Source organism: Isoptericola sp. NPDC056618 (assembly GCF_042792715.1).
Classification (GTDB): domain Bacteria; phylum Actinomycetota; class Actinomycetes; order Actinomycetales; family Cellulomonadaceae; genus Isoptericola; species Isoptericola nanjingensis.
Map to the genome: position 1 here is coordinate 84,953 of NZ_JBHTVZ010000011.1, position 55,592 is coordinate 140,544.

52 protein-coding genes, 2 tRNA genes and 1 pseudogene (1 of these 55 cut by a window edge) are annotated in these 55,592 nt (G+C 74.9%); 29 read left to right on the top strand and 26 right to left on the bottom strand.

The window, feature by feature from the left end:
* The 3 genes from ACFQ8T_RS14115 to ACFQ8T_RS14125 form a co-directional block, all read left to right on the top strand.
* Nucleotides 1-45, top strand: partial view of an HhH-GPD-type base excision DNA repair protein gene (locus tag ACFQ8T_RS14115; protein WP_430547148.1) — the end only. Its footprint begins 552 nt before the window's first position; the window shows 45 of its 597 coding nt (coding positions 553-597); its start codon lies beyond the left edge, outside the window; its stop codon occupies nt 43-45.
* Between the two features lie 49 nt (nt 46-94).
* The gene (locus tag ACFQ8T_RS14120; protein WP_430547149.1) at nt 95-529 is read left to right on the top strand and encodes a hypothetical protein; all 435 of its coding nucleotides are present in this window, start codon (nt 95-97) and stop codon (nt 527-529) included.
* Between the two features lie 85 nt (nt 530-614).
* Nucleotides 615-1,313 (top strand): DUF6766 family protein, encoded by a 699-nt coding sequence (locus tag ACFQ8T_RS14125; RefSeq protein ID WP_430547150.1) that lies wholly within the window; start codon nt 615-617, stop codon nt 1,311-1,313.
* Nucleotides 1,314-1,348: 35 nt separating this feature from the next.
* On the opposite strand, the gene ACFQ8T_RS14130 is transcribed toward ACFQ8T_RS14125, so the two are convergent.
* From ACFQ8T_RS14130 to ACFQ8T_RS14140, 3 genes are all read right to left on the bottom strand, one after another.
* Nucleotides 1,349-2,365, bottom strand: a complete 1,017-nt coding sequence (locus ACFQ8T_RS14130; protein ID WP_430547151.1) for a hypothetical protein — start codon at nt 2,363-2,365, stop codon at nt 1,349-1,351.
* Nucleotides 2,366-2,460: 95 nt separating this feature from the next.
* The gene (locus tag ACFQ8T_RS14135) at nt 2,461-3,594 is read right to left on the bottom strand and encodes a P1 family peptidase (protein ID WP_430547152.1); all 1,134 of its coding nucleotides are present in this window, start codon (nt 3,592-3,594) and stop codon (nt 2,461-2,463) included.
* Nucleotides 3,591-4,067, bottom strand: a complete 477-nt coding sequence (locus tag ACFQ8T_RS14140) for a MerR family transcriptional regulator (RefSeq protein ID WP_430547153.1) — start codon at nt 4,065-4,067, stop codon at nt 3,591-3,593. Before ACFQ8T_RS14140 ends, ACFQ8T_RS14135 begins: the two co-directional genes overlap by 4 nt.
* A 56-nt stretch (nt 4,068-4,123) precedes the next feature.
* On the opposite strand from ACFQ8T_RS14140, the gene ACFQ8T_RS14145 reads away from it, so the two are divergent.
* The 4 genes from ACFQ8T_RS14145 (at nt 4,124) to ACFQ8T_RS14160 (ending at nt 7,797) form a co-directional block, all read left to right on the top strand.
* Nucleotides 4,124-5,077, top strand: a complete 954-nt coding sequence (locus ACFQ8T_RS14145) for an FAD-dependent oxidoreductase (protein WP_430547154.1) — start codon at nt 4,124-4,126, stop codon at nt 5,075-5,077.
* Nucleotides 5,078-5,163: 86 nt separating this feature from the next.
* Nucleotides 5,164-6,465 carry a glycosyltransferase gene (locus ACFQ8T_RS14150; protein ID WP_430547155.1) on the top strand — a complete coding sequence of 434 codons (1,302 nt, stop codon included), beginning with the start codon at nt 5,164-5,166 and terminating at the stop codon, nt 6,463-6,465.
* Complete coding sequence (locus ACFQ8T_RS14155; RefSeq protein WP_430547156.1) at nt 6,462-7,310, top strand: hypothetical protein; 849 nt, start codon at nt 6,462-6,464, stop codon at nt 7,308-7,310. The genes ACFQ8T_RS14150 and ACFQ8T_RS14155 overlap by 4 nt, the downstream gene beginning before the upstream one ends.
* Nucleotides 7,311-7,401: 91 nt before the next feature.
* On the top strand, nt 7,402-7,797 hold the full coding sequence (locus ACFQ8T_RS14160; protein ID WP_430547157.1) for an MmcQ/YjbR family DNA-binding protein: 396 nt from the start codon (nt 7,402-7,404) through the stop codon (nt 7,795-7,797).
* Nucleotides 7,798-7,803: 6 nt separating this feature from the next.
* Here ACFQ8T_RS14160 and ACFQ8T_RS14165 read toward each other — a convergent pair whose 3' ends face one another.
* Nucleotides 7,804-10,122 (bottom strand): M28 family peptidase, encoded by a 2,319-nt coding sequence (locus tag ACFQ8T_RS14165; protein WP_430547158.1) that lies wholly within the window; start codon nt 10,120-10,122, stop codon nt 7,804-7,806.
* A 117-nt stretch (nt 10,123-10,239) separates the two neighbouring features.
* On the opposite strand from ACFQ8T_RS14165, the gene ACFQ8T_RS14170 reads away from it, so the two are divergent.
* The 4 genes and pseudogenes from ACFQ8T_RS14170 to ACFQ8T_RS14185 all read left to right on the top strand — a co-directional run bounded on the left by ACFQ8T_RS14170 (nt 10,240) and on the right by ACFQ8T_RS14185 (nt 14,559).
* Nucleotides 10,240-11,283, top strand: coding sequence for an alcohol dehydrogenase catalytic domain-containing protein (locus tag ACFQ8T_RS14170; RefSeq protein WP_430547159.1), 1,044 nt, complete (start codon nt 10,240-10,242; stop codon nt 11,281-11,283).
* Nucleotides 11,284-11,635: 352 nt separating this feature from the next.
* On the top strand, nt 11,636-12,823 hold the full coding sequence (corA, locus tag ACFQ8T_RS14175) for a magnesium/cobalt transporter CorA (protein ID WP_430547160.1): 1,188 nt from the start codon (nt 11,636-11,638) through the stop codon (nt 12,821-12,823).
* A gap of 158 nt (nt 12,824-12,981) precedes the next feature.
* Nucleotides 12,982-13,887: pseudogene (locus ACFQ8T_RS14180) on the top strand (AI-2E family transporter); the annotation flags it as partial.
* A 204-nt stretch (nt 13,888-14,091) separates the two neighbouring features.
* Nucleotides 14,092-14,559, top strand: a complete 468-nt coding sequence (locus tag ACFQ8T_RS14185) for a YbaK/EbsC family protein (protein WP_430547198.1) — start codon at nt 14,092-14,094, stop codon at nt 14,557-14,559.
* Here the strand turns inward: ACFQ8T_RS14185 and ACFQ8T_RS14190 are convergent.
* On the bottom strand, nt 14,553-15,437 hold the full coding sequence (locus tag ACFQ8T_RS14190) for an SGNH/GDSL hydrolase family protein (RefSeq protein ID WP_430547161.1): 885 nt from the start codon (nt 15,435-15,437) through the stop codon (nt 14,553-14,555). The genes ACFQ8T_RS14185 and ACFQ8T_RS14190 overlap by 7 nt on opposite strands.
* A gap of 178 nt (nt 15,438-15,615) precedes the next feature.
* Between ACFQ8T_RS14190 and ACFQ8T_RS14195 the strand changes: the two genes are divergently transcribed.
* On the top strand, nt 15,616-15,981 hold the full coding sequence (locus ACFQ8T_RS14195; protein ID WP_430547162.1) for a VOC family protein: 366 nt from the start codon (nt 15,616-15,618) through the stop codon (nt 15,979-15,981).
* Nucleotides 15,982-16,010: 29 nt separating this feature from the next.
* Here ACFQ8T_RS14195 and ACFQ8T_RS14200 read toward each other — a convergent pair whose 3' ends face one another.
* The 4 genes from ACFQ8T_RS14200 to ACFQ8T_RS14215 form a co-directional block, all read right to left on the bottom strand.
* Nucleotides 16,011-16,415, bottom strand: a complete 405-nt coding sequence (locus ACFQ8T_RS14200) for a hypothetical protein (protein ID WP_430547163.1) — start codon at nt 16,413-16,415, stop codon at nt 16,011-16,013.
* 108 nt (nt 16,416-16,523) lie between these two features.
* On the bottom strand, nt 16,524-17,339 hold the full coding sequence (cofE, locus tag ACFQ8T_RS14205) for a coenzyme F420-0:L-glutamate ligase (protein ID WP_430547164.1): 816 nt from the start codon (nt 17,337-17,339) through the stop codon (nt 16,524-16,526).
* Nucleotides 17,336-18,346 (bottom strand): TIGR03557 family F420-dependent LLM class oxidoreductase, encoded by a 1,011-nt coding sequence (locus tag ACFQ8T_RS14210; RefSeq protein ID WP_430547165.1) that lies wholly within the window; start codon nt 18,344-18,346, stop codon nt 17,336-17,338. The genes cofE and ACFQ8T_RS14210 overlap by 4 nt, the downstream gene beginning before the upstream one ends.
* 68 nt (nt 18,347-18,414) lie before the next feature.
* Nucleotides 18,415-19,377 (bottom strand): GNAT family N-acetyltransferase, encoded by a 963-nt coding sequence (locus tag ACFQ8T_RS14215; protein ID WP_430547166.1) that lies wholly within the window; start codon nt 19,375-19,377, stop codon nt 18,415-18,417.
* A 103-nt stretch (nt 19,378-19,480) separates the two neighbouring features.
* On the opposite strand from ACFQ8T_RS14215, the gene valS reads away from it, so the two are divergent.
* Nucleotides 19,481-22,267, top strand: a complete 2,787-nt coding sequence (gene valS / locus ACFQ8T_RS14220) for a valine--tRNA ligase (protein ID WP_430547167.1) — start codon at nt 19,481-19,483, stop codon at nt 22,265-22,267.
* 31 nt (nt 22,268-22,298) lie between these two features.
* Here the strand turns inward: valS and ACFQ8T_RS14225 are convergent, their stop codons facing one another.
* Nucleotides 22,299-23,549, bottom strand: coding sequence for a hypothetical protein (locus ACFQ8T_RS14225; protein ID WP_430547168.1), 1,251 nt, complete (start codon nt 23,547-23,549; stop codon nt 22,299-22,301).
* 132 nt (nt 23,550-23,681) lie between these two features.
* Nucleotides 23,682-24,071: a chorismate mutase gene (locus ACFQ8T_RS14230; RefSeq protein ID WP_430547169.1), complete on the bottom strand. Its 390-nt coding sequence runs from the start codon at nt 24,069-24,071 to the stop codon at nt 23,682-23,684.
* A gap of 156 nt (nt 24,072-24,227) precedes the next feature.
* On the opposite strand from ACFQ8T_RS14230, the gene ACFQ8T_RS14235 reads away from it, so the two are divergent.
* A complete protein-coding gene (locus tag ACFQ8T_RS14235; protein WP_430547170.1) occupies nt 24,228-26,021 on the top strand; it encodes an AMP-dependent synthetase/ligase in 1,794 nt (597 codons plus the stop codon).
* A gap of 31 nt (nt 26,022-26,052) precedes the next feature.
* Here ACFQ8T_RS14235 and clpX read toward each other — a convergent pair whose 3' ends face one another.
* The 4 genes from clpX to ACFQ8T_RS14255 all read right to left on the bottom strand — a co-directional run bounded on the left by clpX (nt 26,053) and on the right by ACFQ8T_RS14255 (nt 29,612).
* The gene (gene clpX / locus ACFQ8T_RS14240; protein WP_429728324.1) at nt 26,053-27,327 is read right to left on the bottom strand and encodes an ATP-dependent Clp protease ATP-binding subunit ClpX; all 1,275 of its coding nucleotides are present in this window, start codon (nt 27,325-27,327) and stop codon (nt 26,053-26,055) included.
* Between the two features lie 156 nt (nt 27,328-27,483).
* On the bottom strand, nt 27,484-28,182 hold the full coding sequence (locus ACFQ8T_RS14245; RefSeq protein WP_430547199.1) for an ATP-dependent Clp protease proteolytic subunit: 699 nt from the start codon (nt 28,180-28,182) through the stop codon (nt 27,484-27,486).
* A gap of 82 nt (nt 28,183-28,264) precedes the next feature.
* Entirely contained in the window at nt 28,265-28,885 is a 621-nt protein-coding gene (locus ACFQ8T_RS14250) for an ATP-dependent Clp protease proteolytic subunit (protein ID WP_430547200.1), read from the bottom strand.
* Between the two features lie 136 nt (nt 28,886-29,021).
* Entirely contained in the window at nt 29,022-29,612 is a 591-nt protein-coding gene (locus tag ACFQ8T_RS14255) for a TetR/AcrR family transcriptional regulator (protein ID WP_430547171.1), read from the bottom strand.
* A gap of 34 nt (nt 29,613-29,646) precedes the next feature.
* Here ACFQ8T_RS14255 and ACFQ8T_RS14260 point away from each other — a divergent pair, with 34 nt between their 5' ends.
* Nucleotides 29,647-30,627 (top strand): DMT family transporter, encoded by a 981-nt coding sequence (locus ACFQ8T_RS14260; protein ID WP_430547172.1) that lies wholly within the window; start codon nt 29,647-29,649, stop codon nt 30,625-30,627.
* Between the two features lie 50 nt (nt 30,628-30,677).
* On the opposite strand, the gene tig is transcribed toward ACFQ8T_RS14260, so the two are convergent.
* The 3 genes from tig to ACFQ8T_RS14275 all read right to left on the bottom strand — a co-directional run bounded on the left by tig (nt 30,678) and on the right by ACFQ8T_RS14275 (nt 32,983).
* Nucleotides 30,678-32,045, bottom strand: a complete 1,368-nt coding sequence (tig, locus tag ACFQ8T_RS14265; RefSeq protein WP_430547173.1) for a trigger factor — start codon at nt 32,043-32,045, stop codon at nt 30,678-30,680.
* Nucleotides 32,046-32,265: 220 nt separating this feature from the next.
* Nucleotides 32,266-32,781 carry a DUF4190 domain-containing protein gene (locus tag ACFQ8T_RS14270; RefSeq protein WP_430547174.1) on the bottom strand — a complete coding sequence of 172 codons (516 nt, stop codon included), beginning with the start codon at nt 32,779-32,781 and terminating at the stop codon, nt 32,266-32,268.
* 128 nt (nt 32,782-32,909) lie between these two features.
* Nucleotides 32,910-32,983, bottom strand: a tRNA-Pro gene (locus ACFQ8T_RS14275).
* A gap of 160 nt (nt 32,984-33,143) precedes the next feature.
* Between ACFQ8T_RS14275 and ACFQ8T_RS14280 the strand changes: the two genes are divergently transcribed.
* From ACFQ8T_RS14280 to ACFQ8T_RS14300, 5 genes are all read left to right on the top strand, one after another.
* Nucleotides 33,144-33,214, top strand: a tRNA-Gly gene (locus ACFQ8T_RS14280).
* A gap of 508 nt (nt 33,215-33,722) precedes the next feature.
* Nucleotides 33,723-34,658 carry a cysteine synthase A gene (cysK, locus tag ACFQ8T_RS14285; protein ID WP_430547175.1) on the top strand — a complete coding sequence of 312 codons (936 nt, stop codon included), beginning with the start codon at nt 33,723-33,725 and terminating at the stop codon, nt 34,656-34,658.
* A 79-nt stretch (nt 34,659-34,737) separates the two neighbouring features.
* Nucleotides 34,738-35,349 carry a serine O-acetyltransferase EpsC gene (gene epsC, locus ACFQ8T_RS14290; protein WP_430547201.1) on the top strand — a complete coding sequence of 204 codons (612 nt, stop codon included), beginning with the start codon at nt 34,738-34,740 and terminating at the stop codon, nt 35,347-35,349.
* A 118-nt stretch (nt 35,350-35,467) separates the two neighbouring features.
* The gene (locus tag ACFQ8T_RS14295) at nt 35,468-35,818 is read left to right on the top strand and encodes a GntR family transcriptional regulator (RefSeq protein WP_430547202.1); all 351 of its coding nucleotides are present in this window, start codon (nt 35,468-35,470) and stop codon (nt 35,816-35,818) included.
* Nucleotides 35,815-36,834, top strand: coding sequence for a DUF1648 domain-containing protein (locus ACFQ8T_RS14300; protein WP_430547176.1), 1,020 nt, complete (start codon nt 35,815-35,817; stop codon nt 36,832-36,834). Before ACFQ8T_RS14295 ends, ACFQ8T_RS14300 begins: the two co-directional genes overlap by 4 nt.
* Before the next feature lie 12 nt (nt 36,835-36,846).
* Here the strand turns inward: ACFQ8T_RS14300 and ACFQ8T_RS14305 are convergent, their stop codons facing one another.
* Complete coding sequence (locus ACFQ8T_RS14305; RefSeq protein WP_430547177.1) at nt 36,847-37,236, bottom strand: MmcQ/YjbR family DNA-binding protein; 390 nt, start codon at nt 37,234-37,236, stop codon at nt 36,847-36,849.
* 137 nt (nt 37,237-37,373) lie between these two features.
* Here ACFQ8T_RS14305 and ACFQ8T_RS14310 point away from each other — a divergent pair, with 137 nt between their 5' ends.
* On the top strand, nt 37,374-38,510 hold the full coding sequence (locus ACFQ8T_RS14310; RefSeq protein WP_430547203.1) for an LLM class F420-dependent oxidoreductase: 1,137 nt from the start codon (nt 37,374-37,376) through the stop codon (nt 38,508-38,510).
* Nucleotides 38,511-38,530: 20 nt separating this feature from the next.
* Here the strand turns inward: ACFQ8T_RS14310 and ACFQ8T_RS14315 are convergent, their stop codons facing one another.
* Nucleotides 38,531-38,944, bottom strand: a complete 414-nt coding sequence (locus ACFQ8T_RS14315) for an MGMT family protein (RefSeq protein ID WP_430547178.1) — start codon at nt 38,942-38,944, stop codon at nt 38,531-38,533.
* 135 nt (nt 38,945-39,079) lie between these two features.
* On the opposite strand from ACFQ8T_RS14315, the gene eis reads away from it, so the two are divergent.
* Nucleotides 39,080-40,381 carry an enhanced intracellular survival protein Eis gene (eis, locus tag ACFQ8T_RS14320; RefSeq protein WP_430547179.1) on the top strand — a complete coding sequence of 434 codons (1,302 nt, stop codon included), beginning with the start codon at nt 39,080-39,082 and terminating at the stop codon, nt 40,379-40,381.
* Nucleotides 40,382-40,383: 2 nt separating this feature from the next.
* Nucleotides 40,384-41,403 (top strand): phosphotransferase, encoded by a 1,020-nt coding sequence (locus ACFQ8T_RS14325; RefSeq protein ID WP_430547180.1) that lies wholly within the window; start codon nt 40,384-40,386, stop codon nt 41,401-41,403.
* Here the strand turns inward: ACFQ8T_RS14325 and ACFQ8T_RS14330 are convergent.
* A complete protein-coding gene (locus ACFQ8T_RS14330; RefSeq protein ID WP_430547181.1) occupies nt 41,394-42,410 on the bottom strand; it encodes an Fpg/Nei family DNA glycosylase in 1,017 nt (338 codons plus the stop codon). The genes ACFQ8T_RS14325 and ACFQ8T_RS14330 overlap by 10 nt on opposite strands.
* A gap of 14 nt (nt 42,411-42,424) precedes the next feature.
* A complete protein-coding gene (locus tag ACFQ8T_RS14335) occupies nt 42,425-42,892 on the bottom strand; it encodes a ribose-5-phosphate isomerase (protein WP_430547182.1) in 468 nt (155 codons plus the stop codon).
* A 75-nt stretch (nt 42,893-42,967) separates the two neighbouring features.
* Between ACFQ8T_RS14335 and ACFQ8T_RS14340 the strand changes: the two genes are divergently transcribed.
* Entirely contained in the window at nt 42,968-44,980 is a 2,013-nt protein-coding gene (locus ACFQ8T_RS14340) for a M13 family metallopeptidase (protein WP_430547183.1), read from the top strand.
* Between the two features lie 97 nt (nt 44,981-45,077).
* On the opposite strand, the gene ACFQ8T_RS14345 is transcribed toward ACFQ8T_RS14340, so the two are convergent.
* Nucleotides 45,078-46,049 (bottom strand): hypothetical protein, encoded by a 972-nt coding sequence (locus tag ACFQ8T_RS14345; RefSeq protein ID WP_430547184.1) that lies wholly within the window; start codon nt 46,047-46,049, stop codon nt 45,078-45,080.
* Nucleotides 46,050-46,398: 349 nt separating this feature from the next.
* Between ACFQ8T_RS14345 and pepN the strand changes: the two genes are divergently transcribed.
* Nucleotides 46,399-48,963 (top strand): aminopeptidase N, encoded by a 2,565-nt coding sequence (gene pepN / locus ACFQ8T_RS14350; protein WP_430547185.1) that lies wholly within the window; start codon nt 46,399-46,401, stop codon nt 48,961-48,963.
* 92 nt (nt 48,964-49,055) lie between these two features.
* Here the strand turns inward: pepN and malQ are convergent, their stop codons facing one another.
* A complete protein-coding gene (gene malQ / locus ACFQ8T_RS14355; protein ID WP_430547204.1) occupies nt 49,056-51,176 on the bottom strand; it encodes a 4-alpha-glucanotransferase in 2,121 nt (706 codons plus the stop codon).
* A gap of 224 nt (nt 51,177-51,400) precedes the next feature.
* Between malQ and ACFQ8T_RS14360 the strand changes: the two genes are divergently transcribed.
* Nucleotides 51,401-52,462, top strand: a complete 1,062-nt coding sequence (locus ACFQ8T_RS14360) for a mechanosensitive ion channel family protein (RefSeq protein WP_430547186.1) — start codon at nt 51,401-51,403, stop codon at nt 52,460-52,462.
* A 1-nt stretch (nt 52,463) separates the two neighbouring features.
* Here ACFQ8T_RS14360 and ACFQ8T_RS14365 read toward each other — a convergent pair whose 3' ends face one another.
* Entirely contained in the window at nt 52,464-52,712 is a 249-nt protein-coding gene (locus ACFQ8T_RS14365) for a glucose PTS transporter subunit EIIB (RefSeq protein WP_430547187.1), read from the bottom strand.
* Nucleotides 52,713-52,816: 104 nt separating this feature from the next.
* Between ACFQ8T_RS14365 and ACFQ8T_RS14370 the strand changes: the two genes are divergently transcribed.
* From ACFQ8T_RS14370 to ACFQ8T_RS14380, 3 genes are all read left to right on the top strand, one after another.
* Nucleotides 52,817-53,212 (top strand): globin, encoded by a 396-nt coding sequence (locus tag ACFQ8T_RS14370; protein WP_430547188.1) that lies wholly within the window; start codon nt 52,817-52,819, stop codon nt 53,210-53,212.
* Nucleotides 53,213-53,273: 61 nt separating this feature from the next.
* Complete coding sequence (locus tag ACFQ8T_RS14375; protein WP_430547189.1) at nt 53,274-54,197, top strand: acyl-CoA thioesterase; 924 nt, start codon at nt 53,274-53,276, stop codon at nt 54,195-54,197.
* Nucleotides 54,198-54,256: 59 nt separating this feature from the next.
* Nucleotides 54,257-55,234, top strand: a complete 978-nt coding sequence (locus ACFQ8T_RS14380; protein ID WP_430547190.1) for a DNA topoisomerase IB — start codon at nt 54,257-54,259, stop codon at nt 55,232-55,234.
* 65 nt (nt 55,235-55,299) lie between these two features.
* On the opposite strand, the gene ACFQ8T_RS14385 is transcribed toward ACFQ8T_RS14380, so the two are convergent.
* The coding region (locus ACFQ8T_RS14385) for a cellulose binding domain-containing protein (protein WP_430547191.1) at nt 55,300-55,592 on the bottom strand (293 nt) is incomplete at its 5' end.

A 55,592-nucleotide genomic window follows, 5' to 3' on the forward strand; every position in this document is an offset into this window, starting at 1 on the left:
AAGAAGGCGCAGAAGGCGGCGGCGAAGGCGGCCAAGCAGTCCTGACACCCGCGTCGGGGTTGCGAGCCGCGCCGCCCCGGGCAGCATCGCCTGCATGAACACCCGACGACGGCGGAGGCTGCGTGCCCCGGCCGTCGCCGCGCTCGTCGCGGCGGCCGCCGCCGGGTGCGCAGGGCCGGGCGCGGGTGACGCCCAGGACGTCGTCACCCGCTTCTACGCCGCGGTGGCCGAGGGCGACGGCGACGCCGCGTGCTCCCTGCTGCTGGCCGGCGCGGCGGCGGACCTGGTCGAGGAGGAGCAGGAGCCGTGCCCGGAGGCCCTGCTCGACCCGGCGGGTCCGGGCGGCGTGCTCGGCGAGCGCGCCGCCGCCGCGACCGTCGAGGCGGTGCACCGCGCGGGCAGCCAGGCGCAGGTGCTCACGGCGTCCGACACCGTGTTCCTGGCGCGCTCGGGCGACACGTGGGTGGTGACCGCCGTCGGGTGCGACCCGCGCGGCGAGCGCCCGTACGACTGCGAGGTGGAGTCGTGAACGCGCCCAAGGTCGTCTTCGCCCTGACCGTCGCGCTCATCGTGCTCGGCCTGGTCGCGGCGTTCGTGCTCGCCGGGGCGCACCGGTGAGCCGGGACGCGGGCGGCCCGGTCGCGCGGGTGCTGCGGGAGAACTCGCTCAGCCTCGCGTTCGGCCTGATGTTCCTGCTCGTCCTGGTCGGGCAGGCGTTCGTCGGGGCCGCGCAGCGCGACGCCGACCAGGTCGCCGCGGGGCTCGAGCCGCTCGGCGTCGCCGGGTACGTCTCGTCGTCCGTCTTCTGGGTGGACGTCACGGAGAACTGGCAGTCGGAGTTCCTGCAGTTCCTGCTGTTCATCGGCTTGACCGTGTGGTTCGTCCAGCGCGGCTCCCCCGAGTCCAAGAACGTCGGCGAGGCGGGCCGGGAGACGGACGAGGAGCAGCTCGTCGGGAGGCACGCCCGGCCCGACTCGCCGACCTGGGCGCGCGCGAGCGGCTGGCGTCTGCGTGTGTACTCGCACTCGCTGACCCTGGTCATGGGGGCGATCTTCCTGGGCTCGTGGCTCGCCCAGTCCGCGGCGGGCGTCGTCGCCTACAACGAGGAGCAGCTGCGCGACCGCCACGACCCGGTCACCTGGACCGCCTATCTGGGCCTGCCGGACTTCTGGGACCGCACGCTGCAGAACTGGCAGTCCGAGCTCCTCGCCGTGCTCTGCATGGTGGTCTTCGCGATCTACCTCCGCGAGCGCGGCTCCCCGGAGTCGAAGCCCGTCGGCACCCCGCACGAGGCGACCGCCGTCGAGGGCTGATCCGTCCCCGACGGCGGTCGCGCCGCAGTGCGCTGTCAGCGGCCGTGGTGCCCGTGCGAGAGCGGCACCGTCCACACCTCCCCGTCGAGGGTGACGACGTAGGCCGTCCGCCCCACGATCTCGAACGACGTCGGCCGGTCGAGGCCGGTCGCCACCGCTCGCAGGACGCCGTGCCGCCCGGCCTTCATCACCTGGCCGGTGTCCGGGTCGGCGGGCGACCCCTCGGGGTTGCCCGGGGTGAAGTGGCCCTGCGCGAGCGCGTACAGCCCACCCCGGCCCCTCTCGACGTCGACGAGCAGCCGCCCGCCGGAGGCGACCTCACGAGTTCCCGGTCGCCACGGGGTGAAGGCCACGACCTTGCCGTCCCTCGGCAGGTGCGGCACCGGCCCCGCCTGGGCGACGAGGACGGTCCGGCCGACGGTCTCCAGACCGGTCGGCACGACGTTGCCGAACGCGCGGACCTGCGTGATCGAGCCGTCCGGTGTCACGTACAGCACGCGGTTGTGGTGGCCGTCGGTGACGAGGAAGCCCCTGCGGTACGGCTCCATGGCGTACTGCAGGCCGGACGGCACGAAGTAGTCGGTCTTCGGCGGGTGGGCGATCGACCAGGCGCCGAGGTCCGCGACGGGGCGCGGGACGCCGTCCCGGCCGACCCGGTACAGCCCCGAGACCTGCGGGTCCGCGAGCGACACGAGGACGTAGGCGGTGCGGCCGCGGAACGCGACGTCGAGGGCGCCGCCGGGCGTCCCCGGCTGCTGCACGGGCAGCCCCGAGACGAAGGTCGAGGTGACGCCGGTGCGGCGGTCGACCCGGGATACCTCGCCGGAGACCGGCTCGGTGACGTAGAGGGCCCCGTCGGGGCCGATCGTCGAGCCTGCGCCGCCGGACAGCCCGGCGGTGAGGAGCGACGGGTCGGCGTGGTGAGGGGCGTGGTGGTGGGCGTGGTGGTGCGCGTGAGGGTCGTGGTGCGACGGGGTCGCGGTGGCGGTCGCGACCGTGGTCGCGGCGAGCATGGTGGACAGCAGGACGGCGATGATGCGTGGGGTGCGCATGGGGACCCCTCCCGAGGTGTGCGTCGTTGCACGGACGGTCGGGCTCGGCGCGGCGGCCGGGTCGGGACGTGGCGCTCCCCTCGCCGTCCTCGACGCTACGCCCGATGCCCCGCCCCGTCACGGGCCGTTCGCCCCGGCGACCACCCGGCGGCGCGCAGCCGTTCGAGCGCGCGGTCGTGCGGCAGCGCGTGCCGGGTCCCGCGGTGGCCGACGACGGTCGTCGCCGTGAAGACCGACGCGAGCAGCGCCTCCTCGACGGCGTCCGTGGTGGCGGCGAACAGCGGGTCGAGAGCGTCGTCGGGCACGAGCGGGTCGGCGGGGTCCGCCGTCGTGAGCGCGAGGCCGTAGTCGCCGCTGCCGTGCGCGAAGTCGGAGCCCACGCGGCCCATGGCGAACACCGCGCGGCGCGCCACCCGCTCCAGCCGCCGGGCGTCCAGGGGGGCGTCCGTCGTCACGACGATCATGCAGGAGTTGCCCTCCGCGAGGCCGGATCCCTTCGGCACGACGTCGATCCCTTCGGCAGGGGGAGCAGCCGAAGAGATCGGCTCCGTGCCGAGAAGATCCACCGCAGGCAGCGGCACCCCCCGGACGGTGAGCGTGCCGGAGAAGTTCGACTGCACCAGCACGCCCACGGTGCGCACGGTCCCCGCGACGTCGACCCGGCGTGACGACGTCCCGACGCCGCCCTTGTAGCCGAGCGCGGCGGTCCCCGCCCCGGCGCCGACGCAGCCCTGCTCCACCGGGCCCGACGTCGCGCCGTCGAGCGCGGCGAGCACGTGCGCCTCCGTGATCGGCCGCGCGCGGATGTCGGACAGGTAGCCGTCGTTCGTCTCCCCGACGACGGGGTTGAGGGTGCGCACGTCCTCGTAGCCAGGCCACGCCAGCACATGGGTGACGAGCGCGTCGGCGGCGCGGAACGCCGAGAGCGTCGCGGTGAGCAGGATCGGTGTCTCGAGAGCGCCGAGCTGCTCGAGCTGCGTCGCGCCCACGAGCTTGCCGTACCCGTTGCCGACGAACAGCCCGCACGGGAGCGCGCGCCGCTGCCCCGGCCCGGCGCCCAGCGCGTCGGGGACGACGGCGGTCACGCCCGTGTGCAGGCGCTCGCCGTCGTGCAGCGTCGTGTGCCCGACCCGCACGCCCACGACGTCGGTGATCGCGTTCGCCGGCCCGGTCGGCAGGTCGCCGACGACGACGCCGAGCTCGCGGGGGCCCGGCCGCGCGCCGCTCATGCCCGGCCCGCCGGGACGAGGCGCGCCGGGTGGACGTCGCGCCAGGTGCGGGAGCCGTCGACGAGGTCCTGCACGTGCTCGCGGAACCGCGGGCACGTGGCGATGTCGTGCGCCTGGCACGACAGGGCGTGCTCCGTCATGTGCCGGGAGCGGTCGATCTCCTCCTGGCGCCGGTCGAGCTCGGCCAGGTGCGCGGTGAGCACCTCGTGCCGGTCGCGCGCGCCCCGCCCGGTGGACCCGGCGTCGAGCAGCACCTGGATCTGCTCGAGGCTCATGCCCGCGACCTTGGAGCTGAGGATCGTCGCCACCCGCACCACGTCGTCGGACCCGTAGCGGCGCCGCCCCGCGCCGTCGCGGGCCGGGGCGAGCAGGCCGACGTCCTCCCAGTACCGCAGCACGTGCGTCTCCAGGCCGAACCGCTCCGCCAGCTCGCCCACGCTCCAGGTCCGTTCCGTCGTCGCGCTTGACTTCATGTTGACATGAAGTCACAGCCTGGGGTCAGCACGCAACCCGACCCGAAGGAGACGCCATGAGCGACACCACCCGCCACGACCTGCACGACGCCGTGATCGTCGGCGCCGGGCCCGCCGGCCTCGCGGCCGCACTGATGCTCGGCCGCACCCACCGCGACGTCGTCGTGCTCGACTCCGGCACCTACCGCAACGACCCCACCGACGCGATGCACAACGTGCTCGGGTTCGACGGCGCCGCCCCCGCCGAGTTCCGCGCCACCGCACACCGCACGCTGGCCGCGTACGACACGGTCGAGCTGCGCCGTGCCGCCGCGCACGACGTCGCTCCGCTCGACCCCGCGTCACCGACCGACGGGTTCGTCGTGCGGACCGACGCCGGCGACGTCGCGGGCCGCCGGCTGCTGCTGGCGACCGGCGTGCGCGACGAGCTGCCCGCGACACCCGGGCTGCAGCAGCTGTTCGGCACGGTCGCGGCGCACTGCCCGTACTGCCACGGCCACGAGTTCTCCGGCACCCCCGTGGCGATCCTGGGCGCCGGCCCGCACGCGCCGCGGGTCGCGGGGCTGCTGGGGCGGATCGCGAGCCGCGTCGTCGTGCTCGCCGACGGCGCGGACGTCGACCCGCAGGTCCGCGCGGCGCTCGACGCCCGTGGCGTCGCCGTCCGGCCCGAGAAGGTGCTCCGCCTGGAGCCGCTGACCCTCCCCGGCGGGCACCCGGGCGCGCGGGCCGTGCTGGACGGCGATGCCGAGGACCTCGGCGGGATCATGGTCGCCCCGGCGCTGCACCAGGCCGCGCCGTTCGCCGCCCGGCTCGGCCTCGAGCTGCGCGAGTCCGGCTGCGTGGCCGTCGACGCGATGGCCCGCACGAGCCTCCCGGGGGTCCTCGCCGCCGGCGACCTGGCCCACACCGCCGACTTCCCCATGCCCGTGAGCTCCGTGACCGCGGCGATGGCGGCCGGCCAGCTCGCCGCGGCGTCCATCGACGCCGACCTGCTGGCCGCCCCGCGCTGAGGCGCACGGCGACGCGCGGGTAGCGCGGACGGATGAAGTTGCGGCGGCACCGCCCGGGCCGCGCGGCACGGACGGACACTGGAGCCGTGGCCTCGATCATGCTGACGGCGATGCCGTACGCCGGGCACACGCTGCCGCTGCGCACGGTCGCGGCGGAGCTCGTGCGCCGCGGCCACGACGTCCGCGCGTACACGGGGCGCCGGCACACGGCGTCGTTCGCCGAGGTGGGCGCCCGGCCGGTCGCGTGGCAGCGGGTGCCGGACTTCGACGAGAGGCACCCCGCCACGACCTTCCCGCGCATGCGGGGCGCGAAGGGGTTCCGGCAGATGCTGGTCAACGTCGAGGACCTCTTCCTCGGCACCGCCGCCGCGCAGACCGCCGACCTCGTGGCCCTGTACGAGGACGAGCCGTGGGACCTGATCGCCGGCGACCCCATGGCGCTGGGCACCCGGTTCGCCGCGGAGCGGCTCGGCTCCAGGTGGGCCACCGTCTCCCCGCTCGCGTACTGGCCGCCCGGCGCGCAGGTCCCGCCCGCGGGCCTCGGCCTCACCCCGCCGCGCGGGCCCGTCGGGCGGGCGCGCGACGTCGTCCTGCGGCGCGCCGTGCGGACGGGCGCGGCCGTCCTGACCCGGCGGTACCGGCGCGCACGGTCGGGCGCGGGGCTCCCGCCCGACCGCACGACGATCGAGGCCGCCTGGCACTCTCCGCACCTCGTCGTGACGGCCGGCTCGCCGGGACTGGACTACCCGCGCGACGACATCCCCGCGGCCGTCCGGTTCGTCGGCGACCTCACCGACGACGGCCGCCCAGGACGGCCGGGGCACCTCCCGGACTGGTGGGACGACGTCCTCCGGTCGGACCTCCCGGTGGTGCACGTGACGCAGGGCACGGAGAACGTGGACCCCGCCGACCTCGTCCTGCCCGCCCTCGAGGCGCTGGCCGACGAGGACGTCCTGGTCGTCGTCGGGCTCGGGCACCGCACGGCGCCGCTCCCCGGCCCCCTGCCCGCGAACGCCAGGGTCGCGCCGATGGTCCCCTACCCCGCGCTCCTGCCGCTCACGTCCGTGATGATCACCAACGGCGGCTACGGCGGGGTCCTCCAGGCCCTGCGGCACGACGTCCCGCTCGTCGTCGCTGGGGGCGACCTCGACAAGCCGGAGATCGCCGCACGGATCGGCTGGCACGGCGCCGGCGTCAACCTCCGTACGGGCACGCCCCGGCCGGCCGCGGTCGCGTCCGCGTACCGCGACGTCACGACCGACCCCCGCTACCGCGCGACCGCCGCCCGCCTGGGCGCGGAGCTGCGCGGGCTCGGCGGGACGCGAGCCGCGGCGGACCTGCTCGAGGAGCACCTGACGTCACGGCCTCCGACTACGCTCGCCGCATGACCTCAGCGCACCCCCTGCCGCTCGGCCCTGCCCCGCGACCCGCCACCGGCGAGGACCTCACCGACCGGCTCCGCGCCCTCGCGACCAGCGCCGCCGGGGCGGGCGTGACCGGCCTGGACCGGGCGCGCCTCACCGCGACGCTGGACGGCGCGGACGTCGCGTCGCTCGACGCGGACCTCTCCGGCGTGGCGTTCGGCGCGCAGCAGAAGGCGCCGGGCGCCGTGTGGCAGCCCGGCACGATCACCGCGCGCGAGGACGGCACCGTGCGCCGGCTGCGCGTCGACGCCCACCCGCTCACCGCCGTCGACCTGCCCGTGGACGTCACCGCAGAGGCCCAGGGGCTGCGGTTCACGTGGGTCGAGGGCGCCGACGGCCAGGTCGGGTTCGAGTCGGTCGAGCCCGACGACGCGCACCCGGTGACCGGGCACGCCCGCGTCGCCGTCTCCCGCGCCGGCCTGGTCGCGACCGTGCACGGCCTGCTCGCCGTCTCGCTGCAGTCCCAGGGCATCACGCTGAGCGACCTGGACGTGCACCTCGACTCCCACGGCCCCCGTGCGGCGGGCGTCCGGATCGAGGCGAAGATCCGCAAGGGGTTCCTGTCCGCCGGCGTCTCCGCCACGGCGTCGGCGTCGGTCGACGCGGCGATGGTGCTGACCGTCGGCGACGTGCGCATCTCCAGCGGCAACCCGCTCGTCGCCGCGATGCTCGGCGCCGTCCGCGGCCGTGTCGAGGCGGCCGCGAACCGCCGCGTCGACCTCGCCGCCGCGCTGCCGCCCGGGGTCCGCCTCGCGGACGTGCGCCTCGACGTCGGCGAGGAGCTCGTGCTCAGCGCCCGGCTGGGCTGAACCCCGGCGCTCTCCCTCCCGTCGGACGTCGGCCTCCGGTCCTCGCACGGCTCGACCCGGCGCTGTCGGTGGGCCGTGCGAGATTCGAGGCATGCCCGACCGCCCCGACGTCCCGCTCGCGCTCGTCGCACGGCTGCGCGGGCTGCTCGAGTTCCCGGAGTGCGCCGAGGAGGACGCCTGGACCGGCGTCCGGTGGCGGGTGCGCAAGGCCACCGTGGCGCACGTCTTCGGCGGCGAGGACCAGCTCTTCCGCGTGACGTTCCGGGCGGAGCCGCAGGAGGTCCGGGCGTTCGAGCACCTCGGCCACCCGTACTTCCGCGCCGGCTGGGGCGCCAACGTCGTCGGCGTCGTCCTGGACGACGCCACCGACTGGGGCGAGATGGCCGAGCTGCTCACCGACTCCTACTGCCTCCAGGCGCCGCGACAGCTGGCTGACACCGTCGACCGGCCGGAGCCGCCCGGCGACGGCACGGCGGCCGCCGGCTGACGGCGGTCAGAGCGAGACCGACGTCCCGACCAGCACCAGCTCGGAGGTGTGCGACCCGGCCACGCCGACGTCGGCGGGCCGCTCGACGAACCCGGGCAGGCCCTCCAGCCCGCCGCCGGCGGCCACGACCCGCAGGTCCAGCGGCTGCCCCGCCGGCACGGTGAGCGTCACCTCGAAGCCGTCGTCGCCCGGGGCGTAGAAGCGGGTGTCGAGGGCGCCGCCGTCGACCGGGACCTCGCGGCCCGCCACCGTGGCGCTCTCCACGCCGGCGGCGTTGAGCTGCACGTAGCGCAGGGCGCCGGCGGTGCCGATCGGCGCCCCCTCGCCCGGGGTCACGCGCAGCGTGAGGACGCGCGCGTCCCCCGCGGGTTCGGCGTCCTCGACGTCCACGACGGGGGCGGGCAGGTCGGCCGCCTCGGCGTCGCCGGCGTGCACCTCGCCGTCGAACATCGGGAACAGCTCGGACAGGTCGGTCTCGGTGCCCACGAACTGCGCGGTCCAGTCGCTCGGGGTGCCCTCGTCGGAGACCCAGTGCGCCGAGCCCGTGTCGGCGTCCAGCGCGTACGCGAGCCGGGTGGGCTCGGGGTGCTCGGCGTCGAACGGGTCGACGACGAAGCCGACGACGAGCGCGACGACACCCACCGCCGCGCACCCGCCCACCAGCCCGAGCGCGCGGCGCCGGCCGCGGGGCCACAGCACCGCGAGGACGGGGGTGAGCGCCAGCGCGAGCAGCGCGGCGACGACCGCGGGCGCGGCGCCCGTCGCGAGGCCCAGCGCCGGGAAGAACAGCAGGACGATCGGCACCAGCAGCACGACGCCCACGGCCGCACCCAGGGTCACGACCACCCGGCGGCCCACGACGCCGCGCGCCACCCGCAGCGTGAGCAGCCAGGCCACGGCGCCCGCGAGCGCCGGCAGCGCCGCGAGGTAGGAGCCGCCGGGCGTGACGGCGGCGAGCACGACGCCGAGGACGGCGAGCCAGCCGAGCGCCCCGACGGCGAGCGCCGCCCCGCCGAGCGACCGGCGCAGCCCGAGGAACCAGGCGGTCCACACCGTCGCGACGATGCCGAGCAGGGCGACGCGGAAGCCCCACGGCCGCCACGGGTCGAGCATCTCGGCGTACCCGGGCCGCACCAGGCCCATGACCCACCACAGGGCGATCGACCCGACGACGGCGCCCGCGAGCGGGAGCAGCGCGGACGCGAAGCCCAGGGCCAGGGTGCCGGGGGTGGTCCGCTCGCCCCGCACCTCTCGCCGGCGGGCGAGGACCACGGCGAGCGCGCCGACCGCGAGCACGGCCGCGACGGCGAGCGGCCACACCAGCCGGCCCGGGTAGCGCGCGAGGACCCCGCCCGGCAGCGGGAAGTAGGTGGCGTCGTCGGCCGACGGCGTGGCGAGCGTCGCCGCGTCGGCGTTCCCGAGCTCGCGCGCCAGCGCCAGCATGTTGGCGCCGTGGTGCTGCAGGCTCGCCGTCGACATCCGCTCGGGCGTGTCCTGCGGCGCGTGGTAGGTGGCGGAGCCGTCGATGTACGCCGAGTTGAGCCCGGTGAAGCGCCCCTCCGGGTCGTCGAGGAACGGCGAGAAGTCGGTGTCGTTCGGCAGGATCCGGTAGACCTCGACCGCCATCGAGCTGCCCACGGGGTACGGCACGTGGGAGTACGCGTCGACGAGGGCCGCGTTGCCGTCCGAGGTCTCGAACATGATCGCCGGCCCCGACGAGCCGCGGGCCTCGACATTGACCACGACTCCCCCGTCCGCGGCGCGCGGGTCCGCGTGCGCGAACGCCTCCGCGCCGCACAGGCACGCCTCCTCCGCGTCGGTGAACACGAGGACGAGGTCGTTGCGCAGCGGCTCGCCCTCCCCGAGCGCGCGGGCCGTCTCCAGGAGCGTCGCGACGCCGGCGCCGTCGTCGTTGGCGCCGTGCGACACCTCGGCGGAGTCGTAGTGCGCGACGAGGAAGACCGGTCCCGTCGAGTCGGTCCCCGGGATCGTGGCGACGACGTTCTTCGTGGCCGCGACGCGGCTCTGGTCGCCCAGGCGCCCGGACATGCCGACGCCGTCGGTCACCTCCGGGTCCAGCCCGAGCTCCTCGAGGTCCGCCACGATCGTGTCCCGGACGGCGGCCGCGGCGGCCGTGCCGTGCGGGTGCACCTTCCCGCCGACCGCCTCGACGGTCGCGAACGCGCGCCCGGCGCTGAACTCGTCAGCGGCGGCGGCCGCCGACCGCGGGGACGGCGGCAGCACCGACCAGACGGCGAGCGCAGCCAGGACGAGCAGGAACAGGGAGCACGCGAGCGACGTCGCCCGCGACCGGGTCTGGGTCACCCGGGCACGCTAGCGGCGCCCGCGCGCCGTGTCCCAATCGTGATACGCGCCGTCTCAGGTGGACCGCCGCCTGGACGGCGGTCCGACCGCCTGGTGGATCGGTGGTTGGATCGCCCCGTGCGCGCGATGACGTTCGACCGGTTCGGCGGCCCCGTCACGGTCCGCGAGGTGCCCGACCCCGCGGCGCCGCCCGGCGGCGTCGTGGTGCGCGTCCACGCGAGCGGCCTGTGCCTGAGCGACTGGCACGCGTGGGCAGGCCACGACACCGACATCACCTCCCTCCCCCACGTGCCGGGCCACGAGCTCGCCGGGGTCGTCGCGGCGGTGGGAGCCGGCGTCACGCGCTGGAGCGTGGGCGACCGCGTGACGTCGCCGTTCGTGTGCGGCTGCGGGCGCTGCGGCTGGTGCCGCTCCGGGCAGGCGCAGGTCTGCCCCGACCAGACCCAGCCGGGGTTCACGCACGCCGGGTCGTTCGCGGAGCTCGTCGTGCTGCACGCCGCCGACACCAACCTCGTCGCCCTGCCGGACGACGTGGACGACGCCACCGCCGCGAGCCTCGGGTGCCGGTTCGCCACCGCGTACCGCGCCGTCGCGGGCCGGGCCCGCGTGCGCCCGGACGAGCGGGTGGTCGTGGTCGGGGCGGGCGGCGTGGGCCTCAGCGCCGTCATGGTCGCCGCCGCGCTCGGTGCGCAGGTGGTGGCCGTCGACCGGCACGACGGCGCGCTCGAGGCCGCCCGCCGGGCCGGGGCCGCGCACACGGTCCGCGCCGACGAGGACGTCGACGTCGCCGCCGTGGTGCAGGACCTCACCGGCGGCTGCCACGTGAGCGTCGACGCCGTCGGCAGCGAGCGCACCTGCGCCGCCGCGATCGGCAGCCTGCGCCGTCGCGGGCGGCACGTGCAGGTCGGCCTGCTGCCGCCCGTCGACGGCCACCCCCGCGTGCCGATGTCCCGCGTGATCGGCTGGGAGCTGGACGTGCTCGGCAGCCACGGGATGGCCGCCGCCGACTACCCGGAGATGCTGGCGCGGGTCGCCGACGGCACGTTGCGCCCCGCCGACCTCGTCGACCGCGTCGTCGGCCTGGACGAGGGCGCGCGGCTCCTCCCCGGCCTCGCGGACACCCCGCGCGACGGGATGGTCGTCGTCGACCCGCGGCGCTGACCGGACGCCGGACGGCCACGCCCCGCACGTCGCGGAGATCACCCCGCCGGGCGCCTCCCAGTCGTGGCCCGGCCGCCCGGCCGGGGCTATGCTGGCCGACGGCCTGAGCAGCAGCGGCGACCGCCGCAGGACGACGAGGGAGGTGCGCGCCACATGACCCGTAGCGAGCCTCCCAGTAGTCCGAGCCGCGACTGACGGCTCCCCGCCCGGCCGTGCCGGGCGGCCGCGGCGCACGCGCTCCCGACACTGCGCCGCCGATCCTCCGAGTGCCCCGACGTCCGGGGCGCCCCCAGCCGCAGTCGCGGGACCGACGTCCTCGTCCCTGCACGCCTCTGCACGCTCGGAGTCCGCCATGTCCGTCACCTCTGCCCGCGCGTCCGCCGCCCGCACGGCCCGCACCCGTCCCCTGCTCGGCGCGCTGCGCCCGCGCCGCGCCACCCCGGCCTCCGGCGCCGGCGGCCACCTCGGCAGCGCCCGCCCCGACGCGGCCACGGCGCGCCGCGACGTGCCCGGCCGCTCGTCGATCGTCGAGTCCGCCCTGTACGACGCCGACGGCCGCCGGGTCGCGAGCTTCACGCGGCTCGCCGACACGTTCCGCGAGCTGCGCGCCCACCCCGGCGGCATGGCGTGGATCGGTCTCGAGCGGCCGGACGAGAACGAGCTCGCCCAGCTGGCGCGCGAGTTCGACCTGCACCCGCTGGCCGTCGAGGACGCGATCGTCGCGCACCAGCGGCCCAAGATCGAGCGCTACGGCGACACGCTGTTCGTCGTCCTGCACGCCGCGCGGTACCTCGACCACGCGGAGGAGGTGGAGTTCTCCGAGCTGCACGTCTTCGTGGGCCCCGACTTCGTCGTCACGGTGCGGCACGGCGCGTGCCCCGACCTGTCGGGCGTGCGCACCCACCTCGAGGCGCACCCGGCCATGCTGGCCCGCGGGCCGGAGTCGGTGCTGTACGCGATCGTGGACCGCGTCGTCGACGACTACGCGCCGGTCGTGTCCGGCCTCGACGGTGACATCGACGAGATCGAGTCCGAGGTGTTCGGAGGCGACGCGGCCGTGTCCCGGCGCATCTACGAGCTCTCGCGCGAGGTGGTCGAGTTCCAGCGCGCGGTGCGCCCCCTGCAGCGCGTGTGCGGCTCGCTCGCCAAGGGCGCGGAGAAGTACGGCGTCACCGAGGAGATGCAGGCGTACCTGCGCGACGTCGCCGACCACCTCACCGAGGTCGCGGACCGCGTCGAGTCGTTCCGCGCCGCCCTGCGCGACATCCTCACCGTCAACGCCACCCTCGTGGCCCAGCGGCAGAACGAGGAGATGACGCACCTCACCGAGGTGAGCATCCGCCAGGGCGAGGAGGTCAAGAAGATCTCCGGCTGGGCGGCCATCCTCTTCGCCCCGACCCTGGTCGGGACCGTCTACGGGATGAACTTCGACGACATGCCCGAGCTGCACTGGGCCTGGGGGTACCCGGCCGCGCTGGTGGCCATGCTCAGCGTGAGCGTCGCGCTCTTCGCCGTCTTCCGGTGGAAGCGCTGGATCTGAACGGGACCGGCGACGGCTGGGTCGCGCGCGCCGTCGCCGGTCGCGGTCGCTAGGGTCGCGGGGTGACCTCGACCGCGACCACTGCGCCCGGCAGCCCGACCACCGGCCCCGGCGGACTCAACCCCGCGACCCGCACCCTGCTGGCCCTCGGCGGTGCCGTGCTGGTCCTCGCGGGCATGTACTGGGCGCGGGACGTCCTGTCGCCCGTGTTCCTCGCCGCGGTGATCGTCATCATCTGCCACCCGGTGCGCCGCCCGTTGGAGGCCCGGGGCTGGCCGCGCTGGGCGGCGACCACGGCCGTGATCGTCGTCGCGTACCTCATCCTCGCGGCCCTGCTCGCGATGCTCGTCTTCGCCGGCTTCCAGTTCGCCGACCTGGTGACCGAGTACTTCCGCGACCTCGAGCAGTCGGTGAGCCAGATCGCCGCGCAGCTGGCCGAGCTCGGCCTCGACACGCAGGTCACGGACGCGGCGACGTCGTTCCTGGAGCCCTCTCGCCTGCTGTCCCTCGCGGGCAGCGTGAGCGGCATGGTCCTGTCGATCGCGACGGCGTTCTTCTTCGTGCTCGCGTACTCCATCTTCATGGCCGCCGACGCCGCCCGGTACTCGACCGCGTCCCGCGTCTTCGGCGCCACGCACGCGGAGCAGATCGGCCGCGCGACGCGGTTCAGCACCGGGGTGCGCCGTTACTTCGTCGTCAACGCGACGTTCGGCGCCATCGTCGCGATCGTCGACGGCTTCGCGCTCGCGCTGCTCGGCGTCCCCGCCCCCGTGGTGTGGGCGATCCTCGCGTTCGTCACCAACTTCATCCCGAACATCGGGTTCGTGCTGGGCCTGGTCCCGCCGCTCGTCATGGCGTTCGTGGTCGGCGGCTGGCCCCTGGCCCTGGCGGTGGCGGCGGTCTACTGCGTCGTCAACGTGGTGCTGCAGGTGCTGGTGCAGCCGAAGTTCGTCTCGGACGCCGTGAGCCTCAGCCTCACGCTGAGCTTCATGTCCGTCGTCTTCTGGACGTTCGTCATCGGCCCGCTCGGCGCGATCCTCGCCATCCCGCTCACCCTGCTGGTGCGCGCGCTCGTCCTCGAGGGCGACTCGCGCACCGTGTGGCTCCGCTGGCTCTCCGGGGACGACGTCACGCCCGACGACGAGCGCCCCGACGCGGCCGGCCCGGCCGTGCCGGCCGGGACGACCACGACGACCACGGTCACCGCCGTCGCGGCGGGTCCGGACGCCGCGCCGTCCCACCCCGCCGTCGACCGCGTCCGCGCCTCGCTGGACGCGGCCGGGGCCCGCGGCGAGATCCGCTGGCTCGACGACCACGCCACCACGGCGACGCTCGCCGCCGAGGCGCTCGGCGTCCCGGTCGGCGCGATCGCGAACTCGCTGCTCTTCACGCTCGACGACGAGCCCGTGCTCGTCATGACCAGCGGTGCGCACCGCGTCGACACCGCGTTCCTCGGTGCCCGGCTCGGCGGCCGCCTGGCGCGCGCGAGCAAGGAGACGGTGCGCGACGCCACCGGGCAGGTGATCGGCGGCGTCGCGCCCGTGGGCCATCCTGCGCCGGTGCGCACGCTGGTCGACGTCGACCTGCGCGTCCACGACGTCGTGTGGGCCGCGGCGGGGCACGCGAAGACCGTGTTCCCCACGTCCTACGACGAGCTGGTGCGGATCACGGGCGGCACGCCGACACCGGTCGTGCCGCCTGCGGAGGGGTCCCCGGCCGCCCCGGACGGTCAGTAGCCCAGGGCGTCCAGGGCCGCGTCCGCCATCGCGCTCTCGCCGCGCGCGTTCGGGTGCACCGGCACCACGTTCGTGCCGAACAGCAGCGGCTCCACCCAGCGCTCCCCCGCCGGGGCGCAGGCGTCGCGGCCCTCGCTGCGCTCCGCGAGGTCGACGAACGTCGCCCCCGTCTCGTCGGCGGCCCGCTCGATGACGCCGTTGAGCGTGGCCTGCAGGTCGCGCAGGTAGGGCACGTCGCCGGCCGCGACGGGAAGCTTCGCGAAGCACCCCTTCTCCTCGGGCACGATCCACGGGTAGCCGAGGATCGCGACCTCGGCGTGCGGGGCCCGGGCCATGATGTCCTCGAGCGCCTTCCGGACGGCCGGGTACGTGGACTCCTCGACCTGGCTCGTGAACCGGTCGCCGTAGGTGCGCTCGCACGGGTTGCCGCGCCCGCCCGTGACGGCGCCGGCGGAGCCGCAGGCCAGCAGCGCGCCGATGAACGTGCTGTTGTCGTTGCCGCCGATGGTGAGCGTGACCAGGTCGGCGTCCTCGGTGACGGCGTCGAGCTGCGGCGCGACGCGGGGGTACTGGCGCTCGGTGAGGTCCGCTGTCCGCGCGGCGCCGCAGGTGACGTCGACGAGGTCCGCGCCCAGCCGGTCCGCGACGAAGTGCGGGTAGTTCAGGGTCGTGCGCAGGCAGGCGAGCGGGGCGTCGGGATCAGGCGGCAGGATGCCCGACCCGGCGGAGTACGAGTCGCCGAGGGCGACGTACCGTAGCGGGTCCTGCGCCGCCCCGGCGGGCGCGGCGGTGGCGACGAGGCCGGCCGTGGCGACGATGCCGACGGCGGCGGAGGCCGCGGCGAGGGCGGTACGGCGAGCGCGACGTGCGAGGTGCATGACAACTCCCTTGTGTGTCCGCAGGCGTTCGACGGTGAACGCCGAGACCGAGTATCACGACGTGCGACGGCGTCTACCAGGCGGCGCGCCGAGGATCCTTGCCCCGGCACCCGCCCTGCCGGGCGCCGGCCCGCGGCTAGCGTGGTGACACACCGCACGACGAGCGAGGAGCACGACGATGGCTCACGGCGACATCACGCACATCGACATCCCGGTGACGGACAAGGAGCGCGCCAAGGGCTTCTACTCCGGCCTGTTCGGCTGGCAGATCGAAGCCCCGCCCGGGTTCGAGGACTACCCCATGTGGCGGGCGCCCAACCAGATCAGCGGGGGCGGGCTGGCGCCGCGCGGCGACGGGTTCGACCAGCCGCGCAGCTACGTCGAGGTCGACTCCATCGACGAGGCGCTCGCCCGGGCGCGTGACCTGGGCGGCACGGTGCTCATGGAGAAGTCCGAGATCAGCCCCACCAGCTGGTGGGCCGTGCTGGAGGACCCGGACGGCAACCGGATCGGCCTCTACGAGGGCACGACCGACGCCGGCTGAGCCGCCATGGGCCGGCCTCCCGGAGCGCCTCAGCGGGCGAAGAGCACCCGCCCGTCGGGGTCGCCCTCGCGGCGGGGGCGCAGCGCCGCCGGGGCCGGCCACGGCAGCTCGAAGCGCTCGACGGCGACGTCGATCGCGCCGAAGTCGTCGGTCTGCACGACCACGTGGGCAGGCGTGACCTCGACGAGCTTCACGCGCAGCGGCTCGCCGCCGTCGCGCTCGAGCGTCCAGACGTCGGCCATCCACGACAGCCCGGTCGACTCGAGGGCCTCCTCCGCGTCGGTCCAGTCGAGCGGCCCGCTCACGTCGCGGCCGAGCAGCGACACCGCCACCCAGCCGTCACCCTCGGGGCGCAGCCAGCCCAGCGCCTCACGGTCGTCGGGGCGGCGGTGCTCGATCCAGTCCGCGGGCAGGGAGGTCTCGGGCGCAGGCATGTCGGCACCGTAGGCGACACCGACGTCCCCGGGCGAGCGGAATCCCGGCCCACCTCACGGGTCCGGTACTACCTCGCGGGGTTGCGTACTACCTCGCGGGGCCCCGTACTACCTCGCGGGGTCGGTGCGGGCCCCGTCGGCGAGCCCGCGCGCGTAGGCCTCGGCGCTGCCCTCCCGGAACAGGTCGTCGGCGCTGGGGCGCACCAGCGAGCGGGCACCGGGACCGTCGGCCTCCGGGCCCTCCCCCGCGCGGACGTGCCGCGCGAGACCGCGCACCACCGCGACGGGCCGGCCCTCGGCCTTGCCGCGCACCAGCTCGGACGCGGCGGCGACCTCGTCGGCGACGGCGGTCACGGTGACCGACAGCGGGCGCCCGTGCGCGTCGATCCCGCCGCGCAGGTCGTCGACGACGTCGACCCCGGCGGCGCCGATCGCGATGTCGGTGAGCCCGTCCCGCCACGTCCTCCCGGCGGTGTCGGTGACGACGACGCCGAGCCGGTCCAGCCCGAGCCGCGCGCGCAGGGCGGCCCGCAGCGCGCGCGCCGAGGCGTCCGGGTCCTCGGGCAGCAGCAGCACCGTGCCGTCGGGGGTGTTGGAGGCGTCGACGCCGGCGGCGGCCATCACCAGGCCCAGCCGGTTCTCGACGATGCGCAGGGGCGGCTGTCCGTCGGGCCGCGCGCGGGTCGCGACCACGCGCACGGTCTCGTCGGTGATCGCCTGCTCGCGGTCGGCGGCGCGCACCACCCGCCCCTCGGCCTTCGAGACGATCTTGGAGGTCACGACGACGACGTCACCCTCGGCGACCGGGTCCCCCGACGCTGCACCGTCGGCGGCCAGGGCGTCGCCCACCAGCCGCGCCAGGTCGTCGCCGGGCCGCACCTCCGGGAACCCGCCGGGCGCCCAGACGGTGAGCCGAGCGCTCACCGCGCCAGCTTCGGGAGCACCTCGCGGCCGAAGACCTCGATCCACTCCTTCTGGTTGCGCCCCACGTTGTGCAGGTAGATCCGGTCGAAGCCGAGGTCGACGTACTTCTGGATGGCGGCGCGGTGCTCGTCCGGGTCGGCGCTGATGACCATGCGGCCCTCGAAGTCCTCCGGGCGCACCAGCTTGGCCATCTGCGCGAAGTCGTGCGGCGAGCGGATGTCGGCCTTGGGGAACTTCATGCCGCCGTTGGGCCACTCGGTCATCGCGTTCGCGAGCGCCTCCTCGTCGGTCGCGGCCCACGACATGTGCACCTGCAGCACCTTGGGCATCCCCTGCGGGTCACGACCGGACTCGCGCACGCCGTCGTCGAACTTGCCGAACAGCATCTCGATCTTCTCCAGCGGCGCCCCGACGGTGATGAGTCCGTCGGCGTGCTTGCCGGCGCGCTTGGCCGTGATCGGGCCGGCGGTGGCGACGAGGATCTCCGGCGGCACCTCGGGCATGGTCCACAGCCGCGTGGACTCCATCTTGTAGTACTGCCCGGAGTGCTTGACGTCCTTGCCGTCGATGCCGGAGGCGAAGAGCTTCTTGATGATGTCGATGGCCTCGAACATGCGGTTGATCCGCTCGGGGGCCTCGGGCCAGTAGCCGGCCACCACGTGCTCGTTGAGCGCCTCGCCGGACCCCAGGCCGAGCCAGTGCCGGCCGGGGTACATCGCGGCGAGCGTGGCCGACGCCTGCGCGACCATCGCGGGGTGCCAGCGGAAGGTCGGCGCGGTGACGCCGGGGCCCAGGTCGCCGCGGGTGCGCTCGCCGAGCGCCGTCAGCACGTTCCACACGAAGGCCGCCTCGCCCTGCTGCGGCACCCACGGCTGGAAGTGGTCGGCGGCCATGACGCCGGAGAAGCCGTGCTCCTCCGCGTAGGCCGAGTACTCGACGACGTCGGTGGGGTGGAACTGCTCGAGCATCGCGGCATAGCCGATGGTCAGGTCGGGGTTCGCAGCCATGGTTCCGACCCTATCCCCGGCCGACGACCAGGTACGTGGTACCGGGCCCAGCCGCTCAGCCCAGCCGCTCAGCCCAGCCGCTTGGCGAAGAAGTGCTCGGCGTACGGGTTGTCGTTGTACCGGGCGATGCGCCGGTACCCGGCCCGCTCGTACATCGCGACCGCCTCGGTGAGCGTCCCGTTCGTGTCGAGCCGTACCTCCCGGTGGCCGAGGTCACGGCTGACGCCCTCGAGGTGCCGCAGCAGCCGGGAGCCGAGCCCGGCGCCCCGCCAGCCGGGGTGCACCCACATCCGCTTGATCTCCCCCACGCCCCCGGCCGCGCCGCCGTCGCCGTCCGACAGCGTCCGCACGCCGCCGCACGCGACGGGCTCGCCGTCGCTCGTCGCGACGACGAACGCGCCCGACGGCGGCGCGAGGCGCGCGTCCTCGGCGTCCGGCTCTCCCGCCGCGGGCCGAGGGCCGGGGTCGAACCCGCCGGGGAACCGCTCGTCGAGCTCGGCCACGTAGGCCGCGACGGCCCGCCGGGCGAGGTCGGACGCCGGGTCCACGCGCTCGAGCGTCACCGTCGCGGCCCGCACCAGCAGGTCGGCCTCCGCCAGGGCGGCGGCGAGGCGGGCACGCTGCCGGGCGGTGAGCGGCGCGACGAGGTCGCGGGCCCGGTCCACCGACCGGCGCTCCAGGTCGTCCCAGGCACGCCGGCCCGCGGCGGTGAGGTCGACGCGGCGCCGCCGCCGGTCGTCGGCGTCGGGGACGACGGCGACGAGCCCGTCGGACTCCAGGCGGCGGAGCAGGCGGCTGAGGTAGCCGGAGTCCAGGCCGAGCCGGGCGCGCAGGTCCCGGGTCGTGCCCGGCTCGGTGCCGATCTCGAACAGGAGGCGGGCGGTGCCCAGCGGCATCCCGGTGCCCAGGAACGAGTCCTCGAGCGCGCCGACGCGCTGCGTGTAGCTGCGGTTGAACCGCCGCACGACGTCGACCTGCCGCTCGACCTGCCCGCCGGTCCCCGCCGTCGCCCCGCCCGTCGATCCCGCCATACCTCTGACTCTAGTCAGAGGATTCGGCCGACGCTCCGGCGCCGTCCGCCGATCGAGACGGCCGTGGCCAGCAGGCCGCTCGGATCTGGGAGAATGAGCGACCATGAGCGACTTCCCGACCTCCGAGGCGCCGACCGCGCCCGCGCAGACCCCCGCAGCGACCCCGCCCGCCGGCAACTCCGTTGCTCAGGTAGCCGGCGACGTCGTGCGCGCGGTGGTCCGGGAGGTACCGGACAAGGTCAGCCTGGAGGGCCTGGAGCAGCGCTTCGACGAGCGCTGGTCGGCCGAGGGCACGTACGCCTTCGACCGCACCGCCACGCGCGAGCAGGTCTACTCGATCGACACCCCGCCGCCCACGGTCTCCGGCTCGCTGCACGTGGGCCACGTGTTCAGCTACACGCACACGGACACGGTCGCCCGCTTCCAGCGGATGCGCGGCAAGAAGGTCTTCTACCCGATGGGCTGGGACGACAACGGCCTGCCCACCGAGCGCCGCGTGCAGAACTACTACGGCGTGCGCTGCGACCCGTCGCTGCCGTACGTCGAGGGGTTCGAGCCCCCGCACCAGGGCACCGACGGCAAGAACGTCAAGCCCGGCGACCAGGTGCCGGTCAGCCGCCGCAACTTCATCGAGCTGTGCGAGCGGCTCACCGCCGACGACGAGCGCCAGTTCGAGGAGCTGTGGCGCCGCCTCGGGCTGTCCGTGGACTGGGCCCAGAACTACCAGACGATCGACGCCACCTCCCGGGCCGCGTCGCAGCGCGCCTTCCTGCGCAACCTCGCCCGCGGCGAGGCGTACCAGGCCGAGGCGCCGGGCCTGTGGGACGTGACGTTCCAGACCGCCGTCGCGCAGGCCGAGCTCGAGGCGCGCGAGTACCCCGGGTTCTACCACCGGGTCGCGTTCCACCGTCCCGACGGCAGCCCGCTGTACATCGAGACCACGCGCCCGGAGCTCATCCCGGCCGTGGTGGCGCTCATCGCCCACCCCGACGACGAGCGGTACCAGGGCCTGTTCGGCACCACCGTGACCTCGCCCCTGTTCGGCGTCGAGGTGCCGGTGCTCGCGCACCCGGCCGCCGCGATGGACAAGGGCGCCGGCATCGCCATGTGCTGCACCTTCGGCGACCTCACCGACGTGCAGTGGTGGCGCGAGCTGCAGCTCGCCACGCGCTCGGTCATCCAGCGCGACGGCCGCCTCTCCCGCGAGACGCCCGAGTGGGTCGCGGGAGGCCCCGGCGAGGCCCTGTACGCCGAGGAGCTCGCCGGCAGGACGACGTTCAGCGCCCGCAAGGCCGTCGTCGACGCGCTGCGCGCCAGCGGCGACCTCGACGGCGAGCCCAGCGCCACCCAGCGCATGACGAACTTCTACGAGAAGGGCGACAAGCCCCTCGAGATCGTCACCTCCCGCCAGTGGTACATCCGCAACGGCGGGCGCGACTGGGAGAAGCGCGACCTCAAGGCGGAGCTGCTGGCCCGCGGCAAGGAGCTCGACTTCCACCCCGACTTCATGCGCGTGCGCTACGAGAACTGGGTGAACGGGCTCAACGGCGACTGGCTCATCTCGCGCCAGCGCTTCTTCGGCGTGGCGGTGCCGCTCTGGTACCCCGTGGACGCGAACGGCGACGTCGACCACGACCACCCGATCGTGCCGACGGAGGCGGAGCTGCCCGTCGACCCGACGTCGCAGGCCCCGGCCGGTTACGACGAGTCGCAGCGCGGGGCGGCGGGCGGCTTCGTCGGCGACGCCGACGTCATGGACACCTGGGCGACGTCGTCCCTGTCGCCGCTCATCGTGTCCGGCTGGGAGCGCGACGCCGACCTCTTCTCCCGCGTGTACCCGATGGACCTGCGGCCGCAGGGCCAGGACATCATCCGCACCTGGCTCTTCTCCTCGGTGGTGCGCTCGCACCTGGAGTGCGGGGTGCTGCCGTGGAAGCACGCGGCGATCAGCGGCTGGATCCTCGACCCGGACCGCAAGAAGATGTCCAAGTCCAAGGGCAACGTCGTCACGCCGATGGCGCTCCTGGAGGAGCACGGCGCGGACGCCGTCCGCTACTGGGCCGCGGCCGCACGCCTCGGCACCGACGCCGCGTTCGAGGTCGGCCAGATGAAGATCGGCCGCCGCCTCGCGATCAAGGTGCTCAACGCCTCGAAGTTCGCGCTGACCTTCGGCGTCGACCCCGAGACCGGCGCCGGCGAGATCGTGCTGGACCCGTCCCGCGTCACCGTCCCCCTGGACCGCGCGATGCTCGCCGGGCTGGCGGACGTCGTCGAGCAGGCCACCGCCGCGTTCGAGGCGTACGACCACACGCGCGCGCTCGAGGCCACGGAGACGTACTTCTGGACCTTCTGCGACGACTACCTCGAGCTGGTCAAGGACCGCGCGTACGGCGCGGGCGCCGCGGCCACCGAGGTGACGGCCGAGACGGTGTCGGCACGCACGGCCCTCGCGCTCGCCGTCGACACGCTGCTGCGCCTGCTGGCCCCGTTCCTGCCGTTCGCCACGGAGGAGGTCTGGTCGTGGTGGCGTGCCGGCTCGGTGCACCACGCCGCCTGGCCGGCGTCCGCGCCGCTGCGCGCGGCGGCCGGCGACGCCGACCCCGTGCAGCTCACGGCCGCCGGGCACGCGCTCGCGGCGCTGCGCAAGATCAAGTCGGAGGCCAAGGTCTCCATGCGCACGCCGATCCTCAGCGCCACCATGGCCGTCCCGGCCACGCTGCTCGACGGCGTCCGGTCGGCCCTCGACGACGTGCGCGGCGCCGGCCGCGCCACGGGCGACCTCGACGTCGTCGAGACGGCCGCGGGGCAGGGCAACCCGGACGTGCAGGGCGGCATCGTCGTCACCGCGTCCGAGCTGGGCGAGCCCCCGGCCCGCAAGCCGAAGGCCTGACCTACGCCGAGGTAGTACGAGATGTGCCGTACTACCTCGGCGTGGTGAAGCGGTCGCCGTCGCCGCTCATGGTGGCGGCGACCTCCTTCGGCGTCCCGTCGTCGTGCCACCGCAGGGTCGCGCCGACGCCGTCCATGAGCTCCACGGAGCCCTCGGGCGCGAACGTCAGCGCGGCGTCCTGGCCGATCGCCGCGCGCAGCAGGGCCGACGTCGCCGGCAGCTCCTCGAGGCCGTCCGAGACGCCGAGGTCCGTCAGGTCCGCCCGGGACGTCGCGATGTGCATCGGGTCCGGCCCGATCCACAGCGTGCGTCCCCCGAGCAGGCCGTCGGCGCCGCCCGCTCCCCCGGCCCCGCCGGCGGAGGCCGCCAGGGCGGACGTCGAGTCGAGCGCGATCTGCTCGGCGAGCACCAGGGCCTTGACCTGGCCGCGCGCCAGGACGGCGACGACGTCGTCGATCGACGACACGGCCCCCTCCTCGCGCCCCTGGTCCTGGCGGTACTCCGCCAGGACCACCTCGCGCCGGCGCTCCCGGTAGGAGTCGAGGGCGTCCTCGACGCCGGCCTCGAACGTGTCCGCGCGGACACCCGGCCCGCGCCCACCGCCCGCGACCTCCACCGTCCGTCGGGAGGCCTCCTGCCCGAGCTCGGCCCGCACCAGGTTCACCGCGCGCACGTCGCCGGTGAGCAGCACCACCTCCGGGTTCCCCTCCGTCACGCGCCGGTCGATCTCGGCCGCCACGGCCGCCGCGTTGCGCTTCCAGGAGTCCTCGGCACGCGACTCGATGATGGCGCGCTTCGTCCCGGTGCTGGAGGTCTTGCTGACCTCGTCGTTCGGGCCCTCGAACGTCTCCCGCGCCCCGCCGGGCCGACCGCCCGCGTCGCACGGCCAGAAGTCCGCACCGCTCCGGTCGACGGCGACGCACAGGGCGTCGACCGCCTCGTCCGCCGCCTGCGCCGCCTGCAGCAGCACCGGCACGGGCAGCCACGCGCCGGTCGCGACCGCGGGCGGGTTGCGCAGCACGCGGTCCACCGCGACCCCGGCGTCGGAGGCGATGAGCACCCGGCCATGGGCGCCCGCCGTCCGTGTGGGTCGCAGGACGGCGGCCTCGAGCGCGTCCAGCACGCTCGCGGGCGCGCCCTGCCGTTCCAAGGAACGTCGCACCGCCCGCCACCGGTTCGCGACGTCCCTGTCGCCCGCCTCGGCCGAGGGCGTCGCGTCCAGGTAGACGGTCGCGAACGGTCCGGGGCGTCCGACGAGGGGCTTGAGCCAGTCGATCTTCATCCGTGGTCCCCCAGGTGTCCGTCGTCGGGCTAAGCACCCAGCCTGCGACGGAAACGCGACGGACGCCACCCCGTCAGGCGCAGCGGCCGGGCTCCCGCGGACCCGGACCGGACCAGGTCAGATCTCACCTCTTCAAGCGTAGGTGTCCAGCGGCGGCAGCTCGCCCTTGCGCCGCCCGGCGGCGTGCTCCTCGGCGATGCGCTCGTGGTGGCGGATCACCTCGGAGACGATGAAGTTGCGGAACTGCTCCGTGAAATCCGGGTCCAGCCCGGCGCCCTCCGCGAGGCCCTTGAGGCGGTCGACCTGCTGGCGGTCGCGCGACGGGTCGGCGGGCGGCAGCCCGCCCACGGCCTTGAGCTCGCCCACGCGCCGCGTCATCTTGAAGCGCTCGGCCAGCAGGTGCACGAGCGCGGCGTCGATGTTGTCGATGCTGGCGCGCAGGTCCAGGATCTCCTGGGGCATGCCGTCCGTCGCGGGGCGCGGGCCGGGAGCCTGGGGGACGTCGTGAGGGGTGTCGGGCATGACCCGATCCTACGAGGCGCGCCGAGCGTGTAAGGTCCCACGTCGGCCCGCACGCCGACCGGAGACCGGTCGGGCACCCGCCGGCCCGCCGAGCGGCACGACGCCGCCCCGCATGCCGCACAGCGCATGCCGCCCCCACGCACGGAGAGAGAGCAGATGACGGTCGCGACGACGCCGAGCCTCGTGGACGTGCCCGAGGGCACGAGCATCAGCACGCTGCTGGCGGACCGGGTCGCCCGGGCCGGCGACCGCACCCTCCTCGAGCGGCGCGCCGCGTCGGGCGGTTCCTGGGTGCCGGTGTCCGCCGCCGAGTTCCAGGCCGACGTCACCACCGTGGCGCGCGGCCTCGTCGCGCGCGGCATCGAGCCCGGCGACCGCGTCGCGATCATGTCGCGCACCCGCTACGAGTGGACGCTGCTCGACTTCGCCGTCTGGGCGGCCGGCGCCGTCGTCGTGCCGGTGTACGAGACCTCCTCCCCCGACCAGGTGCGCTGGATCCTCGAGGACTCCGGAGCGCGCCTCGTCGTGGTGGAGACTCCCGCGCACGCGGACGCCGTGCACCAGGTGGACGACGAGCTGCCCGACCTCGAGGAGGTCCTCGTCATCGCGACCGGTGCGGTCGACGCGCTGCGCGAGGCCGGGGCGTCCGTCCCCGCGCGGGACGTCGCGGACCGCCGCGACGCCGTGCGCCGTGACGACCTCGCCACGATCGTCTACACCTCCGGCTCCACGGGACGCCCCAAGGGCGCCGAGCTCACGCACGGCAACTTCGCGCACCTCGCCATGAACGCCCGCCTCGCCCTGCCGGAGCTCCTGGAGGCGGACGGTGCGCGCACCGTGCTCTTCCTGCCGCTGGCGCACGTGTTCGCGCGGCTGATCCAGGTCGCGGTGATCGCCAGCGGCTCCGTGCTCGGCCACCTGCCCGACGTCAGGACGCTCACCGACGACCTCAGGACGTTCCGGCCCACGTTCCTGCTCGCCGTCCCCCGCGTGTTCGAGAAGGTCTACAACTCCGCCGAGCAGCGGGCCGGCTCGCGCACCAAGCGGCGGGTCTTCGGCTGGGCCGCGCGCGTGTCGGGCCAGTACTCGCGCGCGCTCGACGCCGGACGCGTCCCGGCGCCGCTGCGGGCCCGGCACGCGCTGGCCGACCGGCTGGTGCTGTCGCAGCTGCGCGCGGCGATGGGCGGCGACTTGCGGTACGCGATCTCGGGCGGCGCGCCGCTCGGCGACCGGCTCGGCCACTTCTTCCGCGGCGCGGGGCTCACCGTGCTCGAGGGCTACGGGCTCACCGAGACGACGGCCCCGACGGCCGTGAACCTGCCCTCCGACCTGCGCATCGGCACGGTCGGCCCGCCCTTCCCCGGCACCTCGGTGCGGATCGACGACGACGGCGCCGTCTTCGTGGCGGGCCCGCACCTCTTCCGCGGCTACCGGGGCCGCCCCGACCTCACCGCCGACGCGCTGGTGGACGGCTGGTTCCGCACCGGCGACCTGGGCGCGCTGGACCACGGCCACCTGCGCATCACCGGCCGCACCAAGGAGATCATCGTCACCGCGGGCGGCAAGAACGTCGCCCCGGCGCCGCTGGAGGACCGGGTGCGGGCGCACCCGCTGGTGTCGCAGGTCGTCGTCGTGGGCGACAAGCGCCCCTTCATCGGCGCGCTCGTCACGCTGGACGCCGAGATGCTGCCCGGCTGGCTGGCGACGCAGGGCATCCCGCCGATGTCGGTGGGCGCCGCGCGGACCGATCCTCGGGTGCTGGCCGCGCTCGACGCCGCGGTGGAGGAGGCGAACACGGCCGTCTCCCGGGCGGAGTCGATCCGCAAGTTCCGGGTGCTCGAGGGCGATTTCACCGAGGCGAACGAGTACCTGACGCCGTCGTTGAAGGTGAAGCGCGACCTCGTGCTGCGCGACTTCGCGGACGAGGTCGACGCGCTCTACTCCCGGTAGTCCCGGTCGTGGCCTAGCGGCCCGGTCGGGGTCAGGCGCTCTTCTCGCGGGGGGTGCGACGGCGCACGGGCGACGTGCGTGGCACCAGCGTCGGGTTGACGTTCTCCAGCACGACCTCGCGGCTCACGACCACCCGCTCGACGTCGTCCCGGCTCGGCACGTCGAACATCACCTGCTGGAGGACCTCCTCCATGATGGCGCGCAGGCCGCGCGCCCCGGTGCCCCGCAGCAGCGCCTGCTCGGCGATCGCCTCGACCGCGTCCTGCTCGAACTCGAGCTCGACGCCGTCGATCTCGAACATCCGCTGGAACTGCTTGACGAGCGCGTTGCGCGGCTCGGTGAGGATCCGCACCAGTGCGTCGCGGTCCAGCGGGGACACGGACGCGATGACGGGCAGCCGCCCGATGAACTCGGGGATGAGGCCGTACTTCTGCAGGTCCTCGGGCCGCACCTCGGCGAACAGGTCGTCGTCGGCGACCGTCTCCATGGGGGCGCTGAAGCCGATGCCGCGCTTGCGGGCGCGGGAGGCCACGATGTCGTCGAGCCCGGCGAACGCGCCCGCCACGATGAACAGCACGTTCGTGGTGTCGATCTGGATGAACTCCTGGTGCGGGTGCTTGCGCCCGCCCTGCGGGGGCACCGACGCCGTCGTGCCCTCGATGATCTTCAGGAGCGCCTGCTGCACGCCCTCGCCCGAGACGTCGCGCGTGATCGACGGGTTCTCCGCCTTGCGGGCCACCTTGTCGACCTCGTCGATGTAGATGATGCCCGTCTCGGCCTTCTTGACGTCGTAGTCCGCGGCCTGGATGAGCTTGAGGAGGATGTTCTCGACGTCCTCGCCCACGTACCCGGCCTCCGTGAGGGCCGTGGCGTCCGCGATGGCGAACGGCACGTTGAGCATCTTCGCCAGCGTCTGCGCCAGGTAGGTCTTGCCGGTGCCGGTGGGCCCGATGAGCAGGATGTTGGACTTCGCGATCTCGACGGCGTCGTCGCCGTCGCGCTGGGCCTCGCCCGCCTGGACCCGCTTGTAGTGGTTGTAGACCGCCACGGCCAGCGCCCGCTTGGCCGGCTCCTGCCCGATGACGTACTGCTCGAGGAAGTCGAAGATCTCGCGCGGCTTCGGCAGCTCGGTGAGCCCCAGCTCCGCCGCCTCGCCGAGCTCCTCCTCGATGATCTCGTTGCACAGGTCGATGCACTCGTCGCAGATGTACACGCCGGGGCCGGCGATGAGCTTCTTGACCTGCTTCTGCGACTTCCCGCAGAACGAGCACTTCAGCAGGTCTGCGCCGTCACCGATCCGAGCCACCGGGAGCCTCCATCTCGTGAGTGCACGTCCTGAGTGCTGGTCCTGCGTCCATTCCACACCACGGGGGCGTCGTTGTCAGCCGAGTAGCCCGGTGCGTCGTGTCACGGGGCCCGCGCCATCCCCCTGGGGAGGTCGCGAGCCCCGTGAACGTGCAGGTCAGCGCGGCGCGAGAGCGGCAGGCTTGCGGCTCTCGAGCACCTGGTCGACCAGGCCGTAGTCCTTCGCCTGCGCGGCAGTGAGGATCTTGTCGCGCTCGATGTCCTCGCGCACCTGCTCCTCGGTCTTGCCCGTGTGCGCCGCCAGCGTCGACTCGAGCCACTCGCGCATGCGGATGAGCTCGTTGGCGTGGATCTCGATGTCGGACGCCTGGGCGTAGCCGCCGCCCTCCATCGCGGGCTGGTGGATCAGCACGCGGGCGTTCGGCAGCGCGAGCCGCTTGCCCGGCTGGCCGGCGGCGAGCAGCACGGCCGCGGCGGACGCCGCCTGGCCGAGGCACACCGTCTGGATCTGCGGCTTGATGAACTGCATCGTGTCGTACAGCGCCGTCATGGCCGTGAACGACCCACCGGGCGAGTTGATGTAGATCATGATGTCGCGGTCGGGGTCCTGGCTCTCGAGGACCAGCAGCTGCGCCATGATGTCGTCCGCCGACGCGTCGTCGACCTGGACGCCCATGAAGATGATGCGGTCCTCGAACAGCTTGGTGTACGGGTCCTGGCGCTTGAAGCCGTACGCGGTGCGCTCCTCGAACTGGGGCAGCACGTAGCGCGCGGACGGCGCGTCGGTGCTGGACCCGTACGGGAGCGCGACGCCGCCGGGACGCGCCGCGGCGCCCGCCAGGTTCTGGGCCCGCATTGCGAACTGGTACTCGTCTGAGTAGCTCACGGTGTTCTCCTCGGGTGGGAAGTCAGTGGGTTCCGGGGGCGGGTGGTCGGCGTCAGGAGCCCGACGCGCCGCCACCGCCCGAGACCGAGGCGGCGTTGGTGACCACGTGGTCGACGAAGCCGTACTCGAGCGCCTCGTCCGCGGTGAACCACTTGTCGCGGTCGTTGTCCTTGAGGATCGTCTCCAGCGACTGCCCGGTCTGCTCGGCCGTCAGCTCGGAGAGCACCTTCTTCATGTGCATGATCAGCTGCGCGCCGATCCGCACGTCGGTCGCGGTGCCGCCGACGCCGCCGGACGGCTGGTGCATCAGCACGCGGGCGTGCGGGGTGATGTACCGCTTGCCCTTCGCGCCCGAGGAGAGCAGGAACTGCCCCATCGACGCGGCCATGCCCATCGCGATGGTCGCGACGTCAGGCTTGATGTACTGCATGGTGTCGTAGATCGCCATGCCGGCCGTGATGGAGCCGCCGGGGCTGTTGATGTACAGCCAGATGTCCTTGTCCGGGTCCTCCGCGGCCAGCAGCATCATCTGGGCGCAGATGGCGTTCGCGTTCTCGTCGCGCACCTCCGAGCCCAGCCAGATGATGCGCTCCTTGAGGAGCCGGTTGTAGATGGAGTCGTTGAGGCCGAGGCCCGGGCCATCGGCGCGCGCCACCGGCGTCGCACCGTCCATCCGCAGCAAGTCGTTCACGTCCGTCTCCTTCGTCATCGCCGTCGATCGACCCTAACGTGCGGCCACCGCGCGAAACGTCCCGGCGGAGGGGCTTTTCGCTGCTGGCGCACACGACGACTCCGCAGGCGGCCGCGGCTCACGCCGCGTGCGCCGCGCACAGGGCGCCGGCGGCGCGACGCGCCGCCCGGAAGGGCCCTCCGGGCACACCCGTCCCCGACGCCGCCAGCGCGCCGTCGTAGAGCACCATGAGCTCGTCCGCGAGCTCGCCGGGGCGGGCGAGCCCGGCGGCGCGGCACTCGGCCTCGAGGCCGTCCCGGACCCACGACTTCTGCCGGGCGACCTCGACGGCCACCGGGTGCCCGGGGTCGTCCACCTCGGCGCGGGCGTTGATCGCGGCGCACCCGCGCCCGCCCTCGGCCGCCGACCACTCCTCGACGGCGTCGAAGAGTGCCAGGACCCGGTCGACGCCGGCGGCCGGGTGCGCCGCGAGGCTCCGGCCCAGGAGCTCCTCCCACCGGGCGTCGCGGGCGCGCAGGTACGCCACCTCGAGCGCCTCCTTCGAGCCGAAGCGGTCGTAGAGCGTCTTCTTGGTGACGCCCGCCTCCGCGGCGATCGTGTCGACGCCGACGGCGTGCAGGCCGCGCGCGTAGAACAGGCGCGACGCGGCCTCGAGGATCCGGCGCGCCGCCGGGGTGAGGGGCGCCGACGGCGCGATCTGCTCGGTCATGCGACCAACTATACAGATCTGTATATTGACGATCGTGAGTAAACAGACCTGTGTACCTGCAGGCACGGTGACCGCCCTCGCCTCTGCCGCCTTCGTGCTCTCGTGGAGCTCGGGGTTCCTCGGCGCGCGACTCGGGACCGGTCAGGCCGCCGTGCCCACCCTGCTCCTGTGGCGCTACGCCGTCGTGACCGCGGTGCTCGTGGCCGGCCTGGGCGCGGCCCGGCTCCTGCGGCGCCGCCGCCGTGCCCGCGCGCCCGCAGACGCGACGCGGCTCGTTCGCCCACCCCCCGGGCCGCGGGTGGCGGCGCACCACGTCGTCGTCGGCCTCCTGTCACAGGTCGGCTACGTGCTGCCGGTGTACGGCGCGATCGCCCTCGGCGTGTCCGCGGGCACGACGTCGCTGGTCGACGCGGTGCAACCGGTCGTCGTCGCGACCCTGGTCGGCCCGCTGCTCGGCCAGCGCGTCCGGGGCCCGCAGTGGGCCGGGCTCGCGGCGGCGTTCGCCGGCGTCGCGGCCGTCGTCGCCGGGGACCTGCGCTCGACCGTCGCGCCCGCGTGGGCCTATGCCCTGCCCGTCGCGGCCGTCGCCTCGCTGGTCGCCGCGACCTTCCTCGAGCGCCGCCGCCCCGCGACGCTCCCGGCCGGCCCCCTGCTGGCGCTGCACTCGGCCGTGGCCGCGGTCGCCCTGGCCGCGCTCGCGCTCGTCACCGGCACGGCAGCGCCCCCGGCCGACCCCGCCTTCTGGGGGGCGACCGCGTTCCTGGCGCTGGTGCCGTCGCTGGGCGCCTACGCCCTGTACTGGACCCTGCTGCGGCGCGTCGACGTCACGACGCTCAACGCCCTGCTCTTCCTCGTCGTCCCGACCACCACGCTCGCGGGCGCCGCGCTGTTCGACGAGCCCCTCTCCCCCGTCGGCGGCATCGGGCTCGGCCTGGCCGCGCTCGGCGTCGCCGCCGTGCTGCGCGGCGGGTCCCGGCACAGCCCCGGGGACGACGCCGGCCCGCACCGTCCATGAGGACGATGCGGGCCGGCGTGGGTCCGGGTGGCCCGGAGGGGCTCCGAGGGTCAGGCCTTGGCCGACTCCTCGGCCTCCTCCGACGCCTCGTCGGACGCGGCGGTCTCGGTGGGCTCCTCGACCTCGGCGGCCGCGGCGTCCTCCTCCTCCGTGCCGATGAACTCGGTCAGGTCGACGACGTTGCCGTCGGAGTCCTTGACCTCGATGTCGCGGAGCGCCACGGCGAGGGCCTTGGAGCGCGCGACCTCACCGACCATGGCGGGGATCTGGCCGCCCTGGTCGAGTGTCGAGATGAACTGGTTCGGGTCCATGCCGTACTGCTGCGAGGCCTGGACCAGGTACTCGACGAGCTCGCCCTGGCCGACCTGGACCTCGAGCTTCTCGGCCAGCGTGTCGAGCAGGATCTGGTTCTTGAGGGCCTTGGTGGCGTCCTCGGTGACCTCGGCGCGGTGCTCGTCGTCCTCGAGGCGGTTCTCCGACTCCAGGTGGCGGTGCACCTCGGCCTCGACCGCGCCGGACGGCACCGGGACCTCGACGGCCTCCAGCAGCTTCTCCAGCAGCAGGTCGCGGGCGGCGACGGCCTGGTTCGACGTCTTGATCGACGCGACCTGCTCGCGCAGGTCCGCGGTCAGCTCCTCGAGGGTGTCGAACTCCGAGGCGAGCTGGGCGAAGTCGTCGTCCGGCGTCGGCAGGTCGCGCTCCTTGACGGCGGTGGCCGTGACGGTGACCTGCGCCTCCTCGCCCTCGTGCTCGCCGCCGGCGAGCTTGGTGGCGAAGGTCGTGGTCTCGTCCGTCGACAGGCCCGTGAGCGCCTCGTCGAGGCCCTCCAGCATGTTGCCGGCGCCGATCTGGTAGGAGACGCCGGAGACCGAGTCGATCTCCTCGTCACCGATGACGGCCTTGAGGTCGATGACGACGTAGTCGCCCTCGGCGGCCGGGCGGTCGACGCCCACGAGGGTGCCGAAGCGCTCGCGCAGCGCGTCGAGGCGCTCCGTGACGTCCTCGTCGCTCACCTCGGTGGAGTCCACCGTGATGTCGATGCCGGACAGGTCCGGGAGGGTGATCTCGGGGCGGACCTCGACCTCGGCGGTGAACGCGAGCTGGCCCTCGCCGGCCTTGGCGGGGATCTCGGTCACCTCGACCTCGGGCTGGCCCAGGGGGCGCAGCGACTCGGCCGTGACGGCGTCGCGGTAGAAGTTCGACAGAGCGTCGTTCACGGCGTGCTCGACGACCGCACCCCAGCCGACGCGCTGGTCGATGATGCGCGGGGGAACCTTGCCCTTGCGGAACCCGGGGATGTTCACCTGCTCGGCGATGTGCTTGTACGCGTGGTCGATGCTCGGCTTGAGCTCGTCGTACTCCACCTCGACGGTCAGCTTGACCTTGGTGGGCTCCAGGGTCTCGACGGCGCTCTTCACTTCGATGGTCTCCAACGGTTCGGGTGCTGCGCGCGCGTCTCACCGGCGCGAGCCGGCCTGGTTGCTGCGGCGCGGGGTGCGGGGACCGTACGACGGGCGTACGGGCAACCCGTCCATCCTACGCCACGGCGAGGGGCGCCCGGAGACGCTCGCGTCACGCCGACGCGCGCCTCCGGACGCCCCTCGCCCGGGTCGTCGCGGCCGAGGTCGGCCGGGACGATCAGGAGCAGGTGTAGGTGATGCCGTTGACGTCGTGCACGCCGGGCCCGAGGTCGCCGCAGACCTCGAGCAGGTGGCTCGCCGCCACACCGAGCACGACGGCCATGATGATCGTCCCGATGAGCACGAGGGAGCTCACGATGATGCCGGCGATCGCGACGCCGTTCGGCTGCCCCGCCTTGCGCGACTTCACGAGGCCGACGATCGACAGGATCAGGCCGACGATCGACAGGGGCCCGAAGAAGCCGAGCACCAGGCCGACGATGCCGAGCGTCTTGCCCGGGTTCTGCGGCTGCTGGCCGTAGGCCGGCGCGTACTGCCCGGCGGGCGGCGCGGCGGGGTAGGCCTGGCCGGGCGCCTGCGGGGCCGCGGGATAGGGCTGCCCGCCGGCCGGCTGGGCAGGGTAGGCCTGGCCCGGCGCCGGCTGACCCGGGGCGGGCTGCTGGGGCTCGGTGCCGCCGGGGGGCGTCGCACCCGGCTCGGGCGTGCCTGGCGTGTAGGGGTCCGGGGTGGTCATCAGGTTCTCCTCGCACGTCGGTCGCCGTCCGTCGGCGATCGGGGGCCGATCCTTCCAGATCGGCGCGCCGTGCGCGGGCCGAACCACGGGCGAGCCGCGACGGACCACGACGTCCGTCCCTCCCTGTGTCGGGGTGACTGGATTCGAACCAGCGACCCTCTGCTCCCAAAGCAGATGCGCTACCAAGCTGCGCCACACCCCGCGGCCCGCTCTCGGGCGGGGCCTCGGTCAGTGTAGTGCCGCCGCCCGGGGCCGAGCCCGCGACGTGCACGGACGGCGCGGGGACGGGCTCGAGCGCCGCCAGGGCTTTGCTAGGGTTGGCCCGCGTTCCCACCCCGGCGACGGCGTCGCGGGGTGGCCGTGCGGGCGTAGCTCAATGGTAGAGCCCCAGTCTTCCAAACTGGCTACGCGGGTTCGATTCCCGTCGCCCGCTCCCCTCCTCCTCTCCCCTCCCTCGGCGGCCCGACCGCGACCCCGGGGACAGGTGTCGCCCGACCGATCGACGACGCCGATGGATGAGATGCTCCTTGTCGATCGGTCGCGACCTGGTTAGGCTCGGCGCCGCAGCCTGCGACAGGCGCGACCGCGCGGCAGCTGCACGACGACGCACCAGGAAGCATCACGAGGAGGGCCGGCCATGACGATCGTCCGCCGTGTCGCCCCCTCGGCCGCCCTCTCGTCCCACCGGAGGACGGTGCCGGCGCCGACGCTCCGCACCCCGGCGTGCGCCGCGGCGACGACGCCGCGATGCTGTCGATAGAGCGTCCACGTCACGTCCGACCCGCCCGACGGCGGGTCCCCGGCGACCGTGCGGCGCTCGCACCGACCTCGCCGACGCCTCTGCGCCGCGCCCCTCCGAGCACCTGCTCGGGGGCCCGACCCGCACGCGGCGGCACACCCGCACCACCTCGCCCGCACGCACTCCTGGAGAAGGAACACCCATGGCACGCATCTACGACGACGCGACGAAGCTCATCGGCCGCACCCCGCTCGTCCGGCTGAACCGTCTCGCCGCCGGTCTCGACGCGACGGTCGTCGCGAAGCTCGAGTTCTACAACCCCGCCAACTCCGTCAAGGACCGCATCGGCGTCTCGATCATCGACGCCGCGGAGGCCTCCGGCGCCCTGCAGCCGGGCGGCACCATCGTCGAGGGCACCTCCGGCAACACCGGCATCGCGCTGGCCTGGGTCGGCGCCGCGCGCGGCTACAAGGTCGTGCTCGCGATGCCCGAGACGATGTCGAAGGAGCGCCGCGCCCTGCTGCGCGCGTACGGCGCGGAGCTCGTGCTCACGCCGGGCGCGGAGGGCATGAAGGGCGCCGTCGCCGCCGCGGAGAAGATCGCCGCGGAGCGTCCTGGCGCGATCCTCGCCCGCCAGTTCGCCAACGAGGCCAACCCGAAGGTGCACCGGGAGACGACGGCCGAGGAGATCTGGGCCGACACCGACGGCGAGGTCGACGTCGTCGTGGCCGGCATCGGCACGGGCGGCACCGTCACCGGCGTCGGCCAGGTCCTCAAGGAGCGCAAGCCGGAGGTGAAGATCGTCGCGGTCGAGCCGGCCGAGTCGCCCATCCTCACCGGCGGGAACCCCGGCCCGCACAAGATCCAGGGCCTGGGCGCGAACTTCGTGCCGGAGATCCTCGACACCTCCGTCTACGACGAGGTCGTCGACATCGACGCGGAGACCTCCGTCGAGCTCGCCCGCCGCGCCGCGAAGGAGGAGGGCCTGCTGGTCGGCATCTCCTCCGGCGCCGCGATCGCCGGGGCGCTCGAGGTCGCCAAGCGGCCGGAGAACGCCGGGAAGCTGATCGTCGTCGTCATCCCCGACTTCGGCGAGCGGTACCTGTCCACGATCCTGTACTCGGACCTGCTGGACTGACGTGACGAGCCGCCGCACCGCTCCGACCGCCACCGCCGGGCCCGGCCACGAGGACCCCGACGGCGACGTCGACCACCCGATGCCGGCCGGGCACCGTCCGGGCCTGCGCCACCTGGTCGAGATCCTCGCCGAGGACCTCGAGGCGGCGCACGCGCACGACCCCGCGGCGCGCTCCCGGTTCGAGGTCGCGCTCGCCTACCCGGGCGTGCACGCCGTGTGGGCGCACCGGCTCTCGCACCGCATGTGGCACCGGCCCGGCCTGCGCCTGCCGGCGCGCCTGGTGTCGCAGGCCGCCCGGTGGGTGACGGGGATCGAGATCCACCCCGGCGCGCGGATCGGCCGGCGGCTCTTCATCGACCACGGCATGGGCGTGGTGATCGGGCAGACGGCGGTCGTCGGCGACGACTGCGTCCTGTTCCACGGCGCCACCCTGGGCGGCCGCTCGATGACCCGGGGCAAGCGGCACCCGACCCTGGGCGACCGGGTCATGGTGGGCGCCGGGGCCAAGATCCTCGGCCCGCTGTGGATCGGGGACGACGCGCAGATCGGCGCGAACGCCGTCGTCACCCGCGACGTGCCGCACGGCATGGTGGCCGTCGGGGTGCCCGCCCACGCGCGCACCCCCGGCCACCGGCCGGACCACGGCCAGCACGTCGAGGACGCCTCGGAGCTGCTCGAGTACGTCATCTGACCGGTCCGCTTCCACGGCCCCTGCACCCACCGCCCCGGCGGGGGCGCGGGGGCCGTCGTCGTCCCCGGGCCGGGGCGGGTTGTTCGAGTAGTCGTAGAACAAGTAGCCTGCGTCCGTGATGTGGCGCATCGACCCGGCGAGCGACGACCCGCTGTACGCGCAGCTCGTCGCCCAGGTGCGCCTCGGCGTCGCGCACGGGACGCTCCGCCCGGGGGAACGGCTGCCCTCGGCCCGGGAGCTCGCCGCCTCGCTCGAGCTCAACATGCACACCGTGCTGCGGGCCTACCAGGTGCTGCGCGACGACGGCACGCTCGAGGTGCGGCGCGGGCGCGGCGCCGTCGTCGCGTCCACCGCGACCGACCTGGCCGACGTCGAACGAGCGGTGGCAGACCTGGCCGCCGCGGCCCGCCGGGCGGGGCTGTCCGTCCAGACCACCACCACCCTCGTCACGGAGGCGATGCACCGATGACCACCGCTCCCCGGCCCGGCACCCCGCGAGCACGCTCCGGCACGGAGGCGTGGCGCCCCCGCGCGCGCCGCGCGACGGCATGGTCGTCGCTCGTGGGGCTGCTGTTCGCGCTCGGCGCGGCGGTCGCGGTCTGGGCGTGGCGGGACGAGCTGCCGGCGCAGGTCGCGTCGCACTGGAGCCGCGGCGGCGCGCCCGACGGCTTCATGTCGCCGACCGCGCTGGTGCTGGTCGGCCTCGTGAGCACCGTCGCGCTCTGCGGTCTCTTCGCGGCGATCGGGATGACGCAGGGCTCTGCCGCCTCGACCCGGCGGATCACCGCCGCCGGGTGCGTGTGGTCGGGCGCGTTCATGGCCGCGATCGTCGTCGGCACGCTCGCGCCGCAGCGCGGCCTGGCGGACCCGTCCCAGGTCGGGCTGTCCGGCGCCGCGCTGCTGACGGCCGTCCTCCTGCCGCTCGTCCCCGCCGGGATCGCGGCCGCCCTCGTGCCGGGCGACCCCGCGATGCCCGCCGCCGAGGCGGTCCCCGCCGACGCGCCCCGGACCGCGCTCCGCGACGGCGAGCGCGCGGTCTGGCTGCGCCGCGCGACCGGCGGGCCGGGCCTCGCCGTCGGGGCAGTCGCCGTCGCCCTGACCACGCTCGCGGCGGCGCTGACGGCCGAGTGGACGATGCTCGTCGTCCCGGTGCTCCTCGCCGCGCTGTTCGTCACGATGTTCGCCTTCACCGTGCGGGTGGACCCGACCGGGCTCACGGTGCGTTCCGCGGCCCGCTGGCCGGGCACCCACGTCCCCGCGGACGAGGTGGTCCGGGCCTCGGTGACGCAGGTGCGCCCGCTGCGCGACTACGGCGGCTGGGGCTGGCGCACCGCCCGCGACGGACGCGTGGGCGTCGTGCTGCGCGGCGGCGAGGCGCTGCTCGTCCAGCGGACGGGCGGGCGGTCGTTCGCCGTCACCGTCGACGACGCCGCCGAGGCCGCCGCCCTGCTGAACACCATGGCCGACCGCACCCGGAGCCGCTGACCGCCGGCGACCTCAGGCGAGCAGCTCCGGGTGGGCGGCCGCCACGCGGCGCGGCGCCCGGGCGAGCCAGGCGTCGACGAGGAGCTCGCGCAGCACGGCGCCGTCGACCGCCCCGAGCCGGACGAGCACGACGGGCACGCCGTCCAGGTGCGGGATCGTCAGCGTCTCCGGGCGCGCGGCGAGCACGGCCTCCTTCTCGCCGAGGTCGTCGACCATGACGGCGAGGATCGGCCCGTCCGGCACCGGCTCGTCGCCGAACCGCCGCACGTCGGCCTTGCTGAACGGCCGCAGCCAGGAGAACACGCGGCCGGACACCGCCCACGCCCGGTTCCGGAACGTCGTCGTCTCGGTGACCTCGGGCAGCCCCGCGGCGAGGCGGGCCGCGTCGTCGATCGTCGCCATCCCCCGAACCTACTGACGGTCCCGTGGCACGCACGGCGTCGGCTAGGGTGTGACGGGCATTACCCCGTACTCCCAGTACCGGACACATCGGCACGACCGCATCATCTCGACGAGGAGCACCCCGCCCCATGAGCACCCTGCGCATCGGCATCCAGACCGGCTACTGGTCCCGCAAGCCCCCGAAGGGCATCGTGCCCGCGCTCGTCGCGGCCGAGGCGCTGGGCCTCGACTCGGTCTGGACGGCGGAGGCGTACGGCTCCGACGCGTTCACCCCCCTCGCCTGGTGGGGCTCCCGCACCCGCCGCCTGCGCCTCGGGACCGGCATCGCGCAGATGGCGGCCCGCACCCCGACCGCGACGGCCATGCAGGCGATCACCCTCGACCACCTCTCGGGCGGCCGCTTCGTGCTCGGGCTCGGGGCGTCCGGGCCGCAGGTCGTCGAGGGCTGGTACGGCCAGCCGTACCGCCGCCCGCTGGCGCGCACCCGCGAGTACGTCGACGTCGTGCGCCAGGTCTTCGCCCGCGAGCGCCCGGTCACCGCGGACGGCGAGTTCTTCCGCCTCCCGCTCCCCGCGGACGCCCCCGGCGCCACCGGCCTCGGCAAGGCCCTCAAGCCGACCGTGCACCCCCGCCGCGCCCACATCCCGATCGTGCTGGCGGCCCAGGGCCCGAAGAACGTGACGCTCGCCGCCGAGATCGCCGACGGCTGGATGGCGGGCTTCTACGCGCCGCGGGCCGACGCCGAGCACCGCGAGCTGCTCGCGTCCGGGTTCGCACAGCGCGCCGACGAGCGCGCGCCGTCGTCCGGGTTCGAGGTGCTCGCGACGGTGCCCGTGGTGGTGCGCGACGACGTCGAGGTCGCGGCGGACGTCATCCGTCCGCACATCGCGCTGTACGCCGGGGGCATGGGCTCGAAGGAGGCCAACTTCCACAAGGCGTCGCTGGACCGCCTCGGCTACGCGACCGAGCTCGACGAGGTCCAGGCGCTGTTCCTCGCGGGACGCCGGGAGGACGCCGCGCGCGCCGTGCCGACCGAGCTCGTCGAGGAGGTCGCGCTGGTCGGCCCGGCGGACAAGGTCGCGCGCGACCTGGCCCGCTGGGACGGCACGGCGCTGACCACGATGCTGCTGCAGGGCGACCCGTCGTCGATGCTCACGGTGCTCGCCGCGGCACAGGCGGCCCGCAAGGACGCCGACGGCGGCACGCCGCTGGGTGCCCGCGTGCGCGCGACCGCCGGTGCGGCCGCCGCCCGCGTGGCGCCGAAGAAGGCCTGACGCCGCCGGAGCTCCTGGGCTCAGCCGTCCTCGGGGAACCAGACGGCCCGGCGCAGGTCCACGCGCCGGCCGTCGCGGGAGAGCGGGCAGCCCTCGGCGCGCAGCGCGTCCAGGGCCGCGGTGACGTGCCGCGCCGGCGGGGCGCCGGACGCGTTCACCACGCGCCACCAGGGCACGGGGTGGTTGTCCTGCACGGGGCCGACCACCGCGGCGCCGTCCGGCACGAGGTGCGCGTAGCGGTCGCCGGAGCCGGCCATGACGTTCCCGACCTGTCGAGGCCCGCCGCGACCGAGCCGCTCGCCGACGATCTCGGCGATCAGGCCGTACGTCATGGCGCGGCCTGACGGGATGCGGCGCACCAGGGCGAGCACCGCCGCGGCATACTCGTCGGGGGCGTCGAGGGGCTCGTCGGACGTCGCGGCGCGGGGTGGCACACCGCGACCCTACGACCCGCCGCCGACCTCGGTGCCAGGCCGTCGCGCGGGTCCGCCGGAGGCCCGTCCGGCGGCTCGTCCGGCGGCCCTGGAAAACCGCTGGCCCACGGCTCCGGACCACGCCACGATCGGCGGGTGACCTTCGACCGTTCCCCCACCGCCCTGCCCGCCGGCTACCGCGGCCGCCCGCTCACCGCCGACGACCGCACCGCGCTGCTCGACCTGGACACCTGGGCGTTCCCCGACCCGCACGCGGTCGCGGAGTTCGACGACCTGCCGCTGCCCCTGACGTGGGAGCGGACGGTGGGCGTCGAGCCCGTGGACGCCGCCGACGGGCTGGCCGCGATCCACGCGTCGTACCCGTTCAGCCACTTCCCCGTGCCGGGCGCCACGCTGCCCACGGCAGGCCTGACCTGGGTCGGCGTCCACCCGCAGCACCGCCGTCGCGGGCTGCTCACCGCGATGATCGACCAGCACCTCGAGGACTGCCGCCGGCGCGGCGAGCCTCTCTCCGCCCTGTTCGCCGCGGAGACCGCCATCTACGGGCGGTTCGGGTACGGCAAGGCGGCCGACGACCAGCGCGTCTCCGTCCCGCGCGGCGCCGCCCTGCGCGACGTCCCCGGCGCCGCGGACCACACGGTGCGCGTGGAGCACGCCGACCGAGCACGGCACGGCGACCTCGTGGCGCGCCTGCACCGCGCTCCAGGCCTGCCCGTCGGTCCGGCCGGGATCAACCGGCCGGGCTGGGCGACGCGAGAGACCGAGGAGCTCTGGGAGAGCTACTGGGCGGACCCGAAGTCGTTCCGCGCGAGCGGGCGGGAGTCGCTGCGGATCGTCGTCGTCGAGCGCGACGGCGAGCCGCGGGGCTACGCGACGTTCCGGCGCAGCCTGGACTGGCAGGTCACCGGGCCGCGCGGCACCGTGCACCTGGGCGACGTGGTCGCCCTCGACCCCGCCGCCGCGCGCGCCCTGTGGGGGGTGCTGCTCGACCTCGACCTCATGAGCAGCACGGACCCGTTCCTGCTGCCCGTCGACGACGCGGTCATGAGCCTGCTCGTCGACCCGCGGGCCGCAGGCGCCCGCGTCACCGACAACGTGTGGGTGCGCGTCGTCGACGTGCCCGCCGCGCTCGCGGGCCGCCGCTACCAGGCCGACGTCGACGTGGTGCTCGGCCTCACCGACTCCCGGCTGCCCGACAACGCCGGGTCGTGGCGCCTGCACGCGACCGCGTTCGGGGCGGCGACCTGCGAGCGCACCGACGCGGCGCCGGACCTCGAGCTGGACGTGCGCGAGCTCGGCGCCGCCTACCTGGGCGGCACGTCGCTCGCCGCGCTCGCCGGGGCGGGGCTCGTCACGGAGCGGACGCCCGGCGCCCTCGCCGGCGCGGGCGCGGCGTTCGGCTGGCCGCTCGCACCCGCCTGCGGCTGGGTGTTCTGACGGTGGGGGCGGCGTTCTCCGCGACCGTGGCCTCGGCGGCGTGGCACGCCGAGGCCACGGCCTGGGTCACCGAGGCGCTCGCTCGCCGCGGCGTGCGGGTGGTGGCGCCGCCCCAGCAGCCGCGGGTGCGTCCGTGGTCCACGCAGCTGGTCGTGGACACGGACGCCGGCCGCTACTGGTTCAAGGCCGCCTGCCGGTCGGCGTCGTTCGAGCCGGCCCTGCAGGCGCTGCTGGCCGAGCTCGCCCCCGACGCGGTCGACGCCCCCGCCGCCGTCGACGCGGACCGGGGGTGGCTGCTCACGGCCGACCGGGGCGCCACGCTCCGCGAGCGTCGCGCGCCGGACGCCGGCGACTGGGCCGTTCTCCTGACGCGGTTCGCGCACCTCCAGCAGACCCTCGTCGGGCACGGCGCCGCGCTGCGCGCCAGCGGGCTGCCCGACTGCTCCGCCGGCACGGTGCCCGCGCGCCTCGACGCCGTGCTCGACCTCCTGGAGGGCTTCCCCGCCGGCCACCCGGCCCGCCCCGCCGACCCCTTCGCCGCACGCCTCCGCGAGGCCCGCGCGGCGGTGGTGACGGCGGCGGCCATCCTGGCCGACAGCCCGCTGCCGAGCACCCTGCAGCACGGCGACCTGCACCCGGGCAACGTCTTCGAGGTCCACGGCGGCCTGCGCGTGTTCGACCTCGGCGACGCCCAGTGGGCGCACCCGCTCGAGGTGCTCGAGGTGTCGTCCGCGGTCGCCCGCGACGGGGGCGCCGACTGGGCGCCTGTCGAGCGGGCGTACCGCCGGGCGTGGGACGCCTGGTGCGCCGCGCGGGGTCTGCCTCCGGTGGGCGCGGAGGGCGACGCCCCGGCGTGGGACGACCTGCGACGCGCGGCCGGCGTCACGCACGCCGTCAACCGCGCCTGGACGCGGTGCGGCGCGCTGGCCGAGGCCACCGAGGCCGAGTGGGCGGACTGGGGCGAGGCCGCGGGCCGGCACCTGGCGAAGGTGCTGGATCCGGTGCCGGGTCCTCAGACCTGACAGACGCCGCACCAGAAGAGGTTGCGGCCGGCGAGCTCCTTGGTGAGCACCGGGGCGCCGCAGACGCGGCACGGCAGGCCGTCGCGGTGGTACACGTAGAACGAGGCGTCCCGGGGCACGGCGTCGGCGTCGCCGTCGGTGTTCTGCCGGGTGACCCGGCCGCCACCGCCGTCCGCCACCCGGTGCTCGGGCCGGGTGGTGACGATCGCTCCGCGGTCGGCGCCGTCGCGCATGAGCACGACCAGGTCGTCCCAGACCGCGGCGAGCACCGCCGCCGGCACGTCGCGGCCCGGGCGCAGCGGGTCCACGCCGGCCCGGAACAGCGCCTCGGCCCGGTAGATGTTGCCGACGCCGGCGATCACCGCCTGGTCCATGAGCTGCTGGCCGACCGTCACGCGCGAGCGCCGCACGCGCTCGACGAACGCCGTGCGGGCCGCGTCGCCCCCGTCGCGGATGGGGTCCGGTCCGAGCCGCGCCTCGACGGCGGCCTTCTCCGCGCCGGTGAGCACCTCGCACGCGGTCGGCCCGGTGAGGTCGGCGACGGCGTGCGCGCCCAGCAGCCGGAGCCGGACGGCGCCGCGCGGGGAGGGCGGAGCCCACTCCCCCGCGGCGTCGGCGGCGACACCCGCGTCGCCGCCGTCGTCCGGCGTCGACTCGCGCTCTCCGATGCGACGGCGCGGCGCGCCGATCGCGTGCACCACGGCGGCGCTGCCGTCGCCGGCGAACGACCACGCCCCGTACAGCCCCAGGTGCACCCGCAGCCAGCGCACGTCGCCCGCCCTGTCGGACGCACCGTCCACGACGGCGGGCTCGGCGTCGGACAGGGCGGGCGCGAAGGCGCAGAAGAGCTGCTTGCCCCACGCCTCGGCGGCCACCATCCGGCGGCCGTCGAGCAGCGCGGCGCCGCCCGCGAACCGGCCCTGCGGGCTGGACACGGCGAGCGTCTCGCCGCCGAACAGCCCGTCCAGGGCACGCGCGAGGCGGTGGACGGTGTGACCCTCTGGCACGTCGGACGGTCGGGTCAGGCGATGGCGGAGACGTCGTGCGACGCCTCGTACGCGGCCAGCTTGTCGATGCGGCGCTGGTGGCGGGCGTCGCCGCTGAAGGGCTCCGCGACGAACGCCTCGACGAACGACGTCGCCTCCTCGACGCTGTGCATCCGGCCGCCCACGGCGATGACGTTGGCGTCGTTGTGCTGACGGCCGAGCGTCGCCGTCTCCAGCGACCAGGCCAGCACGGCGCGCACGCCGACGACCTTGTTCGCGGCGATCTGCTCCCCGTTGCCCGAGCCCCCGATGACGACGCCGAGCGAGCCCGGCTCCGCGGCGACGGCCTCGCCCGCGGCGATGCAGAAGGCCGGGTAGTCGTCCTGCGGGTCGTACTCGTGGGCGCCGTGGTCGACGACGTCGTGCCCGGCGGCGCGCAGGTGGTCGACGAGGTGGGTCTTGAGCTCGTAGCCGGCGTGATCGGCGGCGATGTGCAGGCGCATGCCCACATTCTCCCTCAGGTCGCCCGCAGGGTTCGACCCGCGCCGCACGTGGGCGGCGAGCCGTAGGGTGACGCCATGACTGCCGACGCCACCGGGCTGCGGTCCGGCATCGACCTCAGCGCCCTCGACCAGGCCGTCCGACCGCAGGACGACCTGTACCGCCACGTCAACGGGCGCTGGATCGCCCAGCACGAGATCCCCGCCGACCGCGCCATGGACGGCGCGTTCCGCGCGCTGCACGACCTGTCGGAGGAGCGCGTGCGGGAGATCATCACCGACCTCGCCGCCACCGACGACCTCGACCCCGCGTCCACCCCCGCGAAGATCGGCGCGCTGTACGCGAGCTTCCTCGACGCCGACCGCGTCCAGTGGCTCGGCACGGAGCCGATCGCCGCGGAGCTGGGGCAGATCGCCGCGGCGACGTCGCCCGCCGAGCTGGTCGACGTGCTCGGCGCCCTGCAGCGCACGGGCGGGGGCGGCGCCGTCGCCTTCTACGTCGACAACGACGCCAAGGACCCCGAGACCTACGTGACCTACCTCGTGCAGGGCGGCCTGGGCCTGCCCGACGAGGCGTACTACCGCGAGGACCAGTACGCGCCCGTCCGCGACAAGTACCTGCCGCACCTGGCACGCATGCTGCGCATCGCGGGCGTCAGCGCCACCTCCGGGTGGGGCGCCGACCCCGAGGACGCCGCGCAGCGCGTGCTCGCCCTCGAGACGAAGCTCGCCGCCCACCACTGGGACGTGGTGCGCGACCGCGACGCCGACCTCACCTACAACCCGATGACGCTCGCCGACCTCGTCGAGCGGGCGCCCGGCTTCGACTGGCGGGCGTGGGCGGCGGCGCTCGGTGCACCCGCCGGCTCGCTGGACGCCCTGGTGGTGCGGGAGCCGTCGTTCGCGACCGGCTTCGCCGAGCTGTGGCGGACCGAGCCGCTCGCCGACTGGAAGCTCTGGGCCGCCTACCACCTCGTCACCGCCCGCGCGGCCTACCTGGACGACGCCACCGTCGACGCCAACTTCGACTTCTACGGCCGCACGCTGTCGGGCGCCCAGGAGGTGCGCGACCGCTGGAAGCGCGGGGTCGCGCTCGTCGAGCGGGCGCTCGGCGAGGCCGTGGGCGAGCAGTACGTGGCCCGCCACTTCCCGCCGGAGCACAAGGAGCGGATGGACACGCTCGTCGCGAACCTCGTGGCCGCGTACCGCGAGTCCATCGAGGCGCTGGACTGGATGACGCCCGAGACGAAGGTGAAGGCGCTCGCCAAGCTGGAGCGGTTCACGCCCAAGGTGGGCTACCCGGTGAAGTGGCGCGACTACGCCGCCCTCGAGGTGGACGCCGCCGACCTGGTCGGCAACGTGCGCCGCGCGCACGCGTTCGAGCAGGACCACGAGCTCGGCAAGATCGGGCGCCCGATCGACCGCGACGAGTGGTTCATGACGCCGCAGACGGTCAACGCCTACTACAACCCGGGCATGAACGAGATCGTCTTCCCCGCGGCGATCCTGCAGCCGCCGTTCTTCGACCCCGAGGCCGACGACGCCGTGAACTACGGCGGCATCGGCGGCGTCATCGGGCACGAGATCGGCCACGGCTTCGACGACCAGGGCTCCAAGTACGACGGCGACGGCCGCCTCGAGGACTGGTGGACCGAGACGGACCGCACCGAGTTCGAGAAGCGCACCCAGGCCCTCATCGCGCAGTACGACGCCTTCCGCCCGGCGCAGCTGACCGCGGACGGACCGCACGTCAACGGCGCGCTGACCATCGGCGAGAACATCGGCGACCTCGGCGGGCTGTCCATCGCGATCAAGGCGTACCGCATCGCGCTCGGCACCCCGCTGGACGACGCGCCCGTCGTCGACGGCCTCACCGGTCTGGAGCGCGTCTTCCTCGGCTGGGCGCAGGTGTGGCAGTCCAAGGGCCGCGACGAGGAGGTGGTGCGGCGCATCGCCACGGACCCGCACTCCCCCAACGAGTTCCGCTGCAACGGCGTGATCCGCAACATCGACGAGTTCCACGCCACCTACGGCGTGGGCCCCGACGACGCCCTGTGGCTCGCCCCCGAGGAGCGCGTGCGCATCTGGTGACCCGCCGGACGTCCTGACGCGACGAGGCCGCCGACCGGAGCACGGTCGGCGGCCTCGCCGCGTCGGGGGACGTCTCAGGAGCCGGCCGGGGGCGGGGTCAGCTGGTGCCGATGCCGGCCCGGGCGAGGGAGAAGCCGTTGCCGGTGGGGTCGTGCGTGCACGACATGCCCGTGTCCTCGCTGGTGCAGGTGTAGTCGCCCTCGGTGATCGAGTCGCCGTACTCCAGGACGTCGACGTCGTCCCCGGCGGGCTTCGGCTGCTGGTCCTTCGGGACGCACGGCTGCGCGACCTTCCCCTCGCCGTCGACCGTCACCACGTACCCGGTGGTGCCGTCGCACCCCTCCATCGGGGCCGGCTGCTGGTTGAGCTGGGCGATCCCGCAGGACGCGCCGTCGGCGTAGATCGAGCAGGTGATGTTCGTGGACGGCGCCGCGAACCGCGCGAGCACCTCGCCCTGCATCGGTGCCTCCTCGGACGCGGACGCCGAGGGCTCCTGCGACGCCACGGGGGCGCCTCCCGCCTGCGGGGCGGTGGGCGACGGCGCACCGAACATCTGCACGGCGAGCACCACCATCGTCACGATGAGCACCACGTCGACCGCGATGAACGCGATCCACCCGGCGGAGAGCCGACGTCGTCGGGACGGCGCGGCGGGCGGGGGCGGTGGCGCGCCGACCGCCGCCGGCGCGGCGTACCCGGCCGGAGCCGCGTACCCGGCCGCGGCCTGAGGCGCAGGCTGCGCGTACGGCGGGTGCACCTGCGTCGCCGCCGCGGCAGGGACCGGGGCCGGGGCGTAGGCGGGCTGGGGAGCGTAGGCGGGCTGGGGCGCGTACGCCGGCTGTGCCGCGTAGGTCGGCGGCAGCTGCTGGGTGTGCTGGGCGGCCGGCGGGTACGCGGCCTGCTGCGGCGCCGTGGCCCCGGCGTCCGGGGGCGGGGGCACGGGGGCGTGCACCGACGCCGCCCCCGCCGGGGGCGTGGCAGGCGCGGGTGCCGTGACCTCCTGCAGCGGCACCTCGGCCATCGGGTCGGTGCCGACGGGGCGCTGGTACGCGGACGCGACGCGGCGCACACCGGTGGCCGGCGATGCCGACGGAACCGCCGGCGGCACTGCCGGCGGCACGGTCGACGGCCTGCCGTCGGACCCCGGCGGGGGCGGCGGAACGGTGCCGGACATCTGGACTCCCTCCAGTCACTCCTCGGGCGTCGTGCCCCGGGTGGCGGGGACCCGCACGGCGGCGACGCACCGGGCAGGATGTCACGATCGGGTCTCGGCGGTCGAACCCGCCCCCGCCCCGTACGCACCGGGACCCGGGAATCCCGTGCGTTCCGGCAGGCCCGAGGTGGCATCATCGTGCGCGAGCCTGCGCGCCCATCACGCGCTGCACCACGCTGCACCACCTGGAGACAAGGGAGAACCCGTGCCCGGAGAGAACCTCACCCGCGCCGAGGCGATCGAGCGCGCCGACGTCGTCACCGACGTCGAGTCGTACGCCGTCGACCTCGACCTCACCACCGGACCGACCACGTTCGCGTCCACCACCGTCATCCGGTTCTCCGCCACCCCCGGCGCGAGCACGTTCGTCGACCTGGTCGCGCCGTCGGTGCGCGAGGTCGTGCTCAACGGCGTCGCCCTGGACCCGGCCGAGGTGTTCGCCGACTCGCGCATCGCCCTGACCGGCCTGGGCGCGACGAACGAGCTGCGGGTCGTCGCCGACTGCGCCTACATGAACACCGGCGAGGGCCTGCACCGCTTCGTCGACCCCGTGGACGGCGAGGTCTACCTCTACACCCAGTTCGAGGTGCCGGACGCCCGCCGCGTCTTCGCGACCTTCGAGCAGCCCGACCTCAAGGCGCCCTACCAGGTGACCGTCACGGCGCCCGCGGCCTGGCAGGTCGTCTCGAACCAGCCGACGCCGGAGCCGACGCCGGCCACGCACGCGACGGACGCCGACGTCCCGGCCGCGACCTGGACGTTCGAGCCGACGCCGCGCATCTCGTCCTACCTCGTGGCCCTCGTCGCCGGCCCGTACGCCGTGCAGCGGGGCGAGCTGACGTCCTCCGACGGCCGCACGATCCCGCTCGGCGTCTTCTGCCGCACCTCGCTCGCCGAGCACCTGGACGCGGACTACATCATGGAGACCACCCGCAAGGGCTTCGAGTTCTACGAGTCGACGTTCGGCGTGCCGTACCCGTTCGACAAGTACGACCAGCTCTTCGTGCCCGAGTACAACATGGGCGCGATGGAGAACCCGGGCTGCGTCACCTTCACCGAGTCGTACGTCTTCCGCTCCCAGGTGACCGACGCCGTCCGCGAGCGCCGCGTCGTGACGATCCTGCACGAGCTGGCCCACATGTGGTTCGGCGACCTCGTCACCATGAAGTGGTGGAACGACCTCTGGCTCAACGAGTCGTTCGCGGAGTACGCGTCCACGCTCGCGACCGCCGAGGCCACCGAGTGGGAGGCCGCCTGGACCACGTTCTCCGCGATGGAGAAGACGTGGGCCTACCGGCAGGACCAGCTGCCCTCCACGCACCCGATCGTCGCCGAGATCCGCGACCTCGAGGACGTGCAGGTCAACTTCGACGGCATCACGTACGCCAAGGGCGCGTCCGTGCTCAAGCAGCTCGCGGCCTGGGTCGGGCGGGACGAGTTCCTGTCCGGCGTCTCCGCGTACTTCCGCAAGCACGCCTGGTCCAACACCGAGCTGCGCGACCTGCTGGTCGAGCTCGAGGCCACCAGCGGCCGCGACCTGACCGCCTGGTCGAAGGCGTGGCTCGAGACGGCCGGCGTGAACACCCTGCGCCCCGAGATCGAGATGGACGCCGAGGGCCGCATCACCGGCTTCGCCGTGCTGCAGTCGGCCCCGGCCGACTACCCGACCATCCGCCCGCACCGGCTCGGGATCGGCTTCTACGACCTCGTCGACGGGGTGCTGACCCGCACGCACCAGGTCGTCATCGACGTCGACGGCGAGCGCACCGAGGTCGCGGACCTGGTGGGCCGCGAGCGCCCGGCCCTCGTGCTGCTCAACGACGAGGACCTCGCGTACGCGAAGATCCGCCTCGACGAGGCGTCGCTCGCGGCGGCCGTGGAGCACCTGTCGCGCATCTCCGACCCGCTGGCCCGGTCCCTCGTGTGGGGCTCCGTGTGGGACGCCGTGCGCGACGGCGAGACGCCGGCGTCGTCGTACGTGGACCTCGTGCTCGGCAACATCGCCGCCGAGACGGAGTCGACGACGGTGCGCACCACGCTGAACCAGCTCGGCCTGGCCGCCCGGTCGTACGTGGCGCCCGAGCGCCGCGCCGCCACCCTGGCGCGGATCGGCGACCGGCTCTGGGGTCTCGCGCAGGAGGCGGCCGCGGGCTCCGACCTGCAGCTGCAGCTGGTGAAGTTCTTCGCGCAGCTCGCGTCGACCCCGGACCACGTCGCCCCGCTGCGGGGCCTGCTCGACGGCGCGGTCGCGCTCGACGGGCTCACCGTGGACACCGACCTGCGGTGGGAGCTGCTGGAGAGCCTCGTGCTGCTCGGCGCGGCCGACGACGCCGAGATCGACGCCGCCCTCGCGCAGGACGACACGGCCACCGGCCGGCAGGCGGCCGCCCGGGCGCGCGCGGCGACGCCGACCGTCGCGGGCAAGGAGGCCGCGTTCGCGTCCGTCGTCGACCAGGCGGACGTGCCGAACGCGATCATCCGCTCCACGGCCGCCGGCTTCGTGCACGTGACCGACCCGGCCGTGCTCGAGCCGTTCGCCGCCCGCTACGTCGACGCGCTGCTGCCGATCTGGACCACGCGCAGCTACCACATCGCGGAGGAGCTCATCGAGGGGCTCTACCCGGCGCCGCTCGCGTCGGCCGCGCTGCGCGACGCCGTCCGCGGCTGGCTGGACGCGAACGCCGACGCCCCCGCGGCACTGCGCCGCATGGTCGTCGAGCAGCTCGCCGGCACCGAGCGCGCGCTCGCCGCCCAGGCCGTCGACGCCTGACCCGGCCGACCGACCCGAGCGACGTGGGCGCTCGTCGGGCGCTGTTCACGAGGTGAACGACGCCCCACGAGCGCCCACGGCGTTCACCGGGCTCAGCGGGCGGTGCGCACCGCCTGGACGAGGGAGCGCAGGCGGGCGTTGTCGAAGAGGTCGTCGACCAGGACGACGTTGCCCGACCCGTCGGCCAGCGGCACCTTCCAGTTCGGGTACTCCTGGTCGGTGCCGGGCTGGTTCTGCGTGCGGCGCTCGCCGACCGCGTCGGTGAGCTGCACGCCGACGAGGGCGGCGGGCGTCCTGCGCAGGTACCGGTGCAGCCCCTCGACGATCTCGCGCTCGGACGGGTGCTCGGAGACCAGCCCACGCATGGCGAGGGCCAGCACCGCCTGGTCCCGCTCGGTGCGGGCGGCGGCGCGCAGCTCCTGCGCGTCGTCGGCGAGCAGCCCGAGGCGCTCGCGCAGGTCGACGTGCTCCCCCGCGAGGTACCCGGCGGCGGGCGGCATGTCGTGCGTGCCGACCGTCGCGAGCGACGCGCGCCGGTACTTCTCGGGCTCCAGGGGGCGGCCGTCCTCCTTCTCGAACCACAGCACGGAGGTGCCGAGCACGCCGCGGTCGGCGAGCTCGTCGCGCACCCACGGCTCGAAGACGCCGAGGTCCTCCCCCACGACGACGGCGCCCGCGCGGTGCGCCTCCAGGCACAGGATGCCGAGCAGCGCCTCGTGGTCGTAACGCACGTACGCGCCGTCGGCCGGCGAGGAGCCCTCGGGCACCCACCACTGCCGGAACAGGCCGAGCACGTGGTCGACCCGCAGCGCGCCGGCGTGCCGCAGCACGGTACGCAGCATGTCGCGATACGGGGCGTAGCCGGCGCGCGCCAGCGCCCGCGGGTTCCACGGCGGCTGCGACCAGGCCTGGCCCTGCTGGTTGTACATGTCCGGCGGGGCGCCCACGGAGACGCCGCGGGCGAGGACGTCGCGGTGCGCCCACGCGTCCGCGCCCTGCGGGTGGGCGCCGACGGCCAGGTCGTGCATGATGCCGATCCGCATCCCCGCCTCGCGGGCCACGCGCTGGGCGGTCTGCTTCTGCTCGTCGGCCACCCACTGCAGCCACACGTAGAACTCCACGCGCTCGGCGAGCTGCTCGCGCAGCGCGGCGACCGCCGGAGACGCCGGGTCCCCGAGCTCGTCCGGTCGCGGACGGGAGCCGAGGTGCTCGACGATCGCGCACCACGTGGCGAAGTCGCGCAGGCCCGCGCCCTCCTCCGCGACGAACTCCTGGTACGCGGCCTCGCGCGCGGCGCGCCGCGGCGCGGTGAACACCACCTCGAGGGCCGCCTTCTTGGCCTCCCAGACCGCGTCGCGGTCCAGCGCGCCGGGGTCGGCCACGAGGTCGCGCACGGGGTCGGCCGCCCACTCCACGAGGGAGCGGTCGGCCGCCGACAGGTACGCCGTCTCCGGGATGTCCTCCACCCGCACGTACAGCGGGCTGAGGAAACGCCGGCTCGTCGGCAGGTACGGGGAGGGGGTCAGCGGGGTCACGGGCTCGGTCGCCGAGAGCGGGTTGACGCCGACGAAGTCCGCGCTCGCGCGGTGCGCCGTCAGCCAGGCCAGGTCGGCGAGGTCCGCCAGGTCGCCCACACCCCACGACGTGCGCGAGCGCACCGAGTAGAGCTGGAGGAGGAACCCCCACCACTGGTCGTCCTCCAGCCCGGCAGGCAGCTCCAGCCGCCGCGGGGTGACGACGACCGTGACGCGGGACTCGTGGCCCTCGGTGAGCGCGTGCAGCGAGTGCCACCCCAGCGGCAGGTCGTCCGGCAGCGCGAACGTCGCGCGGCCCACGCGCCGCCCGTCCACGGAGCGCGGCTCCACGAGGACGTCGAGCTGCTCCAGGTCGCGGCGGCGGCGCACCGCGCGCTCGCGCGCCGCGGGCTCCGCGCCGTCCAGCTCGAGCCAGACGTGCACGGCGGCGCCGTCGGTGACGTGCACCGGGACCTGGGCGCCGTCGCCCTCGCGCACCACGACCGTGGGCGGCAGGACGGCCCGCCACTCGTCGTCGCGGGCCCGCTGCAGGCTGTGCGTCACCTGCTGGGGCGTGCCCGCCGGCACGTCCAGCGCGCCCAGCACGGCCACGAGGGTCGACGACGGGGCGACCACCACCTCGCCGCCGAAGCCGTGGTGCTCGCCGAGCACGCCGTACGCCTCGGCGAGCTCGCGCAGCTCGGCGCTCGGCTCGTCGGCGTGCGCCGCCTCGGACGGGCCGCCCGTATCGCCCCGGGCGTCGTCCGGGGTCTCGTCGCGGGCGTCGTCCGGGGTGGTCGGCTGGTCCTTGCTCACGGAGACGATCCTGCCATCCCCCGTCCCACCAGGGCGTCCGCCCACGCGGCACGACGTCACGCCCGCCGACGTTTCGTCGCGACGCCCCCGCTCGTTACCGTGGGCGGGTGACCCCCGTGATCTCCATGCTCCGGACCGCTGCCCCGGCGGCGGTGACCCCGGAGCCGTCCCCCAGCCCGAGCACGACGACCACCGAGTCGGCCGTCGAGGACACCATCAAGGCCGCCGCGGACGCCGGCTCGTCGTTCTGGACGTGGTTCACCGGCTGGCCCCTGCACATCCTCATCATCCTGGTGGTGGGGCTGCTCATCCTCGCGCTGCTGCGCCGCGTGATCGGCCATGTCACGGAGCGCATCGCCACCGGCTCGGGCACGACCACCACCGAGGGCGGCCCCGCCTGGCGCCGCTACCTGCAGCGCACGCCGTTCGTCGAGGACGCGATCGCGATGGCGAACCCGCTGGCCAGCCAGCGGCGCGCGCAGCGGGCGCGCACGGTCGGGTCGGTGCTGCGCTCGACGGCCAACATCGTGGTCGGCACCATCATCGCGCTGATGATCCTGGCGGAGCTCCAGGTCAACGTGGGCCCGCTGGTCGCCTCCGCCGGCGTCGTCGGCATCGCGCTGGGCTTCGGCGCCCAGGCCCTCGTGAAGGACTTCATCTCGGGCATCTTCCTGCTGGTCGAGGACCAGTTCGGCGTGGGCGACGTGGTCGACCTGGGCTCGGGCGCGCTCGGCACGGTCGAGGAGGTCCAGCTGCGCGTCACGCAGGTGCGCGCCTTCGACGGCACGCTCTGGTACGTCCGCAACGGCGAGATCCTGCGCGCCGGCAACATGACGCAGCAGTGGTCGCGGGCCGTCGCGGAGGTCCGGGTGCCGCTGGACGCCGACCTCGACACCGTGCGGGCCGCGCTCGGCCGCGCGGCCGACGGCGTGCAGGCCGACCCGGAGCTCTCCCCGCTGCTGCTCGAGGCGCCGTCGGTCCGCGGCGTGGACGCCGTCAACGACATCACGATGTCGTTCACCCTCCACGCGCAGACCCGGCCGGGCGACCAGTGGGAGGTCTCGCGCGAGCTGCGCCGCCGCGCGCAGGCGGAGCTGCGCGCGGCGGGCGTGCTCCTGCCGCCGGCCGACGTCGAGCCGGCGGTGATCGAGCAGGGCGCCGAGGACTGAGTCAGGAGACGAGCAGGGGGTCCATCTGAGCGGCGAGGTCGTCGGCCTCCGGGCCCACGATGACCTGGACCACACGGCCCGAGCGCACCACGCCGAACGCGCCCGACGCCTTGAGGCCCTGGTCGTCCACGAGGGCCGGGTCGCTCACCTCGACCCGCAACCGCGTGATGCAGGGCTCGAGCTCGACGACGTTCCCTCTGCCGCCGAGCGCCGCAAGGATGTCGTCGGCCTTGTGCGGGGCGATGGTCATGGGGGCCTCCCGTGGAATGCGTCGTTGCAGGTCCGTGACCAGCCTAACGCTCCCGGGCGCCGAGCGGGAGGAGCAGCACCGCGGGTGTCTGGGAGGATGGCCCGGTGACGGACCAGACTTCACCCGCGTCGTTCTACGACGCCGTCGGCGGGCACGCCACGTTCGAGCGCCTCGTCGACGTGTTCTACGAGGGCGTCGCCACGGACGAGGTGCTGCGCCCCATGTACCCGGAGGAGGACCTCGGGCCGGCGAAGGTGCGGCTCACGCTGTTCCTCGAGCAGTACTGGGGCGGCCCGACGACGTACAGCCAGCAGCGCGGCCACCCGCGCCTGCGCATGCGGCACGCGCCGTTCAAGGTCAACCCCGACGCCCGCGACCGCTGGCTGGCGCACATGCGCGTCGCCGTCGACGCGCTGGACCTGGCGCCGATCCACGAGTCCCAGCTGTGGGACTACCTGGAGCGCGCGGCGTACAGCATGATCAACACGTTCGACGAGTGACCCCGCCGCGACCCCCGCGGCCCTCCCCGCGACCCACCCTGCGAACCGACCTGGAGTGCGTGTGAGCGAGACGTCCACCACCACGCCCGCCGCCGCGGGCATCCCCGACGCCCTGGACCGCCTGCTGTCGGCCCTCGACCTGCGCGAGGTCGAGGGCTGGGGGCCGCGCGGCGAGGACGACCTGTGGCGCGGCGACAGCGTGCCCGGCCCCGGCCGTCGCGTGTACGGCGGCCAGGTGCTGGCCCAGGCCCTGCTCGCCTGCGGGCGCACGGTGGACGACGACCGGCTGCCCCACTCGCTGCACGCCTACTTCCTGCGCGAGGGCGCCCTGGACACCCCCATCGACTTCGCCGTGGAGCGGCTGCGCGACGGCCGGTCGTTCAGCGCGCGGCGCACGCACGCCATCCAGCACGGCAAGCCGATCCTGTCGCTGACGGTGTCGTTCCAGACCGACCAGCCCGGCTACGAGGCCGCGGAGCCGGCGCCGCCCGGCGTCCCGGCGCCGGAGGACGTCCCGTCCGCGATCGAGGTGCTCGACGGCATCGACCACCCGGCCGCGAAGTTCTGGTCGCACGAGTCCGCGTTCGACCTGCGGCACGTCGGCGGCTCGCTGTACCTGGGCCCCGACCCGGAGCCGAAGCCCACCCAGCAGGTGTGGGTGCGCGCCCGGCACGCGATCGCGTCCGACGACCCGCTGCTGCACCGCGCCCTGCTCGCGTTCGCCTGCGACCAGGTCATGCTCGAGCCCGTGCTGCGCCAGGCCGGGAGGTCGTGGATCGACGTCGGCGGCGCGGTGCCGATGGCGAGCCTCGACCACGCCATGTGGTTCCACCGCGACGCGCGCGCCGACGACTGGCTGCTGTACGTCCAGGAGTCGCCCGGCGCGCAGGGCGGGCGCGGCCTCGGCCTGGCCCGCGTGTACGACCGCGAGGGCCGGCTGGTGGCGAGCATCGCGCAGGAGGGCATGATCCGGCTCCCCGGCTGACGTCGGTCGCCACGGGCCGAGGCGCTGCGGGGAGCGTGCCGCCGCCGCACACTGTGCGCGTGCGACTGCGCCGCGTCTCCGCGTCCTCCCCCGGCTACTCCCGCCGCGCGAAGGGGGACGGCTGGGTGTTCCTCGACGCGGAGGGCGCACCGCTGGACGACGAGACCGAGGTGGCGCGGTGCACCCGCCTGGCGATCCCGCCGGCCTGGACCGACGTGTGGATCTGCCGGTACGCCGACGGCCACCTGCAGGCGTTCGGTCGTGACGACGCCGGGCGCGGCCAGTACCTCTACCACGAGGAGTGGCAGGCGCGGCGCGCCCGCCGCAAGCACGACCACGTGCTCGACGTGGGACGGCGCCTGCCCGCCGCCCGCGCCGGGGTGACGCGCGCCCTGCGCCGCGACGGCGTCGGGCGCCGCCGCGTGCTGGCGCTCGCTTTCCGGCTGCTCGACGACGCGTACTTCCGCGCCGGCGGGGAGGTCTACGCCGCGGAGCACCGCAGCTACGGCCTCGCGACGATCCGCAAGGAGCACGCCACGGTGCGGCGCGACGGCTCCGTGCACTTCCGTTACCCCGCCAAGTCGGGGCAGCTGCGCGACGTCCTCGTCGAGGACCCGGTGGTGGCGTCCCTGGTCACGACGCTCAAGCGCCGCCGCGGCGGCGTGGACCTGCTCGCGTGGCGGGAGGACGGCGAGGCCGACTGGCACGACGTCACCAGCGCGGACGTGCAGGCCGACGTCAAGGAGCGCCTCGGCGACGACGCGACACCGAAGGACTTCCGCACCTGGCACGCCACCGTGCTCGCCGCGCGCGCTCTGGCCGACGTCGGCGCGCCGCCGCGCTCGCAGCGGGCGCGGCGGCGCGTCGTCGCCGAGATCGTGCGCGACGTCGCCGAGGAGCTCGGCAACACCCCGGCGGTCGCCCGCGCGTCGTACATCGACCCGCGCCTGGTCGACCTGTGGGAGCACGGCGAGACGATCGGCCCGACCCGCACACGCTCCGCCGCCGAGCGCGCGGTGCTGGACCTGCTCGGCTGACCGCGAGGTGGTACCGGTCCTGCCGAGGTAGTACGGATCGCGCCGGGTACCACACCACCTCGCGGTCAGCTGCAGGCCAGCGGGCCGTCGGCCGGCGGGGTCCCGTTGGCCACGAAGCCCACCGTGGCCTGGGCCCCGGCGGCGAGGTCGGCGTTCCACGCCGCCCCCGTGATCGTCGAGCCGGACAGCGTGCCGCCCCACAGGTTCGTCGTGGACAGCCCCGCCGGAGCGGTCACCGCCCACCCCGGGGCACCGTCGTCACCCGCCGTGACGACGATCTGGCCCTGGTACCCGCCCGACCACGAGTTCGTCGTCGAGTACGCCGCCGTGCACGCCCCGTCGGTCGGGTCCGGGCCGC

Excerpts from the sequence above, each read along its gene's own strand:
- ACFQ8T_RS14155 (WP_430547156.1), top strand. The coding sequence starts at position 6,462 with ATGACCTCAGCGCACCCCCTGCCGCTCGGCCCTGCCCCGCGACCCGCC.
- ACFQ8T_RS14215 (WP_430547166.1), bottom strand. The coding sequence starts at position 19,377 with ATGGCGGGATCGACGGGCGGGGCGACGGCGGGGACCGGCGGGCAGGTC.
- ACFQ8T_RS14135 (WP_430547152.1), bottom strand. The coding sequence starts at position 3,594 with ATGAGCGGCGCGCGGCCGGGCCCCCGCGAGCTCGGCGTCGTCGTCGGC.
- ACFQ8T_RS14190 (WP_430547161.1), bottom strand. The coding sequence starts at position 15,437 with ATGCACCTCGCACGTCGCGCTCGCCGTACCGCCCTCGCCGCGGCCTCC.
- ACFQ8T_RS14235 (WP_430547170.1), top strand. The coding sequence starts at position 24,228 with ATGACGGTCGCGACGACGCCGAGCCTCGTGGACGTGCCCGAGGGCACG.
- ACFQ8T_RS14250 (WP_430547200.1), bottom strand. The coding sequence starts at position 28,885 with ATGGACGGTGCGACGCCGGTGGCGCGCGCCGATGGCCCGGGCCTCGGC.
- ACFQ8T_RS14120 (WP_430547149.1), top strand. The coding sequence starts at position 95 with ATGAACACCCGACGACGGCGGAGGCTGCGTGCCCCGGCCGTCGCCGCG.
- ACFQ8T_RS14225 (WP_430547168.1), bottom strand. The coding sequence starts at position 23,549 with ATGAAGATCGACTGGCTCAAGCCCCTCGTCGGACGCCCCGGACCGTTC.
- ACFQ8T_RS14140 (WP_430547153.1), bottom strand. The coding sequence starts at position 4,067 with ATGAAGTCAAGCGCGACGACGGAACGGACCTGGAGCGTGGGCGAGCTG.
- ACFQ8T_RS14340 (WP_430547183.1), top strand. The coding sequence starts at position 42,968 with ATGACTGCCGACGCCACCGGGCTGCGGTCCGGCATCGACCTCAGCGCC.
- ACFQ8T_RS14245 (WP_430547199.1), bottom strand. The coding sequence starts at position 28,182 with ATGCGGGCCCAGAACCTGGCGGGCGCCGCGGCGCGTCCCGGCGGCGTC.
- cysK (WP_430547175.1), top strand. The coding sequence starts at position 33,723 with ATGGCACGCATCTACGACGACGCGACGAAGCTCATCGGCCGCACCCCG.
- ACFQ8T_RS14255 (WP_430547171.1), bottom strand. The coding sequence starts at position 29,612 with ATGACCGAGCAGATCGCGCCGTCGGCGCCCCTCACCCCGGCGGCGCGC.
- ACFQ8T_RS14270 (WP_430547174.1), bottom strand. The coding sequence starts at position 32,781 with ATGACCACCCCGGACCCCTACACGCCAGGCACGCCCGAGCCGGGTGCG.
- ACFQ8T_RS14130 (WP_430547151.1), bottom strand. The coding sequence starts at position 2,365 with ATGCGCACCCCACGCATCATCGCCGTCCTGCTGTCCACCATGCTCGCC.
- corA (WP_430547160.1), top strand. The coding sequence starts at position 11,636 with ATGTCCGTCACCTCTGCCCGCGCGTCCGCCGCCCGCACGGCCCGCACC.
- ACFQ8T_RS14230 (WP_430547169.1), bottom strand. The coding sequence starts at position 24,071 with ATGCCCGACACCCCTCACGACGTCCCCCAGGCTCCCGGCCCGCGCCCC.
- ACFQ8T_RS14335 (WP_430547182.1), bottom strand. The coding sequence starts at position 42,892 with ATGCGCCTGCACATCGCCGCCGATCACGCCGGCTACGAGCTCAAGACC.
- ACFQ8T_RS14160 (WP_430547157.1), top strand. The coding sequence starts at position 7,402 with ATGCCCGACCGCCCCGACGTCCCGCTCGCGCTCGTCGCACGGCTGCGC.
- ACFQ8T_RS14305 (WP_430547177.1), bottom strand. The coding sequence starts at position 37,236 with ATGGCGACGATCGACGACGCGGCCCGCCTCGCCGCGGGGCTGCCCGAG.
- ACFQ8T_RS14365 (WP_430547187.1), bottom strand. The coding sequence starts at position 52,712 with ATGACCATCGCCCCGCACAAGGCCGACGACATCCTTGCGGCGCTCGGC.
- epsC (WP_430547201.1), top strand. The coding sequence starts at position 34,738 with ATGCCGGCCGGGCACCGTCCGGGCCTGCGCCACCTGGTCGAGATCCTC.
- ACFQ8T_RS14200 (WP_430547163.1), bottom strand. The coding sequence starts at position 16,415 with ATGCCTGCGCCCGAGACCTCCCTGCCCGCGGACTGGATCGAGCACCGC.
- ACFQ8T_RS14210 (WP_430547165.1), bottom strand. The coding sequence starts at position 18,346 with ATGGCTGCGAACCCCGACCTGACCATCGGCTATGCCGCGATGCTCGAG.
- ACFQ8T_RS14145 (WP_430547154.1), top strand. The coding sequence starts at position 4,124 with ATGAGCGACACCACCCGCCACGACCTGCACGACGCCGTGATCGTCGGC.
- ACFQ8T_RS14195 (WP_430547162.1), top strand. The coding sequence starts at position 15,616 with ATGGCTCACGGCGACATCACGCACATCGACATCCCGGTGACGGACAAG.
- ACFQ8T_RS14295 (WP_430547202.1), top strand. The coding sequence starts at position 35,468 with ATGTGGCGCATCGACCCGGCGAGCGACGACCCGCTGTACGCGCAGCTC.
- ACFQ8T_RS14300 (WP_430547176.1), top strand. The coding sequence starts at position 35,815 with ATGACCACCGCTCCCCGGCCCGGCACCCCGCGAGCACGCTCCGGCACG.
- valS (WP_430547167.1), top strand. The coding sequence starts at position 19,481 with ATGAGCGACTTCCCGACCTCCGAGGCGCCGACCGCGCCCGCGCAGACC.